Source organism: Streptomyces sp. NPDC058246 (genome assembly GCF_042881985.1).
Classification (GTDB): Bacteria; Actinomycetota; Actinomycetes; order Streptomycetales; family Streptomycetaceae; genus Streptomyces.
This window is the reverse complement of the sequence record NZ_JBHVWZ010000006.1, coordinates 151,239-207,765: the sequence shown is the minus strand read 5'-3', so window position 1 is coordinate 207,765 and position 56,527 is coordinate 151,239. Positions and strand designations below refer to the sequence as shown.

The following is a 56,527-nucleotide window of genomic DNA, read 5'->3' as shown; positions in this document are numbered from 1 at the left end:
CGACGCAGACCCGTACGCCGAAGTCGAGCGCCCTCTGGTACCGGGACGCGGCCCGGACGGGCACGCTGCCGCCGGTGACGGCCGCCGAGTAGGCCACGCACAGACCATGTGACCGGGGAATGCGGGGGACGGGGCGCGGCACCTGAGGGGGGTGCCGCGCCCCGATTGTTCCCCGGCCTCTTGGACCTTGACCTTGTGTTCCTCGGCCTCATGGACCTTGGCCTTGTGTTCCTCGGCCTCATGGACCTTGGCCTTGTGTTCCACGGCCTCATGGACCTTGGCCTTGTGTTCCTCGGCCTCTTGGACCTCTCCGCGCAGGAAGTGGTGCCCGAACGCGCCCCGGCCGGGTGGGGGGCGATCCGGCCGGGGCGCGCTGTCCCCCGTATGAGAAGGCCTACTTGTAGGAGCCGACTGGTGAGGTCCTACTTGTAGGCACCGAAGGCCTTCGAGAAGGCGCCCGTGTCCTGGACGATGGAGCTGCACGTGGCGTCGGCGGAGTTCTTCGCGCCGCCCGCGCACTGCTTGTCGCGGGTGGCCGACCACATCGACAGCCAGCCGAGGCCCTTGGACTTGGCGAAGGTCACCAGCTGCGAGGCGTCGTCGACCTTGAAGATCTCCGACGAGACGTCATTGACACCGATCATCGGGGTGACGGCGACGGCCTTCCACGCCGCACTGTCCGACAGCCCGAGGACGCTCTTCACCTGCGCCTGCGTGGCCGTGGCGGCCTGCTCGGCGTAGGTGCCCATGTCACCGCTGTACGCGGGGCCGTAGTCCATCGCCATGATGTTCACGGTGTTGATCTTCACGCCGTTCGACTTGGCGTTGGACAGGAGGTTCACGCCGTCCTGGGTCAGGCCCTCCGGCATCACCGGGAGGGTGAAGGACACGTCCAGGTTCGGGTGCTGCTGCTGGAGCTTCGCGATGGCCTTCGCGCGGTTGGTGTTCGCGGTCGTGTTCGGCAGCGCGCCGCCCTCGACGTCGAAGTCGACCTTCGTGAGGTTGAACGCGTCCACGGCCTTCCCGTACGCCGTCGCCAGCGCGTCCGCCGAGGAGCAGGTCGTCGCCAGCTCCGACCCCGAGGCCCCGCCGAAGGAGACCCGGACGTCGCCGCCCTTGGCACGCAGCGCGCCGATCTGCGACGCCACGCCGTCACTGGCGAGGTCGGTCACGCCGCCCCACTTGGGTGTGCAGCCGCCGCCGTCCGTGATGAAGGCGAGGTTGTAGTCCTTCACGCCGGTGGCCGTGGCACTGCCGACCAGGTCGAAGGCCGGGTAGAGGGAGGTGTCGACGTAGGGCGCGAAGCCGGCGCTCGTCGTGCTGCCGCTGCCGGGGGTCCCCGAGGCGGAGGGCGTCGCGGTGGGGGTCGCGCTCTGCGTGGCGGTGGCGGTCGGGGTGGGCTTCGCGGTCGAGGTCGGCTTCGGGGTCGGGGTCGCCGACTCGGTGGGGCGGCCGCTGGGCTCGGGGGTCGCGCCGTCGTCCACCGAACACTTGGCACTGTCGATGAGACAGCCCTTCGGGTCCGCGGTGCCGCTCACCACGAAGCCGACGGTGACGGACTCGCCGGGCTTCAGGCCGTCCTTGTCCCAGGACGGCGGCTTCACGGTGACGTGCTGCCCGCTCACGCTCGACTCGCCGTTCCACAGCGAGCTGAGCTTGCTTCCGGACGGCAGGTCGAACTCCAGCGTCCAGTCCGCCTTGACCTGGCCGGTGTCGTTCGTGATGACGTACTGCGCGGTGTAACCGGTCGACCAGTCACTGGTCTTGGTGTACGCGGCGCCGACGTCGGCCGCCTGCGCGGTGCCGGTGAACAGGAAGGCGCCGCCGCCGACCACGGCCGCCGCGACGACGCCGCCTATCGCCTTGTTCCTGCCACTGACCTTGCTGCGCCGGTGCGTGCTGCTCATCGCGTGCCTGCCTTCGCGGTTTCACGGGGGTTCACAGGGGATTCCCGGGGGTGGGTGCTGCAGCACGCTAGCGATCCGGAATCGGGCAAACCGCTTCATCCGGACGGTGGTTGAGGATCTTAGGGTGCGCTTAAGGAAGGCATCGGGGCCGGTTAAAGGTCGAGACCAATTTGGGGCGCGGGGAGATCTCCGGACGTCGCCGCAGAGCGGCGAAGAAGAACGCCCGTGCAGCGGAAGCAGACGTAGACGTCGGCCAACCCGCGCGCAGCGGAAGGCAGACGCCGACCTCGACGTCGGCCAACCCGCGCGCAGCGAAAGGCAGACGCAGACCTCGGTCAGGCACGCGCAGTGGAAGGCGGGCGCCAGGACAAAGCCCGTGCAGCGGAGCTGCAGATACCGGCCGAGGCCCGTGCGGCGGACCGGTGAGGTCAGCGCACGGCCGCCCCGCGGCGACGGCGGCGTACGCTTCCCCGGTGCCCGCGCCGCAGCGGGGTCGCCCGCCCGTCCAGCTGGATCCAGATCCGCACCTCGGTGCCGCCCAGCACGGAGGAACCGATGCGCACATCCCCGCCCGTCGACTCCGCGAGCCGTCGCACGATGTCCAGGCCGAGCCCCGTCGACCCGTCACTCCCTGATCCACGGCCGCGCGCCATGGCCGCCTCGGGATCGACGATCCCCGGGCCCGCGTCCGACACCAGCACGATCACGGCGTCCTCGCCGTTGTGCACGTCGACCGCGAAGGCCGTGCCCTCCGGGGTGTGCCGGAAGACATTGCCGAGGAGCGCGTCGAGCGCGGCCACGAGGTCGGCACGGGCCACGGGTATCCGGACCGGCCGGTCGACCCCGGCCACCCGCACCTTGCGGCCCTCGTCCTCGGCGAGCGCAGACCAGAAGTCCATCCGCTCGCGCACGACTTCGGACGCGTCGCACCCGGCGCCGACGCCTATCGCCGCGGTCTGCGGCTTGGCATCGCGGGCCGTCCGGATGATCGTGTCGACCTCGCGCTCCAACTGCGCGACGGCGGCCCGCGTCTGCTCGGCGGCCGGCCCGTCGCCGAGCGAGGCCGTGTTGAGCCGCAGCACGGTCAGCGGCGTACGCAGGCGATGGGACAGATCCGCCGCCAACTCCCGCTCATTTGCCAGGAGTTGTACGACCTGATCGGCCATGGAGTTGAACGCGACCGCCGCCAGCCGAAGCTCGGTCGGCCCCTCCTCGGGCACCCGCGCGCCCAGCTTCCCCTCGCCCAACTCGTGCGCGCCCTCCACCAACCGCTGGGCGGGCTGCACCATCCGTACGCCCAGCCGGTCGGCGACCGCGACGGAGCCGATGATGAGCGCTACGCCGACCGCGGCGAGCACCGCCCAGGCCGTGCCGACGCCGTTGCTGACCTCGGACTCGGGGACGTACACCTCGACGACCGCGATCTCGCCCGAGCTCAGCGCGACGGGCTGGAGCAAGGTGGAGCCGCCGGAGACCTCCGTGGTGGAGGCCCGGCCCAGCTTCCGCGTGGTCGCGATGTCCTTCCCGAGGGCACGCTGCCGCCCGATGTCGGCCGCCTCGGCGCCGTCGCTCGCCGGTATGTGTACGGCCATCCCGGCGTCCGAGCCGGCGGAGGCGACGACCCGCTCCAACTGGTCCCGGTCGGTGGTGATGGAGAGCGCGGGCGCGACGGCGGCGGCCTCACGCTCGGCGTTCGAGAACGCCCGGTCGCGCGCCATCTCCTTGATCACCAGACCCAGCGGGACCGCGAAGGCCACCACGACCATCGTGGTCACGGCCACGCACACCTTGACCAGCGCCCACCTCATGAAGCCCACCTCATGACGCCCGTACCCCGACCGGCGCCCGCCTGGGGGGCCTCGACCGGCATCCCCCTCATAGCGGCGACTCCGCTCTCGGCGGCTCCAGCTTCACGCCGACACCCCGCAGGGTGTGCAGATAGCGCGGGCGAGCCGCCGTTTCGCCCAATTTCCGTCGCAGCCACGACAGATGGACATCGATGGTCTGATCGTCCCCGTATGCCTGCTGCCACACCTCGGCGAGCAGCTCCTTGCGCGGTACGACGACGCCGGGCCGTCCGGCCAGGAAGGCGAGCAGGTCGAACTCACGGCGGGTGAGATCCAGTCGTACCCCGTCCAGTTCGGCCTGGCGCCGCAGCGGGTCGATGGCGAGCCCGCCGACCCGGATGACCGTCGACGGAGGCGCCTCCCCCGCGCTCGTCCGCGAACGGCGCAGCACCGCCGCCATCCGCGCCGACAGGTGCTCGACCGAGAACGGCTTGGTCAGATAGTCGTCCGCCCCGTCGTTCAGCAGGCGGACGATCTCCGTCTCGTCGTCCCGAGCGGTGGCGATGATCACCGGGACGTCGGTGATTCCGCGCAGCATCTTCAGCGCCTCGGACCCGTCCAGATCGGGCAGACCGAGGTCCAGGATGACGACGTCGAAACGGAAATGGGCGACCTCGCGCAGCGCCTCCAGCGCGGTGCCGACACTGCGCACGGTGTGCGCGGCATCGGTCAGATGCCGGATGAGGGCTGAGCGTACGAACTGGTCGTCCTCGACCACGAGCACACTTGCCATGGGCGGCACCGTACGCCATCCGAGGAGGCCGCTCCCGGGCCTGTGGACAACTCCGCTCGCCCGGATGTGGACAACCCGGACTGTGACGCACCCGCGCGACACCCGTGGGGCTGGTGGTGCAATATGGCCCGCGATGCGCAGAGGACTCGTACACGTACTGGCTTGGTCGCTCGCCACAGGCGCGGCGGTCACGCTGTCGTGGTGGGGTGTCCACACGGTGATGGCGGGGACGGCGTACGACCCGCCGCGCGCCCTGCCCATCACGGCGGGCGACGCGACGACGCAGGACTCCAAGCCGCTCGCCTCCTCGACGCGGCGGGCCGAGCCCTCGAAGAGCGCGTCGAGCAAGCCGTCCGCGAGCCACACACCGAGCCCGACGACGCCGTCGCCTTCGAGGTCGGCGAGTGCCGGCCCCGGCCCGTCCTCCTCCGGCTCCGGTTCCGGGCAGATCAAGAGTTACGCCACCGACGGCGGCCGGGCGGTCTTCGACCTCGGCAGGACGTCAGCGACGCTGGTGTCCGCGACGCCGGGCGCCGGCTGGTCGATGCAGGTGTGGAAGACGGAGTCGTGGATCCGCGTGGAGTTCTCCTCGGGGGCCGACCGGGTGTCGGTGTTCTGCACCTGGCACGACGGACCGCCGCACGTGGAGATCGGGACGTACTGAACCGCCGGTAGTGAACTGCCGGTAGTGAACTGCCTTGCTGAACTGCCTTTCTGAACTGCGTTGGCTGAACCGGCGTACCGGCCTAGCGGAAGACCGACGGAGGCGGTGCCGGTGACGCCACCGCCGCCGCGTCGGTGACCGGGGCGGCGCCTCCCGTGAAGTCGGTGAGCTGCTTGCCGTGTTCGACGCGGCCGGGGTGCGGGTCGGATGCCGCGCGGCGGGTCAGCTCGGCGATCGGCAGGGGATGGTCGGATGCCACCAGGACCGCGTTGCCGAAGCGTTTGCCGCGCAGCACCGTCGGGTCGGCGACCAGGGCGAGTTCGGGGAAGGAGGCCGCCACGGTGGCGATCTGGCCGCGGAGGTGGGCGAGCGGGGGTCCGTCGGCGAGGTTCGCGGCGTAGACGCCACCGGCCTTCACCACCCTGCGTACCTCCGTGACGAACTCGACCGACGTCAGATGCGCCGGTGTGCGCGCACCGCTGAACACATCCGCGATCACCAGGTCCGCCCAGTCGTCGGGGACCTTGGCGAGCCCTTCGCGGGCGTCCACGGAACGCACCCGGATCCGGGCGTTCGGGTCCAACGGCAGCTCGCGGCGGACCAGTTGCACGAGGGCCGCGTCACGCTCGACGACCTGCTGGGTGGAGCGGGGGCGGGTCGCGGCGGTGTAGCGGGCGAGGGTGAGGGCGCCGCCGCCGAGGTGCACGGCGTGCACGGGCTTGCCGGGCGGGGCGACGAGGTCGATGACATGACCGAGGCGGCGCTGGTACTCGAAGCTCAGATACGCGGGGTCGTCGAGGTCGACGTGCGACTGCGGGGCGCCGTCGATCAGCAGGGTCCAGGCGCGCGCCCGGTCCCGGTCGGGAATCAGCTGGGCGAGCCCGCCGTCGACCGGCTCGACGACGGCATCGGCGGACGCCTGCCCGCGCCGCGCGCCACGCCCCGCCGCGCGCCCGTCGTCCGACCGCTTGTTCCTCGCCCTTGCCATCCCGCCATTATCGGGGCGTACGGGCGGGTCGGCTCAGCGGCGGTTTTCCCGTCCCCTCGGACCGCTCACCGGCGTCCCCTCGGGCAGCTCACCGGCGTCCCCTCGGACAGGTCACTCGTCCTCTCGGGCACGTCACTGACAGTTGTCCGCGGCCTCGATCAGCCGGGCCGCCTCCCCCAGCGCGGCGCGCAGGACGGCCGGGTCGGTCGCGAGATCCGCCTCGCCGGGCGGCAGCAGCCAGTCCGAGCCCTCGACCGGGGGTTCCGGGGCCAGGCTGAGGCCGCGGCCGTTGGTCTGCGTACAGGTGCTGCCGGGCACGTCCCAGGCGTCGGCGGTGCCGGGCGGCACCAGGAAGCCGAGGGTGTCGCAGCCGTCGTCGTGCAGCACGGGGCCGACGGCGTCGCAGGAACCGCGGCGCAGGATGTCGACCGCCTCCAGACCCTGCCGCGCGGGGACGGTCACCAGATCGCACTCGGCGACCGGCTCTGGTGCGGCGCTGCACTGCGCGGACGGCCTGTGCTGCGCGGTCGACAGCGACGTACGGATCTCGGTGCTCTGCCTGGTCTCCATCCCGGCCTCCAACGGAACCCCTCCTCATGACGAGTGGGTCGGGAGTTCGGGCGGCTCCCGGTCCACAGGGCTCAACGCGCCAGAACGTCAACGGCTACGGCGGAACACCGCCGCAAAGGATGGCAGTTCATGGCAGATCGTGGATGAGATATCCGGTTTGTAGCCAAACCCAGCGTGGTGGCATCGTCACAGCAGGTACGTTCTTGCTCCGCCGGAAGCAGGGCACCCACAGGGCACAACCCGGGCAACTCGCCTTGACTCCGGCAATGGTTCGACGGTTCGCAAGAGAGGGCCCGGCCATGGCGTCGTCAACGGTGACCTCGTCCCAGTTCCCCCCGCCACCGCGGCCGAACCTCGCCTTCCGGCGGTTGCGCGGACAGCGCTCGCCCGGCGAGTTCGCCGCGGCGGTGCGGCGAGCCGCGCGCGAGATCGGCGAGCGGGTCAGCTGCGACGCGCGCTACATCGGGCGCGTCGAGGCGGGCGAGATCCGCTGTCCCAACTACGCGTACGAGCGGGTGTTCCTGCACATGTTCCCCGGCCGCACGCTCACCGACCTGGGCTTCGCGCCCCGCTCATCGGTACGTGGGCGCGGGGCGCGCGGAACTGACGAGGCGCCCCCTCCGCACTCCACGAGCCTCTCGCACGCCTCCCATGAGACGGACGAGGCGCACGAGACGTATGAAACGCCGGACCCGCACCACATCCAGCTCCCGCACAACCCGCACGACCCGCACCACATCCAGATTCCGTACGACCCGCACCACATCCAGATCCCGTACGACGCACACCATCCGCATGACCCGTACGACCCGCATGACCCGCATGACCCGTACGACCCGTACGACCCGTACGAGGACCACGATCAGAACCACGAGGAGAGCGACGTGCAACGTCGCGCATTCATGACCGGAGGCACCGCCACCGTGGCGGCGGCCTCACTGGGGCCCTTCGCGGTCGCGTTCGGCTCCCCCGCCGCGGCCGCGAACCGGCGCGTCCACCGGGCGGGTACGTCCGAGGCCGGCGCCCTCGAAGAGGCCGTGCGCAAGATCCGGCTGCTCGACGACCGCCACGGGGCCGACGGCCTCTACCGGCGCGCGGCGGCACCGCTGCGGACGGCGTACGCGCTGCTCGACGCGGGCACCACCCGGCAGGCGACCGCCGACCGGCTGTACGCGGGCGCCGGCGAACTGGCCATCTCAGTGGGCTGGTTGGCGCACGACTCCGGGCGCTTCGACGACGCCCGCTCGCACTACGCGGAGGCGCTCGCCACCGCCCGGATGTCGGGCGACCCGGGCCTGGAGGCACACGCCTTCTGCAACACGGCGTTCCTCGCGCGTGACGCGGGGCGCCCGCGCGAGGCCGTGCGCGCGGCGCAGGCGGCGCAGCGCGCCGCGCGCCCCCTCGGCTCCCCGCGCCTGCTCTCCCTGCTCGCGCTGCGCGAGGCGGGCGGCTGGGCGGGGCTCGCCGACCGCGCGGGGTGCGAGCAGGCGCTGGCGCGCGCGCAGGCGCTCTACCAACGAGGGCCCTCGGAGACGGACCCCGAGTGGATGACCTTCTACGGAGAGGCCGAATTGGAGGGGCTCGAGGCGCAGTGCTGGTCGACGCTGGGCGACTGGCCGCGGGCGGCGCGCCACGCGCACCGCGCGGCCGAGCTCCAGGATCCGCACTTCACTCGCAACATCGCGCTGTACACCGCCGAACTCGCCGACGACCTCGCCCGGGGTGGACGTCCCGACGAGGCCGCGCTGGCCGGGCTGCGCGTGCTGGACCTTCTCGGTGAGGTCCAGTCCTCCCGGATCCAGACCATGTTGGCGGCGACGGCTCGCGTGCTGCTGCCGCACCGGCGGGCGTCGGGCGTGTCGACGTTCCTGGACCGCCACGCGAGCCTGCCGCGTACGGCGTGAGCACGGTAACCCCCGGGGCAGGACTCCGCTTTCGCCGTGTCCGGCGTGGGGGCCGAGGCCGGGTGGGCCGCGCGGCCCGGCGGCTACCGGGTGCCGCTCTCCTCGGGACGGGCGCCGCCCTGGCGGCGCGCCTGCCCACAGCCGCCCGCGACTGCCCAGGGCCTCACCCCGCCAGATGCCCGCAGTCGTTCCATGCCTCGATCGCGGGGTCTCCGTAGGCCCACCCGAGTACGGACAGTGAGGTCGGGTTGAGGCGGATGCGGGACGCGAAGTCGAGGGGGAGGCCGAGCCAGCGGGCGCCTATGGAGCGCAGGATGTGGCCGTGCGCGAAGACAAGCACGTCACGGTCGGCGGCACGCGCCCAGTCGACGACCTCGTCCGCGCGCGCGGAGACCTGCTCCAGCGTCTCGCCCGCGGGGACGCCGTCGCGCCAGATGAACCAGCCCGGACGGATCCCCTGGATCTCGGCCGGGGTCATCCCCTCGTACGCGCCGTAGTCCCACTCCATGAGCGCGTCCCAGGTGGTCGCGCGCTCCCCGAAGCCCGCGAGTTCGCACGTCTCACGCGCGCGTGCCAGCGGACTGGTGCGCACCTCGACCCCGGCGAGCCCGTCGAAGGGGGCCCGGTGCAGCCGTTCCCCCAGCAGCTTGGCGCCGCGCCGCCCCTCATCCAGGAGCGGGATGTCCGTCCTGCCGGTGTGCTTGCCGGACAGCGACCATTCCGTCTGTCCGTGCCGGGCCAGCAGGATGCGCGGTGCCATGAAGAGATGCCTTTCCGGAACGGGAGACGCGGCCGCAGGCGCGCGTGCGGAGTGCGTCACTCCATCATCGCGCACCGGCGCGAGGGGCAACCCGGTGGGCGATCTCTGCGTCTTTGACGACCGGGGGCGCCCCTTCAGGGCGTTCACATACACCGTAAAATCGGATGTGGCCACGGATCGTCGTCAGCAGACGGTACAGACTGTCGGGTCACCTCAAGCAGATGGGGGAGGACGATCGGATGCCGCAGACCGATACACCGCGCGCCGAGGCGGCACCACGCGCCCGGTTGCGCCGGTGGACCGACCTGCGCGCCTCCGCGGCCCCGCCCGCCCGGCTCCGCTGGTGGACCGAGCTGCCGCTGATCGTGCTGGTGTACGCGTCCTACTCGGCGGGCCGGCTGCTCGCCCGGGGCGACGCGTCCAGCGCCGTCGGCCACGGCCTGGCGATCCTGCGCGTCGAGAAGTTTTTCCACCTCAACGCCGAGCACCCGCTGAACCGGCTGTTCACCCGCGAGGCCTGGCTGGGCGTGCCCGCCGACTTCTGGTACGCGTCGCTGCACTACCTGGTGACGCCCGCCATCCTGATCTGGCTCTTCCGCTCCCGGACCGTGCGCTATCGCGCGGCCCGCACCTGGCTGATGACGTCCACGTTCATCGGCCTGATCGGCTTCTCGCTGATACCGACCTGCCCGCCCCGGCTGCTCTCCGCCGGCCACGGCTTCGTCGACACGATGGCCCAGTACAGCTCGTACGGCTGGTGGGGCGGCGAGGCGAGCGCGCCACGGGGACTCGGCGGCATGACGAACCAGTACGCGGCGATGCCGAGCCTGCACGTGGGCTGGTCGCTGTGGTGCGGAGTGATGCTGTGGCGGTACGGCCGCACGCCCGCCGCCAAGGTCGCGGGCGTCGCGTATCCGCTGCTCACCACGATCGTGGTGATGGGCACGGCGAACCACTACTTCCTCGACGCCGTCGCCGGTGCCGCGGTGATGGGCGTCGGACTGCTGCTGACCCCGTTCGTGATGCGGGTCGCGGGACGGTTGAGGAGCCTGCTGGGCGCCCGTGTCCCACGGTTCGCGAGTGCCTCGCGGGGCGCGGGTTCCTCCATTGTCAGTGCGGGGTGCCAGACTTCCCCGGGTGAGCGAATTCCCCGACAGCGCGAGTCCCGAACCGGGCCGGGAGCCGAACCGGGTGCCTCCCCCGCGGACGCGGGGGACGGCGCTCCGGCAGCGGCTCGCTGACCTGCGCGGTCCGGCTGTTCAGCCCAAGGCCCTCGATGCGCGCGCCCTCGCGGCGCTCGCCGCGAACCCCGGGTGCGACCGGCGTGCCCTCCTGGACGGCGCGGGGGTCGACAAGGCGAAGCTGGCCGACGCGCTCGGTTCGCCACCGGCCTTCGGGCAGTCGCAGTTCGCCTTCATGCGGGGCAACGCGTTCGAGGCGCGGGTCAAGGCCGACGGCGGCGCGGAGCTGCTGCGGCTCGTGCACGAGAAGCTGGACCCCGACGCCGAGCCGCCCATGTCCGGGGTCGTCCCCGACCTGAGCGCCGTCGGCCCCGAGGGGCGCGCGGCGCGTACGGCGCTCGCGCTGCGCGAGGCCACCGCGGCCGGCGTGTGGACGCTGCTCGACCACCCCATGCTCGCCCTCGACGTCGCGGGCTCCCCCGCCTTCCTGGAGCCGGACGCGGTGGTCGTGCACCCCGACGGCGGCTGGACGGTCGTCGAGATCAAGTCCTTCCCGATGCTGGACGGTTCGGCCGACCCGGCCAAGGTGGGCGCGGCAGCACGGCAGTCCGCGGTGTACGTGCTCGCCCTGGAGGAGGTCGCCGCGCACCTGGACCCCACCCCCGAGGTCCGCCACCGGGTCCTACTGGTCTGCCCCAAGGACTTCTCCAACCTCCCGACCGCTTCCGCCGTCGACATCCGCAAGCAGCGCGCGGTCACCCGCCGCCAGCTCGCCCGGCTCACCCGCGTCGAGGACATCGCCGCCACCCTCCCCGAGGGCACCTGCTTCTCCCCGGACCTGCCCGCCGACGACCTGACGACCGCCGTCGAAGCCGTCCCCGCGACCTACGCCCCCGAGTGCCTCTCCGCCTGCGAGCTGGCCTTCCACTGCCGCGACCGCTCCCGCGCCGAGGGCGCGGTGACGTCCTTGGGTCGCTCGCTGCGCGCGGAGTTGGGCGGCCTGACGACGGTGGGAGACGTACTGGCGGCGGCCCATGGGGAGACGGGGGATCCGGACGACCCGGCCGTCGCGGCGCTGCGGAGAGCGGCGACACTGCGGGCCGAGGCACTGAAGACCCGGGCACAGGCCCTGCGCGGCGGAGCGGGCGAAGCCCCGCGAGCCGAGTCTTCGGGTGCGCCGGCGTCCGGAGTTCAGGAGCGTGCCGCATGTCACTGATCGCCACCCTCGCCCGACTGGAAGCCGTCGAGAGCGGGCGGGCCGAGGCCGCCGCCACGGTGCGGCACCGGCATCTCACCGACCGGCCGCTGGTGTTCGTCCCGCTGACCACCGCCGGTGAGGCCGGCGCCCCGCTCGGGGCGCTCGTCGGGACCGAGCGTGACGCGCCCCGGCTGCTGGTCGTGCCACAGCCCCGCGACCGTGACCTGCGGTTCGCGTTCCTCGCCGAGCTGGCCGACGTCGTACTGCCGTACATCGACGCGTACGCGGACGTGGTCGAGGCGGCCGAACGCAGCGAGACCGATCCGGAGACCGGGAAGCGGATCAAGGTCGAGGTCGAACTGTGCGCGGACGCACCCCAGTTGATCGTTCCGAGCCGGGCGGCCATCGAGCTCGTACGGCTGCTCGGGCGCTCCATGCGCTTCCGCCGCACCGCCGAGCAGGACCCCGAGACACCCCATCCGGCGCCGCCCCGGGTGCCGTTGCTCGGGCGGTGGCTGACGCACTACGGGGAGCGGTCCCGGGTGCCGGGCTCCTCCCTCCTCCTCGCCCTCACCGACATACTGTCCCGGCACTGGGCCACCGGGCAGAGCAGCCTGGAGGACCAGCACCTCGGCGCGCTGCTCGCCTGGATCGACCCGCCGGACGGTGAGTCGGGAGCCGAGGCCGCGCTGCGCGCCGAGCTGCGGCGGGACTCCCGGGGCCAGCTGGTCTGCCCGCCCGCCGGACCCGCCACCGACCCCGCCTTCGACAACACACTGCTGGCCCCCGCCATCGAGCGCTACGACCGTGCGCGTACGGCGCTCGCCGCCGCCGAGGACGGCATCGAGGCGGACGACCGGCTCGGTGCGCTCACCGCCGCCGAGCGGGAGATCCGTGCCCTCGTCGAGAGCGTCACCCGGCCCACCTGGGACGCGGTGTGGCGCGGACTCGACCTGCTGCGCGCGCTCCCCGAGGGCGCGCACGCCGCCGACCGGTGGACCCGCGACCGCTGGTCGTTCACCGGCCACCGCGACCGGATCACCGCGGGCGAACCCCCGCAGCCGCGCCGCGACGACGCGGTCACCGCGGCGAACAAGCTCGCCACCCGCGAGCGCGAGCAGGCCCGCCTGGAAGCGCAGGAGGCCCTCGACGACCCGCTCGTGATGGCCGGTCGGCGGCTCGCGGGGGAGGCGTTCGCGGGCGAGGTCACAGATGTCGTGATGGCGTACAGCGAGGGCAAGCGGCCCAGCCCGCGCCCGCTGGTGACCGTCCGCACGGAGGACCGGCCGCACCTCGGGGAGCGCGCGAAGGTGTACCGGTCGTCCGGAGGCAAGCCGCAGGCGGCCGAGTTCGTCGGGTACGAGGAGTACGCCGAGGGGGGTGGCGCCGTCATCCTGCGGATCGTCGACAAGATGGGCCGCGGCAAGGAGCCCGAGCCCGGCTCCGTGCCGGCGAAGGGGGACCTCGTCTGCTTCACGCTCTTCGAGCACGAGCAGCGGGGCGGGGCGAAACTGCCCGACCCGGAGGAGACGCCGTGGACACACGGCGGACCGCCGGGCGAGCCCGACGCCGTACCCCTTCCGATCCCGGACCCGGTGACGGAGGAGGACATTCTGTGACCGCCGTCTTCGATCCGGGTGCCGCCGCGACCCGCGCCACCGACGCGATCCTGCGCGACACGCTGCACGGCACGCACCGCGGCGTCGTGGTCGACTCCCCGCCCGGCGCCGGGAAGTCCACGCTCGTCGTGCGCGCCGCGCTCGAACTGGCCGCCGCGGGGCGCCCGTTGATGGTCATCGCACAGACCAACGCCCAGGTCGACGACCTGGTGGTGCGGCTCGCCGAGAAGGAACCCGAGCTGCCCGTCGGGCGGTTGCACAGCAGCGACACCGACCCGTACGACAAGGCGCTGGACGGCCTGCCGAACGTACGGAAGTCCACCAAGGCCGGTGACCTGGCAGGGCTCGACGTCGTGATCTCGACTGCCGCCAAGTGGGCCCATGTCAAGGGCGTCGAGCCGTGGCGGCACGCGATCGTCGACGAGGCGTACCAGATGCGTTCGGACGCGCTGCTGGCCGTGGCGGGGCTCTTCGAGCGGGCGCTGTTCGTGGGCGACCCGGGCCAGTTGGACCCGTTCGCGATCGTCGGCTCCGAGCAGTGGGCGGGACTGTCGTACGACCCGTCCGCGTCGGCGGTGACGACGCTGCTCGCCCACAATCCCGAGCTGCCGCAGCACCGGCTGCCGGTGTCGTGGCGGCTGCCCGCGTCCGCGGCGCCGCTGGTCTCGGACGCCTTCTATCCGTATACGCCGTTCCGCAGCGGCACGGGGCACGGTGACCGGCGGCTCGGCTTCGCCGTCGCGTCGGACGGTTCGGGGACCGACCGGGTCATCGACGAGGCTGCGGAGGCCGGTTGGGGGCTCCTGGAGCTGCCGGCCCGGCACACTCCGCGTACGGACCCCGAGGCGGTACGGGCCGTCGCCCAGGTCGTACGCCGGCTGCTGGACCGGGGCGGCGCGGCCACCTCGGAGCGGGCGGACGAACCGGTGCCGCTGACGGCCGACCGGATCGCCGTCGGCACGGCGCACCGGGACCAGGCCGCGGCGGTCCGGGCCGCGCTGGCGGAGTCGGGCGTCGTCGACGTCACCGTCGACACGGCGAACCGGCTTCAGGGGCGGGAGTTCGATGTGACGGTGGTGCTGCATCCGCTGTCCGGGCGGCCGGACGCGACCGCGTTCCACCTGGAGACCGGGCGGCTGTGCGTGCTCGCCTCCCGGCATCGGCACGCGTGCATCGTGGTGTGCCGGGCGGGGGTCGCGGAGCTACTGGACGATCATCCGTCGACGGAGCCGGTGCAGCTGGGGGTCACGGTGAAGTTCCCCGACGGCTGGGAGGCCAATCACGCGGTGTTGTCGCACTTGGGGGAGCATCGGGTGGCTTGGCGACCGTAGATCTTGGGGAGCCCTTATGCGGGGGCTAGGGGATCTCGGGTGGGTGCCGGGGGTCCCTGCCGGTGCGTCCCGGCTGCCGGTGCTGCGGGGCCGGCCGGGGTCCGTCACCGGGCCCACTTGCGTGGGCGGGGGACAATGGACGGTGGCCCTCTTACGAGGCGGGCCCCTGAACCGTACGAGGAGGAGAAGACATGGCGGAGCCCACGCCGCGTCGGAACGAACCGCGGCTACGCCCCGCGCCCCTGCTCTTCGAGCCCGCGGAGGCCGCCGGGGATCCTGAGCACTTCTTCGACCTGGAGTCGATCGACGATCCGCGGGCGTTGCTGGACCGGGCGACCGAACTGACGCAGGCGTTTCGGGCCGCGGCGGACCGGGCGGTCGAGTTCCAGGCGATCGCGGCGGCACAGTTGGCCGATCCGCGGCGGTTCGATCGGCTGACGCCGGCTGCCATCGGGGAGCGGGCCGAGTGGACCGAGGACTACGCGAAGAAGATGATCGAGTTCGGGCGGGACCTGCTGCGGGGGGTGGAGGGGAACGGGCATGGGCATGGGGTGAGTGATCATGCCTGAGGCCTGTGCGTCGTGGGGGTGCGCGTAGGGGTTCTTCGCCCCCTCCGCCGCTGCCCGCCCGTATCTGGGGGCTGCGCGTCCCCCAGACCCCCGTTCAGACCCCCGCAGACCCCCGTTCAGACCACCGTTTCGGCCTAACGGTCTCCTCCTCATACGCCGGACCGGCCGGGGTGCTCGTCCTCGAACGCCAGACCGGCCGGGGTGCCGGTCGCGCACCAGGCGCTCAAGGTCTCTTGGCATATGCCAGCGGGGCAAGATACTCCACCCCACCCCCTCCTGTCCTGATTTCCGGCAACCCTCAGAGACGGGTTCGTCACTGCCGGTAGATATATCGGCATGAGCAGCACACGGAACCCGGCAAGCACCATCCCCCACGCCCCCGGCGCCCCGTTGTCCGACCGCTTCGACATCGCGGGAGTCACCTCCGAGGGCGCCGCATGGCTCGCCTCGGCAGGAACGTACCCGCGCAGCACCCTCGCCCTCTGGGAGGAACGGCCGAGCGCCCCGGTCGTCCTGCCCTGCGGCAGCGCCTTCGACGTCGTCAACGCCCCGGCGATCTTCGGGCGGCGGATGCTCGACCGGTTGTGGGACGACGGGCCTGGCTCGGGCCCGGTCGCGACCTACCGCGGGCGGATGCTGCTGTTCGCCGCGCCCGGTACGGCCCAGCGGCTGCCCTCGCTCCTGGAGTGGGAGGAGTGGGGCTCCCGCGGGGCCGCGGACCGTACCGAGGACCGCGCCCAGAGCCGGGAGGCCGCCGGGCATGCGGGGCGGTGCCAGGGCGTTCCGCCGCTGCTCTGCCACGGCACGGGGGACGCGGTCACCGTGCCCGCGCTGAGCGCCGACGACACGGGGACGAGCGCCGCCGCCCGCCTGGAATCCCGCTGGCTCGTCGCGCCCGACACCCGGCACCCCTGGCTCCCGGGCCCCGAGATCCTGCTCTGGGCGGCCGTCCGGGCGGCCCGCGCGAGCGCCTCCGCGGCGGTGCGGATATCGATTTTTCCTCCCGCCGATCAGGATGCTAAGGTCTACGACGTCAGCAGGCGCCGCTAGCTCAGTTGGTTAGAGCAGCTGACTCTTAATCAGCGGGTCCGGGGTTCGAGTCCCTGGCGGCGCACGCTAGCGATGGCGAGGCGGTACGCGGAAACGCGACCGTCTCGCCATCGCCATTCCCCCCTGGTTTCCCTTTCCCTTTCCTTTCCCTTTCGCTTGGCCGCTCCCTTTCGCTTGGCCGCGCCGCGCCTTGCGAGGGTCAGCCCGTCGTGATCTTCACCGTCCACGCCCCGGAAGCCGTGCGGTCCTCCACCTCGATACGGACGTTCTCGCCCGGCACCGTATAGCTCTCGCCGAGGGCCACCGGCGCGTCCGCGAGCGCCGGGTAGACCGAGTCCTCCCAGCAGGACTCGGAGTGCGGGTGCGCGTCGAGGACCTCGATCGGGCCGCCGCCCGACTCGGCCTCGCTGCGCACACGGTAGACGAGGACGCCCTGGGTGCACGTCGCGCCGTCGTTGCCCGCCGGGCCGCGCGCCTCGAGGGCCAGCGCGCTGTCGGGACCCGTTCGGACCACCGCCAGCTTGGTGCCCCGCCCGGAACCGAAGGCCTGCAGCCCCGAGCCGTACGCCGGCACACCCGAAGCACCCGAAGCACCCGAAGCCCGCGAAGCGGCCGAGCCGTACGCCGGTACGCCTGAGTTCCCCGTGGCACCCGGCACGCCCGAGCCGTGCGCCCGCGTACGCGTGCCGGAGGCCGACGCCGCGGCTCCCGCGGATCCTGCCTCAGCCGCGCCGGCCACCCCGGCCACCCCGGCGACCCCGGCCGCGCCGGCCGCGCCCGCAGTCCCGCCCCCCAGCGTCGGCGGCCCCGCCCCCAGCGCCTCCAGCGTCACCCGCGTACTGCCGGTACCCCGAACGCACGCCACCTGATGGGGTTCCAGCCAGCCCAGTTTCCACTTGTGCCAGCCGAACAGGTCGGGGGCGAGGCCGAACTGGCTGCCCATGAGGTCCCAGTCGCCGACGTAGGTGTCCCAGTCGCCCTTGCCGTCGGTGGGGCGGTGGTAGAGGTCGGGCAGGTCGAAGACGTGACCGGTCTCGTGGGCGAGGACCAGGCGGTCCGGCGGGTGCTTCTCGAAGACCGTGACCACGCGACGGATTTCCTTGCCGTCGGCGTACAGCGGGGTGTCGAGGTTGACGACCTTCGTGGCGTCCGAGTCGACGCCCGGCGCGTCCGGGTCGGCGACGAAGTAGACGATGTCGTAGCGCGAGAAGTCGACCTGGCTGTCGGCGGCGGCGAGCGCGTCGCGCAGGTAGGCGGCGCGGCGATCGGCGTTCCAGTCGCGCTCTATGGCGTACGACGTGGAGGTGTGCGGCATCCGGATCCAGCCGCGCTGGGGGTGCGGGCGCACCGTGAACTTGCCGTACGAGGCGCGTTCGAAGAAGCGGCTGGTGGCCGGGAAGTAGTCGCTGGTGAGTTCGGCGGGGGTGGTGCGCGGCGCGGAGTCCGGGAAGGACAGGAAGACCATCGCCGCGTCGAGGGGGTGGTCGGGGCGCACGTATCCGGAGTTCCAGGTGTCGACGCCCTCCGAGTGGTGCGCCTCGGTCCGTGGGAGGGCGCACGAGGCCGAGCGGGGTTCGGCCAGTGCGGGGCCCGGTACCAGGGAGGTCGCGGCGAGCGCGGTCATCGAGGTGAACAGAGCCGCGGTGCTGCGCCAGCGCGGCGCCCCCTCGCGCACCGGCCCCCGGAAAGGCCCCCCACGCCCCATCCCGCGCAATGCCTGGCGAGCCGTCCCGCGCAACACGTCACGCGCCGACCCGCGCAACACCACAGGCCCCGACCCGCGCAACGCCTCGCACTCAGCCCCGCCCAATGCTTCGGGAGCCGCCCCGCGCAACGCTTCGAGCTCTGCCCCGCCCAATGCTTCGGGAGCCGCGCCGCGCAACTCTTCAGACCCCGACGCACGCAATGCCTCGGGAGCCGCCCCGCACAACCCCTCAGCTCCCGACGCACCCAATGCTTCGAGAGCCGCCCCACACAACCCCTCAGCCCCCGGCCCACGCGCCGACTCGCGCACCGGATCCCGCACAGCCTCGTGCGCCGGATCCCGCAAAACCTCACGCGCCGAACCCGGCAAGCCCTCACGCGCCGAGCCCCGCAAGGCCCCGCGCCCGCGCCCGCGCCGCCACAGAACCTCACGAGCCCGCTCCCGCAGAACCTCACGCGCGTGTCCCCACAGGGCCTCACGCCTACGCCCCGGCAGCTCAGCGCGAACGCGAGCCGACCGGCCATCGCCCGCGCGCTTCCGCAGGGCCTCACGAACGCGGGCTCGCAGCGCCGCACGCGCGCGCCCCCGCAATACCCCATGAGTGCGACCCCGTTGGGCCTCACGGGTGAGACCTCCCAGGGGGAGCGGACGCGGCACGTCGACCTCCGGATGCGGAATTCGGGACACCGCACCCAGCCTGTGTGAGTTCGTACCACTTCGCCCTGTTTGTCTGCACCAGAAGGGTGAGAGGGAACCAGGGGCCGACACCCCGAACACTCACGGAACGTCACAGCCGGTCGGCGGGGGAAGGAACCCGTCCAGATGCAGGCAGAAACGATCTGTCAGAAGAGGAGGTTGTTCGGGGACACTGGACAGTGGCTGCAACTCCCCGAGGCCACCCTCTATGATCGGCACACTTTCCTGCACGGACACGGCTTGTTCGGCCGTCCAGCACCGGCCGACCACCCCGAGAGACCTATACGAAGAACGAGTGCACTGCGGGAGCGAGCGGTGAGCGGAACGTCCGAAGGGCCGGCGCCCGCGGCAGACCTCGTCCGGCCGGCCGTCACAGAGCGTCACATCGACACATCTCCTCGTATGTACGCCGGGGCGCCTCCCGGCGTGTCCCTCTCCCCCGGGTCACCTCCAGACCCGCACGCCACTGCCGGGACGGCCGCGGCGACGTCCGGTGTGCCCGCTGACACGCCTGTACCCGACGGAGCGTCACCCCGTACTCTCCAGGCGGCCTTCGCCACCGCGCCCCTCGCGATGGCCGTGGTCGACCGCGAGGGCCTGGTCGTCACCGCCAACGAGGCGCTGGGCACGCTGCTCGGCGCCGGGGCGGACACGCTCGCCGGGCGGATCGTGGCCGACCTCGTGGACCTGACCTCCGACGCCCGCACCTGGCACGCGTACCGCGAGGTGCTGCGCGGCCGGCAGGCCCGACTGCGCTGCACCCGCCGCCTCAAGCACTCCGACGGGCACTCGCTCTGGGTCCAGGTGACGGTCGCGCCGCTGCCCGCGCAGGAGCGGGCCGTGCTGCTGTCCGTCGCCGACATCAGCGTGCGCCGGGAACTCCAGGCGCGGCTGCGCCACTTGCAGATGCACGACCCGGTGACCCGGCTGCCCAACCGCACCCTGTTCTTCGAACGCCTGTCGGCCGCCTTGGAGGCGGAGGCGTACGAGGAGGGCGGCACCGGCCGGATCGGGCTCTGCTATCTGGACCTCGACGGGTTCAAGGCGGTCAACGACACGCTCGGCCACCGGGTCGGGGACCGGCTGCTCGCGGCCGTCGCCGAACGGCTGACGCGCTGCGCCGACGAGGCGGGTTACGCCCGGGCGGCCACCCCGCTGGTGGCGCGGCTCGGCGGCGACGAGTTCGCGCTCCTCGTCGAGGACTCCACGGGAACGGACCAGCTGGCCGACCTCGCCGAATCCGTACTGAAGGCCCTCCAGGCGCCGTTCGACCTGTCAGGCCAGCGGCTGTCCCTCTCCGCGTCGATCGGGGTCGTCGAGCGGCGCGCCGCGGGCACGAGCGCGACCGGTCTGATGCAGGCCGCGGACACCACGCTGTACTGGGCGAAGGCGGACGGCAAGGGTCGCTGGACCCTCTTCGACCCGGAGCGCAACGCCCACCGGATGACCCGTCAGGCGCTGTCCTCCACCCTCCGCGCGGCCGTCGAGCGCGGTGAGTTCGCGCTGGAGTACCAGCCGTTGGTGGGCATGGAGGACGGCGGCGTGCGCGGGGTCGAGGCGCTGGTCCGCTGGAATCACCCGCAGTTCGGAACGCTGACGCCGAATCGGTTCATCGGATTGGCCGAGGAAGACGGTTCGATCGTGCAGCTCGGCCGCTGGGTGCTGGCCACCGCCTGCCGGCAGGCCCGCCGCTGGCAGCTGGACCACCCGGACGCGCCGCCGATCTTCGTCAGCGTGAACGTGGCGGTGCGCCAGGTCTGGGACTCCGACCTGGTCGCCGACGTGGCGGAGATCCTCGCGGAGACGGGCCTCGCCCCGCACCTCCTCCAGCTGGAGCTGACGGAGTCCGCGGTGATGGGCTCGGCGGGCCGGCCCCTCCAGGCCCTCCAGGCGCTCAGCGACATGGGCGTCCGCATCGCCATCGACGACTTCGGCACCGGCTACTCGAACCTGGCCTACCTCAGCCGTCTGCCGGTCTCCGTGCTGAAGCTGGACGGCTCGTTCGTACGGGGCTTCCAGTACGAGAACCCCGACGGCACCTCGGGCCACCCCAATCCCGCCGACGAGGTCATCGTCGAGGCCCTCATCCAACTCGCCCACCGGCTGGGCCTGACGGTCACCGCGGAGTGCGTGGAGACCGCGTCCCAGGCCTCCCGCCTGCGCGGCATCGGCTGCGACACCGGGCAGGGCTGGCTGTACTCCCGCCCGGTGGCGCCGGATCGTATCTCCGCACTATTGACGGCCTCGGACTGTCCTCGGGCCTGAGGCTCGCCGAGGCCCAGGCACCCGGTCAGGCCTGAGGATCCTGGGGCTTCGGCAATCCGTACGCGTCCGCGATGAGTTCGTACGAGCGCAGGCGTACGTCGCCGCTGTGGGCGTTGCCGGTGATCATCAACTCGTCGGCGCCGGTGCGCTTCTGCAGGTCGTCGAGGCCGGAGCGGACCTCGTCGGCCGTGCCGTGGATGACGTTGGAGTTCCAGCTGGTGATGAACTCCCGCTCCATGGGGCTGAATTCGTACGCCTCCGCCTCCTCCGGGGTCGGGACGAGTCCCGGACGGCCGGTGCGCAGGCGGACCATGTTCAGGGCGGCGGCCATGACCTGGCGGCGGGCCTCCTTCTCGTCGTCCGTGGCGAGGGCGGAGACGCCGATGAGGGCGTAGGGGGCGTCGAGGACCGCGCTCGGCCGGAAGGACTCGCGGTAGAGGTCCAGCGCCGGGATCGTGTTCTGCGCCGAGAAGTGGTGCGCGAAGGCGAAGGGGAGGCCCAGGATGCCGGCGAGGCGGGCGCTGAAGCCGGAGGAGCCGAGCAGCCAGATCGGGGGGCGGTGCGGGGACTGGACGCCGCCCGGGGAGGTCGACTGGATCGGGCCCGGGACCGCGTGGATGCGGGCGTACGGGTGACCGTCGGGAAAGTCGTCGTCCAGGAAGCGGGTGAGCTCCGCGAGCTGCTCGGGGAAGTCGTCGGCGCCTTCGCCCAGGCGGTCCGTGCGGCGCAGGGCGGCGGCGGTTGCTCCGTCCGTGCCGGGCGCTCGGCCCAGGCCCAGGTCGATCCGGCCCGGGGCCATCGCCTCCAGCGTGCCGAACTGCTCCGCGATGACCAGCGGGGCGTGGTTCGGGAGCATGACTCCGCCCGAGCCCAGCCGGATGCGGGTCGTGTGGGCGGCCAGGTGGGCGAGGATCACGGCGGGTGAGGACGAGGCCACGCCCGGCATGGAGTGGTGTTCGGCCACCCAGTAGCGGTGGAAGCCGCGGGACTCCGCGAGGCGGGAGATTTTCACGCTGGTGCGGAGGGCGTCGGTGGCGGTGCGGGTCGCGCCTACCGTGACCAGGTCCAGTACGGAGAGGGGTACGGGTGCGTCGCCCTGCGCGGTGCCGCGGATCTCGTCCGTCTCACTCACCGGGTGCCTCCTGCGTCTTTACGTCGGTTGTCCTCGACGTACGAACAGGAGGGTGTCCCCGTTTATTCCTCGAGGGCCCGGGGCGGGCCGGGGGGTGTCTCGCCCCCTTTGCCCCTGCCCGTCCCGTACCTGGGGGCTGCCGCCCCTGGACCCCCACGTCGGCCTGAACGGCCTCGTCCTCGAACGCCGGACGGGCTGAAGACGCCTAACCCCTCCGGGAACGGCGAAAACAGGCCAGTCGGCTACACCTGGACGATCGGCTCCTTGGTGAACAAGGTTCCCAGCTCGGGGGCGTTCACGCGGCGGTCCGAGAGGCGGAGGGCCTCCCAGACGGTGACCTGGTTGGCGGTGAGGACCGGCTTGGAGAGGGCCTTCTCCAGGGCGAGGAGGTGGGAGGCCGTGTGGAGGGCGGTGTCCGGGAGGAGCACGGCGTCGGCGTCGGGGTGGTCGGCCGCGCGGGCCAGGGCGAGGACCTGGTCGTACTCCCAGGTGGCCACCTCCGCGGCCGTGACGATCCCGGCCCCGCGCACCCCTACCACCTCCGCCCCCGCGTCCTTCAGAAACGCGGCGAAGAGCGCCGCCACGTCCTCCGGATACGTCGCCCCGACGGCGACACGCCGGGCGCCGATCTCCTGTACCGCGTGCGCGAAGCCGAACGACGTGGAGGAGGCCGGCAGCCCTGCCGTCCGGGCGAGGGCGCGGACCTGGTCGTGGGCGCCCTGCCAGCCGTATACGAAGCTGCCGCTGGTGCAGGCCCACACCACCGCTTCGGCCCCCGAGAGGCGCAGCTCCTCGACGCCCGCCGCGAGCCGGGCCGCCGAGCCCATCTCCAGGAGCGCGTCCACGCGGTGGGCGTCCTCTCCGATGTCCGTGTGGACGACGGTCAGGCGGATGTCGCTGCCGAGCAGCTGCTCGATGCGCGGGTAGTCGTCCTCGGCCGAGTGGCCGGGGTAGAGGAATCCGAGTGCGGTCATGCCCAACCTTCCTGTTCTTCCGGCAGTACCGGCCCCCGACGAGCGGACTCGTCCAGCAACGCCTGATAGGGGCCCACCGCCCGGGTACCCAGTTGTCGCAGCGCCGCCCACATCGTCACCTGGTTGGCCGAGATCACCGGGATCCGCAGTTCGGCCTCCAGCTGGGGGATGACGTCGTACGTCGGAAGGTTGGTGCAGCTGATGAAGAGGGCGTCCGCGCTGCCCCGTACGGCCCCGCGGGCCATCTCCACCACATCCCGGTACGGGACCTTCCAGATGTGCCTGGTCAGGCCCATGAAGGCGCGGCGCGTGACCTCGATGCCCGCCTCGGCCAGGTACTCCTCCAGGGACTGGGTCACCGACACCGTGTAGGGGGTCACGAGGGCGATCCGGCGGGCGCCGAGCTCCTCCAGCGCCGCCAGGAGCGCGCCGGAGGTGGTGAGCGCCGGGACCGCGCCCGCCCGCGTCATCGCCTCGCACATCGCCCGCTCCCCGGCGACGCCCCCGACGAAGCTGCCGGAGGTGCAGGCGTACGCGACGACCTCGGGCGCGACCGCGTTCAGGGCGCGCACCGCCTCGCCGAGCGTCTCGTGCTCGGAGACCAGACGGGCCAGGTCCAGGCTGACCTCGACCGGCACGAACGGGGTGCGGGTGAGGTGCAGGGAGACGTCGTCCGGCGCCCAGCGCCACAGTTCGCGGTCCAGGGCGAAGTCGAAGGGGGCGACGACACCGACACCGCGCTGCGGGCGCGGGCCGCCGAGAAAGGAGACGTCCATGGCAGCCACCGGCCTCACGAAGGGAGAGGAGAGGGGAAGGGAACGGGACCAGGAACAGGTGGGGAAAGGGAGGACCAGCAACGAGGGGAACGGGACGGGGGACGAGGGAAGGGGGGACGAGGGGACGACGGGGAGGGGGGACGACGGGGAAGGGGGAACGGGGACGCGTTGGCAACGGACCGTACGCAAAGCCCGTGTTGACGAAGGTAGGTTCGGGTGCGAGCGTGGTCAATCCGCGCATCTCAGACGGCTCCGGCCCACCTCGCCCCTCGGAAGGCCCACCTTCATCTCTCAGAGAAGCGGACCCGCATTGCGAAACGGTTTCCACCGATGACCGCCCGTATGTCCTCGCCCCCGTCGCACCCGCCGTCCGAAACGACCCTCCTTGTCCTCGACGCCGAGCCCCTGCCGCGCCTCGGCAGGCTCACCGGCCGGGTGCGGATCGAGCACGCGGACGAGTCCACGCTGGCCGAGCGGCTGCCCCACGCGGACGTGCTGCTCGTCTGGGACTTCACCTCGCACGCCGTGCGCCGCGCCTGGCCCGGCGAGGGGCCCCGGCCGCGCTGGGTGCACACGGCGAGCGCGGGGGTGGACCATCTGATGTGCCCCGAGCTGGCCGCGTCCGACACGGTGGTGACGAACGCGCGCGGTGTCTTCGACCAGCCGATCGCGGAGTACGTCGCCGCGCTGGTGCTGTCCATGGCGAAGGATCTGCCGCGGACGTGGGAGCTCCAGGGGCGGCGGGAGTGGCGGCACCGCGAGTCGCAGCGGGTGGCGGGCACCCGTGCCTGCGTGGTCGGCTCCGGGCCGATCGGGCGGGCGATCGTCAGGACGCTCAAGGCGCTGGACGTCACCACGGCGCTGGTGGGGCGTAGACCGCGGACCGGTATCCACGGTCCGGAGGAGCTGGACCGGCTGATGGCGCGCGCCGACTGGGTGGTGTCCGCGGCGCCGCTCACCGAGGCGACGTACGGCATGTTCGACGCGCGGCGCTTCGGGATGATGCAGCCGTCGGCGCGCTTCGTCAACGTCGGACGCGGGCAGCTCGTCGTCGAGGGCGCGCTCGCCGAGGCGCTGTCGAAACGGTGGATCGCGGGCGCGGCCCTCGATGTCTTCCAGCACGAACCGCTCGGCCCCGACAGCCCGTTGTGGGAGGTGCCCGGTCTGATCGTGTCGCCGCACATGAGCGGGGACACGATCGGCTGGCGGGACGAACTGGGCTCGCAGTTCGTGGAGTTGTACGAGCGCTGGGAGGCGGGGAAGCCGCTGCGGAACGTCGTCGACAAGAAGCGCGGGTACGTGCCCGGACACTGAACTCCCTCTGGAGGGCCCGATGTCGGAACTCACCGAGCTGACCGCGGTACAACTCGTCGACGGCTACCGCAAGGGCGAATTCAGCCCCGTGGACGCGGCACGCGCGGCCCTGGAGCGGGCCGAGCACGTCCAGCCCGCCGTGAACGCGTTCGTACGACTGGAGGCGGAGGAAGCTCTCGCGCAGGCGGCGGAGTCGGCGGGCCGCTGGCGGCGCGGCGAGCCCGCGGGCCTGCTGGACGGGGTCCCGGTCACCGTCAAGGACATCCTGCTGCTGCGCGGCACACCCACCCTCCGTGGCTCCAGGACCATCAGTGCGCAGGGCCGTTGGGACGAGGACGCGCCCTCCGTGGCCCGGCTGCGCGAGCACGGCGCCGTCTTCCTCGGCAAGACGACGACGCCCGAGTTCGGCTGGAAGGGCGTCACGGACTCGCCGCTGTCGGGGGTGACCCGCAATCCGTACGACGTCTCGCGCACGGCGGGCGGCTCCAGCGGCGGCAGCGCCGCGGCCGTGGCCCTCGGCGCGGGCCCGCTGTCCCTCGGCACGGACGGCGGCGGCAGTGTCCGTATCCCGGCCGCCTTCTGCGGGATCTTCGGCCTGAAGCCGACGTACGGCCGGGTCCCCCTGTACCCGGCCAGCGCCTTCGGGACGCTCGCGCACGTGGGGCCGATGACCCGGGACGCGGCCGACGCGGCGCTGATGATGGATGTGATCAGCGGCCCCGACGCGCGGGACTGGTCCGCGCTCGGACCGGCGGCCGGCGGCTCCTTCGTGGACGCGCTGGAGGGCGGGGTACGGGGGCTGCGGGTCGCGTACTCGCCTTCGCTGGGCGGGCAGGTCGCGGTCCGGCCGCCGGTCGCGGCGGCCGTACGGCGCACGGTGGAGCGGCTCGCGGCGCTCGGCGCGTACGTCACCGAGGCCGACCCCGACCTCACCGACCCGGTGGAGGCCTTCCACACGCTCTGGTTCAGCGGCGCGGCCCGCGTCACCCAGCACTTCGGGCCCCACCAGCGGCAGTTGCTCGACCCCGGACTGCGCGAGATCTGCGCCCTCGGCGCCCGCTTCGGCGCGCTGGACTATCTCGCCGCGGTGGACGTCCGCATGGAGCTCGGGCGCCGGATGGGCCGCTTCCACGAGTCGTACGACGTGCTGGTGACGCCGACCCTGCCGCTGACGGCCTTCGAGGCGGGCGCCGAGGTCCCGGCCGGCTCCGGCCACCGCCGCTGGACGGGCTGGACCCCGTTCACGTACCCCTTCAACATGACTCAGCAGCCGGCGGCCACGGTCCCCGTGGGCCTTGACGGGGACGGCCTGCCCATCGGCCTGCAGATCGTCGCCGCGCGCCACCGCGACGACCTCGTCCTGCGGACCGCTCACGCGCTGTACGAGGCGGGGGCCGCGGGGGTGACTCCCCCTGGGGCCTCTCCGGCATGATCCGCCGGGCAGTCCTCAGTCTCGCCGGAAGCTGAGCGTCTCCCCCAGCGCGCCGGAGCGCCACAGGTCGGTGCAGGCCTCGGCCATCGCGTCGAGGCCGTCGACCACCTGGCCCCAGACGATGCCCGGCACCCAGCCGACGTCTCCGTTGAGGAGCAGGTTGTTGCGCTCGTAGAACAGGGCCAGGTCCACCACCGTCGTTCCGGCGCGGACGTCGCGGTCGTAGCCGTACGCCTGCGTGCCCAATTCCGTGCCCGCGAAGGAGAAATAACAGAGATCTCCAGGAATTGGGGTAACTGTCGGATTTTCCAGCGGAGGTTCTGATTGCGCGAAGGGCGGGAAAAGGGCGTAGATCTCATTGCGCGCGTACTTCGCGTGGTACACGTCGCCGCCCAGGGGAAGTGAATCCCACACCGCGGCGCAGGTGATCGGCGCCCGGTCGTCGAGGAGTTTCGCGGTGCAGTGGATACCGCGCTTGACCAGCGAGACTTCGATGTATCGATCAGCCATGCATTCCATGGTCCCCCGGAGGTCAAGTGCGCGTCGTACCCGTACGGGGCTGAAATCGATCCGAATACATCGCATGGTCTCGGGTAGCCGCGCGGCCATGGCTCCACCTAGAGGGAATGACGCAGAGAAACGAGGCCCCACCCGCCGGTCGCTGCTCGCGGGGGCGGCGGCGCTCGGCGCGCTCGGCGCGGCCGGCTGTACCCGGGTCGCCACGGCGTCCGGCAACGGCGGTGATCTCCTGGACCGGCTGAAGGCGCAGGGTGTCGTCCGGCTCGGCATCGCCGGCGAGATCCCCTTCGGCTACATCGACAAGAACGGCGAACTGACCGGCGAGGCGCCGGAACTCGCGAAGGCCGTCTTCAAGCGGCTGGGGGTCGATCGCGTCCAGCCGGTCCCGACCGAGTTCGGCTCGCTCATTCCGGGGCTCAACTCGCAGCAGTTCGACGTCGTGTCGGCGGGGATGTACATCAACCCCGAGCGCTGCCGGCAGGTCATCTTCGCGGATCCGGACTATCAGATGCTGGACGCGTTCATCGTGCGCAAGGGCAATCCGAAGGGGCTGCACGACTACCAGGACGTCGTCTCGAAGAAGGCCAGGTTCGCGACGGGCACCGGCTATGCGGAGATCCAGTACGCGGTCGAGGCCGGGTACAAGGAGAGCGACATCCTGATCGTGCCGGACCAGGTCGCCGGGCTGAACGCGGTCGAGGCGGGGCGTGTCGACGTCTTCGCCGGGACCGCGCTGACCGCACGTGAAGTGGTCAAGAAGTCCCGCAAGGCGGAGAGCACCAAGCCCTTCGCGCCGCTGGTGAAGGGCAAGCCGCACGTCGACGGCGGCGGCTTCGCGTTCCGCTCGGCCGAGACCGGGCTGCGGGACGCCTTCAACGTGGAGCTGAAGAAGATGAAGGACAGCGGTGAACTGTTCCGCATCCTGCAGCCGTTCGGTTTCACCCAGGCCGAGATGACCGACATGACCGCGAAGGAGCTCTGCCGCGGATGACCTCGGGACTGTGGGAACTCGTACTCGAAGGCATCTGGACAACCGTCCAACTGCTGGTCTTCAGCGCCCTGCTGGCCGGCGCCGTGTCCTTCGCGGTGGGAATCGCGCGCACCTCGCGCCGGTGGATCGTCCGCTTCCTCGCGGGCTTCTACACCGAGGTGTTCCGCGGCACCTCCGCGCTCATCATGATCTTCTGGGTGTACTTCGTCCTGCCGCTCGCCTTCGGCTGGCAGCTCGTCCCGATGTGGGCGGGCACGCTGGCGCTGGGGCTGACGTACGGGGCGTACGGCGCGGAGATCGTGCGCGGCGCCCTGAACGCGGTCGAACCCGCGCAGCGCGAGGGCGGTATCGCGCTCGGCTTCACGCCCTGGCAGCGGATGCGGCTGATCCTGCTGCCGCAGGCGGTGCCCGAGATGATCCCCTCGTTCTGCAACCTGCTGATCGAGCTGCTCAAGGGCACCGCCCTGGTCTCCGTCATGGGTATGGGCGATCTGGCGTTCAGCGGCAATCTGGTGCGGCTCGCGTTGCAGCAGAGCGCGGAGATCTACTCGTACGTCCTGCTGATCTACTTCGTGATCGCCTTCCTGCTCACCCGGATGATGCGCGGTCTGGAGAGGCGGCTGAAGGCCGGAATCGGCAAGGAACCGGAGCGCGGGGTGTCGCGGCGTGAACTGCGCCGCGCCGAGACCACGGGAGTGGGCGCCGCGGGCGCCGGCGCGATCGCGGGCGGGGGTGGCTCATGAACTGGGACTGGAGCGCGGTCGGTGACTTCATGCCGCACTTCTGGGACGGGCTGCTGGTCACCCTTCAGGCGCTGGCCCTCGGTTCGCTGATCTCGTTCGCGCTCGGACTGGTCTGGGCGCTGCTGATGCGGACGCCGACCCGGTGGGTGCGCTGGCCGGTCGGGGTGGTGACGGAGTTCATCCGCAACACCCCTCTCCTGGTGCAGCTGTTCTTCCTCTTCTATGTGCTGCCCGAGTGGAACATCACGTTCTCCGCGCTGACCACCGGTGTCGTCGCGATCGGGCTGCACTACTCGACGTACACGATGCAGGTCTACCGGGCCGGCATCGAGGGCGTGCCGGCCGGCCAGTGGGAAGCGGCCACGGCGCTCAACCTGCCCCTGACGCGCACCTGGACCGCGGTGATCCTGCCGCAGGCGATCCGCCGGGTGGTGCCCGCGCTGGGCAACTACGTCATCTCGATGCTCAAGGACACCCCGATGCTGATGGCGATCACCGTGCTGGACATGCTCGGTGAGGCGCGGCTCTATTCGCAGCAGCACTTCCAGTTCACCGAGCCCCTCACGGTGATCGGCGTGGCCTTCATCCTCATTTCCTATCCGGCTTCCCTCCTCATGCGAGCTCTGGAGCGACGTCTTGCCCGCTGACACGAACGCCCATACGAACCCTGACCCGAACGCCACCACCAGCCCTGTGAAGGACCTCGCCAATCCCCCGGTGGACGGCGGCGAACTGATCCGCTTCGACAAGGTCACCAAGCGCTTCGGGGAGAACACCGTCCTCGACGGACTCGACTTCCGCGTCGACTCCGGCAAGCACGTCACGCTCATCGGGCCGTCCGGCTCGGGCAAGACGACGATCCTGCGGCTGCTGATGACCCTGGCCAAGCCGGACGAGGGAACGATCACGGTGGCCGGGGAGCGGCTCTTCCCGGCCCCCGAGAAGCAGCTCCGCGAGGTCCGCAAGAAGATCGGGATGGTCTTCCAGCAGTTCAACCTCTTCCCGAACATGAGCGTGCTGAGGAACATCACCGAGGCGCCCGTCACGGTCCTCGGCCTGTCCAAGGACGAGGCGGAGGCGCGGGCCCGCGAGCTGCTCGACCTGGTGGGCCTCGCGGACAAGTGCGACGAGCGTCCGAGCCGGCTGTCCGGCGGCCAGCAGCAGCGTGTGGCGATCGCCCGGGCGCTGGCGATGCGTCCGCAGGTGCTGCTCCTGGACGAGGTGACCTCCGCACTCGACCCCGAGCTGGTCGCCGGCGTCCTCGATGTCCTCCGTGACATCGCTCACACCACCGACATCACGATGCTCTGTGTGACCCATGAGATGAATTTCGCCAGAGACATATCGGACCAGGTCCTGATGTTCGATTCCGGCCGGGTCATCGAGTCCGGGCCACCGGAGAAGATTTTCAGCGACCCGGAACACGACAGGACCCGGGAATTCCTCAGCGCGGTGCTGTGACTGCGAGGAGTGAACGTGGGCCCGCGCGGCAAGGCGCGAGGTCCGGCCGGTGGGTCATGCCCTGCGTGCCATGACCTCGGCATATGCCAGGGTGGCGCGCTCCTGCTGAGAAGGCGGGAGCGCGCCATGAATGTCGTCAACAGACCCTCGCAGCAAGCTCTTTGGCGGTTATCGTGGAGGAAGCCCAGCTGTCCGGGCTGTGTCTCAAATACGCCGGGCCGACACAGAGCGCAGGGGGAAACCGTGGCGCTGATGCACGAGCCGACCGCGCCGTACCACTCGGCCCAGGACGCCCTCCGTGTCCTGGAGACGGTGTCACGGCACTCCACCGGAATCACCGACGCCGAACTCGGCCGCCGGACCCGCCTCGGCGCCGAGCGGCTGACCGCCCTGCTGCGGATGCTGCGCCGGGAGGGGTACGTCGAGCAGATCGCCGACGGTGCGTACGTCACCGGCGCCTCCCTCAGCCGCCTCGGTTCCGCCCACGGCCGCGACCAGGCCCTGCGCGACACGCTCCAGCGGACCATCGACCGGCTGCGCGACTCGGTCGGCGCAGCGATCTACATCAGCCGGTACATCGACGGCGAGGTGCACGTCACCCAGTACGCCGCGAGCCCCGCGACGCCCGCGGTCAACGAATGGGTCGACTTCCGCTCCTCGGCGCACGCCAGCGCGGTCGGCAAGAGCCTGCTCGGCCAGCTCGACCACAACGGCCGCCGCGACCACCTGGCCCGCCACAAGATGGCCCGCCTCACCTCGCGCACCATCACCGACGAGCGGCTGCTGCTGTCCCGCCTCGCCGCCCAGCCGCCCACCGTGCCCGTGCTCGACCTCCAGGAGTACGCCGTCGGCACGGTCTGCGCGGCCGTCCCCATCACGGCGGGCTCCTCCGTCGGCTGCCTGGCCCTGTCCCTGCCGGTCGAGCACGCGCACCGGCTCCGCCAGGCCGCGGACACCCTGAACCGCCGGGCCACCCCCGTGCTCCTCTCCCTCGCCATCTAGCCCGGCACCGGGTGGTCAGGAGCACCCCCTCGGACCAGGTAGTATTTCTTTCGTCGCCGACCGCGGGAGCGCGGGAGGCGAGAGTCATGCGCCGCTAGCTCAGTTGGTTAGAGCAGCTGACTCTTAATCAGCGGGTCCGGGGTTCGAGTCCCTGGCGGCGCACAGATGAAGGCCCTCCACAGCAGTGGGGGGCCTTCACGCATGTCCCGGTACGTCGCTGGGCGCGGGTACGCCTATGGGTGTTTTGGGCGCTTTGGGTGCTGTGAGTGCTGCTCCGGGACCCTCGTTGCGGCGGTCCCCGCCCGGGTCGGCGGGGCCACCCCTCACCCGGCTGGGGTACGACGCCGGTCGCGGCGCCGGTCAGCCCGGCGTGACGAAGTGCGTGAGCGCCCGGGCGAGCAACCCGGGATCCCGCGCCCCGCACAGCTCCCGCGCCGAGTGCATCGACAGGCCCGGCACACCCACGTCGACCGTGGCCACGCCGAGGCGGGCCGCGGTGATGGGCCCGATCGACGTACCGCACGGCATGGCGTTGTGGGAGACGAACGGCTGCCACGGCACGTCGGCCCGTTCGCACGCCGCGGCGAAGGCGGCGACGCCGGTGCCGTCGGTGGCGTACCGCTGGTTGACGTTGACCTTGATGACGGGGCCGGCGTTGGGCAGCGGGTGGTGGTCCGGGTCGTGACGCTCGGCATAGTTGGGGTGCACGGCGTGCGACATGTCGGCGGAGACGCAGAAGGCGCCCGCGAGGGCCCGGTTGAAGTCCTCGGCGCTGCCGCCGCGCGCCGCGACACCTCGGCCCAGCACCCGTTCCAGGAGCGGTCCTTGGGCCCCCGACTCGGAGCCGCTGCCGACCTCCTCGTGGTCGAAGGCGGCGAGGACGGGAATGTGCGCGGGCGGCCGTGCGGTGGCGGCGGCGACCAGGGCGGTGACGCCCGCGTGCACCGATATCTGGTTGTCGAGCCGCGGCGAGACGATGAACTCCTCGTCCGCGCCCAGGTATCCAGGCGGCTGGATGTCGTGCAGCATCAGGTCCCAGCCGAGGATCTCGGCGAAGTCGGCGTCGGCCTCCTCGGCGATCCGGCGGAGCAGCGCGCCGGGTTCGGTGCCGCCCAGCCCCCACAGCGGGGCCATGTGCCGCTGCCGGTCCAGGGCGAGCCCCTCGTTGGCGGTCCGGTCGAGGTGGATGGCGAGCTGCGGCACGCGCAGCAGCGGCTTGTCGACGCGGACGAGCCGGGTCGAGCCGTCGCGCAGGGTCAGCCGCCCCGAGATGCCCAGGTCACGGTCGAGCCAGGTGTTCAGCGGTACGCCGCCGTAGATCTCCACGGCGACCTGCCGCCACCCCGCCGAGCTGGTGTCGGGCGCGGGCTTGACCCGCAGGTTCGGCGAGTCGGTGTGCGCGCCGATGATCCGGAACGGGGTGCGGGGCGGGGCGCCCTCGGGGACGTACCAGGCGATCAGCGCGCCCCCTCGGACGACATATCTGCCGCCTCCGGCACCGTTCGTCCAGTCGTCCGTCGCGCGCAGCTCCTCGAAGCCCGCCTTTTCCAGCCGCTGCGCCGCGCTCGCCACCACGTGGTAGGGCGAGGGGCTGGCCGTGACGAAGGTGAGCAGGTCGTCGCCGTGGCTCCGGTCGGTCGCGTCGGGTGTGACGGTCGTGTCGTGCATGTCGTGCGTGTCATGCGTGTCATGCGTGTCATGCGTGGGGGACATGAGTGCCTTTCAGGTGCTGTCGAGGGTTGAGGGGTGAGGGTTGAGGGGTGAGAGGTGAGGGGGCGCTTCGGGAGTGTTGGCGCTACGGGAGCGTTGGGCCGGGTGCACGGTGCGGCCGGTACGGCGATCCAGTCGTGAGGCGGATGAGACAGGTGGGCCCGGTGGGCTGGGTGAGCTGATGGGCAGGGTTAGACGGGTAGGCAGGGTGAGACGGGTGGGCTGGGTGTGAGCCGGGTGAGCCGGCCCGGATGTTCCACCGGTACGCGGCGGCCGTGTCAGTGCCCGGACACCTCAGCGCCGTCCCGACGATCGCTGTACGCACCACTCGCCCCCTCCGTGCCGGCCCCTCGGACGGCGTACAACCGCAGCAGGTAGATCCCCGCGACCACGATGGCGACCCCGTGGGACCAGGCCACGACGGTCAGCGCGGAGAACGATTCGAGGGCCGCCGACACGGCGATCATGCCGAGTCCGAAACCGAGGTTCTCGACGGTGGCGGACAGGCCGAAGGCATGGGCGCGCAGGGCCTCCGGCAGGGTCTGCACGTGCGAGGTGTACGACACCTCGGTCAGCCCGTCAGCCGCGCCCGCGACCAGCGCGATGCCGATCGTCGCCGCCATCGGGAACCCGGCGAAACCGAGGATGAACGCGGCCGACATCAGCACTGTGCCCAGTCCGAAGCCGAGTGCCCCGACGGACCGGCCGGTGTGCTTGGCCCAGCGCTGGACGACCTGCTGCGCCAGCACGTTGCCCAGTGCCCAGAACAGCCAGAAGCGGCTGACGAAGGCGGCAGGGTCGTGCGGGTCCAGTCCGCTCGAATAGACGGGCAGGGCCGCGTTGTGGGACGAGGAGCCGAGCGCGTCGACCCCGCGCAGACACACCATCAGCCCGAGCGTGGGCACCGCGGTCAACGCCGTCACCGCCCCGAACACGCCCTTGCGCTCGCGGGGTTCGGGCCCCGCGGACGGCGTCGGCCGCACTCCCGGAAGCCACGCGACCGCCCCCGCGCACACCAGGAAGCTCGCCGCGTCCACCAGGAACGCGGCGGTGAAGCCCAGCCATGGCACCACCACGCCGGACGAGGCGAACCCGGCGACCATGGCCAGCGAACGCCCGCCCACCATGAGGGAGTTGGCCCAGCCACGCCGGTCGGTGCCGACGAGGTCGGGGATGGAGCTGCGCAGCGAGACCATGAAGACGGTGCCGCACGCGCCCACGACAGCGGACACCGCGAACAGCACGCCGGTCCGCAACCCTCCGTCCGGCGTCACGACCAGCAGGAGCATGACAATCGCCTGCGCCGCATTGGTCCACAGCATCACCGGCTTGACCGCGTACCGGGCCAGGATCCGCCCCGCGATCATCCCGGCCAGGAACCCCGCCCCGAGCCGCACCGCCATGAACAGCCCCATGGCGAGCGCGCTGTCGGTGGTGGCGTAGACGAACAGGTTGAGCGCCACCATGTTGAGGAAGGTGCCGTAGGAGGAGACGGAGTAGCCGGCGACCAGGACGCGATAGCGCCCGTCGGCCGTCACGAGCAACGCACCACGGGCCGCCCGCACCGGGCCGACACCACAAGCCGCGTCCACCGGGCCGACACCACGAGTCGCCCCCACCGGGCCGACACCACAAGCCACCCCCACCGGGCCGACACCGCGAGGCGCCCCCGAGGGATCGGCCTGCCCCGCACCGGCTCACCGTCGACGACTTCGGTGTCCGTGACCCGGATCAGGTGACGCATGTTCCCTCTTCCCTCGGCACAGGTGTCCGGGTCCATCCTCCCCCCGGGGAGCACGAGGGATTCCTCTCCCTTTTCCCGGCCCGGGCCGGCGCCCTGCCGGCCCCGCCTACCTCGTCAGCAACTCCTCTCGCCCCCGCGACCGGTACTCGGCCAGCAGCCCCTCGACGTCCGCCTCCCCCAGCCTCCGGTAGGCGCACTCCCCCGGTGGCCGCCACCACACCGGATCCGGGCACCGGAAGCCCTCGCGGCGCAGCCCCACCCGGTGGATCTTGTTGGTGGCGGTGACGGGCATCCGCTCCATGATCCGTACGAAGCGGGGTGCCATCTTCGTGCCCAAGTCCGGTTGGGAGAGCAGGAATTCACCGAAGGACAGCGGGTCGAAGGAGGTACCCGGTTGCAGAGCGAGTGCCGCCATCACCTGGTCCCCGGCCACCGGGTCCGGCACCGCGTACACCGCCGCGGCGGCCGCGTCCGCGTACCGGGCGAGGATGTTCTCGATCATCGCGGCGGCGAGGTTCTCGCTGTCGACGCGCAGCCGGTCGTCGGTGCGTCCGGCGAAGTAGAGGTAGCCGTCGGCGTCGCGGTAGAAGAGGTCGCCGGTCCAGTACCAGCCGGCACTCCTGCGGGCGGCGTCGGCGGCCGGGTTGCGCCAGTAGCCCTCGAAGGGGGTCGGGCCGCGGTTCACCAGCTCGCCTATCGCGTCCGCCCCGTTGAGGAGTCGTCCGTCCCCGGTGAAGACGGCGGGCGGACACTCCCGGCGGGTGGCCGGGTCGACCACCGCGAGATCGTCGCCGGGGGCCGCCCGGCCGATCGCCCCCGCCGGGGTGCCGGGCGCCCACTGGATGGCCGCGCCGCCCTCCGAGGAGCCGTACCCCTCCACCAGGCGCACCCCGAAGCGCGCCTCGAAGGCGGCCGCGTCGACCGCTCCGGCCTCGGTGCCGAAGCCCAGCCGCAACGGGTTGTCGCGGTCGTCGGGGCGGGCGGGCGTGGCCAGCAGGTACTGCACGGCCCGGCCCACATATGTGAAGTAGGTGGCTCCGCAGGCTCGTACGTCGGCGAGGAACCCCGAGGCGGAGAAGCGCCGCCGCAGCGCGACCGTCGCGCCCGCCGCCAGCGCGGGAGCCCAGTCGGCGATCACCGCGTTGCCGTGGAACATCGGCATGCAGATGTAGTGCGTGTCGTCCGGGCGCACCCCGAAGTGGTCGACGAGCGAGCGCCCGGCGGCGGCGAGCCGGCCCTGGGTGCAGATCGCGGCCTTGGGCGCGCCGGTCGAGCCGGAGGTGAAGTAGAGGAGGAGGCGGTCGTCGGGGGTCGCGCGCGAGGCGTCCGGCTTCGCGCCCTCGTACGACGCGAGGAGGCCGGTGTACGCGTCCGTGTCGGTCACCAGCACGCGGACGCCGGGGAGTTCGAGGCCGTCGAGGAGAGGCAGGTGGGCCCGCTCGGTGACCAGGACACGGCACTCGGTGTGCAGGATGTCGCGGGCCAGTTCGGGTCCGCGCCGGGTCGGGTTGATCCCGGCGACGGCGGCTCCGGCCAGGGCGGCCGCGCTCAACCACATCGGGTATTCGGGGGTGTTGTCGAGCAGCACCCCGAGGTGCGGTGCGACGCCGGGTGGCAGCAGGTCGGCGAGCAGCGCCGCCCGGGCCGCAGCTCCCGCCGTCACCCGGTGGTGGCTCAGCACCCGCCCCTCGAACCACAGCCCGGGCCGGTGGTCGCCCCACCGTTCCTGTACGAGTTCCGCGACGGTACGCCTCATGGACCCCATGGGGGCGCACCATAATTGACGTACCGTCAGATCGGGAGGGGTGCGGCAGGCGCAGCGCCGGCCCCATGGCCTACATCCCGAAGAATCCGTCGCTCGCCGCCGACATCTGGTGGTAGGTGATCATGAAACCGACGCAGAAGGCGACGATCACGCCGAAGAACACCAGCATGCCGATCGTGCCCGCGGCGGCCTTGCCCCGGCTCGGCGCGTGCGCGGTGGCCTTCTCGGGGCGCTCGGCCGCGTAGTGGACGGTGACGATGTCGCCCTCGATGACCGTCGAGGGGCCGTTCGCCTCCTCGAAGCGGACCGTACGGCCCTCGCGCGTCGTGAACTCGTACACGTGGTGCAGCGTCGTGGTCACGGAGGTGTCGCCACCGCCGCCACTGGTCGTCGTGTACGAGCGCAGACAGCGCGCCTCGGCGGTCAGCCCGCTGTTCCAGGCCCGCCTGAGGTCCATCGAGCGGCGGACCACCTTGGCCGCGGCGAGGAGCACCACGGCCATCATCAGTGCGGGTACGGCGTAGAAGAAGACGTCCATGGCATTCCCCCGTGTTCGCGTCCTCGCGTGTCCGCGTGTCCGCTCCAGCTCCCTGCACGCCGTCATGGTCATGTCGGCGTGCAGGGAACATACCCGCGGGCACCGGGGGCGCGCCTCAAGGGATGCTCAGAAAACCGGAGCCGCCGGAACGCGACCGCGTCAGAACGCGACCGCGGAACACGACGGCGCCGGTACGCGAGCGCGTCAGAACGTGACGTCCGCGCACGAGTAGAACGCGTTCGCCGTGTCCGAGATCGTCCACACCCCGAGGATGATGTGGTGTCCGCTCTTGCCGGTCGGCAGCGTGCCGGTGTGCGAGAACGTGGACGGGGGGCGCTGTCCGTTGTAGGGGACCGTCAGGAACGGGGTGGTCTCCAGGTCCGCGCGGGTCAGCGCGTGGTTCTGGTTCCAGCCGGTCTTGGTGATGAAGTACTTGAAGTCGGTCGTGGCGTGCACCGCGGTGAACTGCCAGCGGAAGCTGTAGCTCTGACCGCTCGTGACCTTGGTCGTCGGCCAGGCCGTGCCCGAGGGGGTCTTGGGCTGGTTGAGCTGGCTGAAGTTGGTGTGGTTGGCGGAACAGATCTGACCGTCGGCGGGACCGGCCGCGGGGAAGCCCTTGGGGCCCTCGACGCTCTGGGGCTCCCACTGGATGTCACCGCAGTTGGCGACGGTGCCGCCGTTGGCGGCGCACATCTTCTGCCGGCTGAGGGGCTGGTCGGTGTAGCCGTGGGCGTTGGCACCGCCCGTCGAGAGCACGAAGGTGCCCGCGGTGACGAGGCCGAGCACGGCCGCGTACATCTTGGCTTTGCGCATGCTGCCGCTCCTGGAGGACGTGGGGGAGGTTCTCGTGAGCCGTGCGCGCGGTATTCAGGTCTAGACCAAGTCCCAGATTATTGCTGAGAGTTGAACATGTCCATACCAATCTCGGAGGGGATTCCGGAGAGCGCCCTCACGAGGAGGCTTCCCTCCGCCCGGCGTAGAAGGCCACCGTCAGGTCCTTCACCAGCGCCTTGCGCTCGTAGTCGTCCAGTTCGACCAGCCCGCGCATGGTCAGCCGGGTCACCGTGTCCTCGACCGAGTCGACGACGGAGGTGAGCACGGAGTCCCGGTGCTGGGCGTCCAGGGCCGCGATGCGGCGGCGCTGCATCACGGCGGCGACCTCGGGGGCGTACTCGATCCGGGTCGGCTGCGCCGAGAACACCTCCAGGCCGACCGGCGCCGTGTCGGCGGCCACCAGCCGGGTCAGCGCCTCGCCGACGGCATCCGTGTTGCGCAGGGTCACGTCCTTGACGACGGCGGGCGGCACCTCGACCGGGAGTTGGGAGAGCACGCGTGAGAGCGCCGCCTCCACGCACTCGCGCAGATACGTCTGGTGGTCGTCGACCCCGAGCGTGGCGCGCGCGGTGTCCTTGACGCGCCAGACGACGAGCACGACCACCCGCACCGCGACGCCGTTGGCGTCGACCACGGACATCGGCTCGCTGCGCCAGTGCCGCAGCCGTACGTCGACCCGGTGGCGCAGCACCAGCGGGTTGATCCACATCAGACCGGTGCGCCGGACCGTGCCGCGGTAGCGCCCGAAGAGGCCGAGCACCCAGGCCCGCCCGGTCCGGCCACGGGTGAGCCCGCCGAAGCCGAACAGACCGAGCGCGCCCGCCCCTGCGTACGTCGCCCACTGCGCGGGCCCGAGCCCGGCGCCCACGGTCCAGGGCAGCCCGACGGCCTCCGTCACCGGCGGCGGCAGCACACCCGCCCACCACGAGGTGAGGACACATCCGGCCACACCACAGGCCCCGGCCAGCACTCCGGCCACTCCGGGCAGCACCCGGGCGGGGTGTTCGACCAGTTCGGGATCGACCTCCGGCACCGGGCGCGGGGCCCTGCCGGGTGCGGGCCGGCGGATCCGCGGCTGCTCGCCGGTACCGCGCCGACGGCCCACCACAGCCGGCGCGACGGGCACCGAGACCGGGTCGGGGTCGTCACGGAAGAGCAGATGGACGGGGATCTCGGTGGTCACCTCGTTGTGGATGATCCGCGCGGACCGCGAACCGCCGCTGTCCGGTGCCGGCGCACCCTCCGGCCTGGGCGGCTGCGAGGGTCCGGCTTCGGCGCGCCCGCCTTCGACCCGGCCGCCTTCGGACAGCCCGCCCTCCGGCCGGCCGCCCTCCGCCTGTGCGCCCTCCGGCTGTGCGCCCTCGGACTCCGGGGTGTGTGAAGTCGTCGTACTCATACGTGCCTCCATGCCTCCGCGCCTGGAAGTTTCGTAAGGACTGAGAACTCGGGGTGGACTTCGACAGAGGGCCCGGCCGGCTCAGGAGAAGAGCCGGCGCCAGGTCTCCGGCCCCGGGTAACCGTCCGCCGCGCCGCCCCGCCAGCCCTGGGACCGCTGGAACGCCTCGACGTTGCGCCGGTCCGCCTCGCCCCAGCGCGGCCCCGGTCCCGTCGTGTAGTGCTTGCCGAACCCCTTCTTGACCAGCTGCACTCCCAGCCGGGTGACGTACTCGTTGTGCGCGCCCGGCCTGAACATCGCACGCCCCGGATACCCGGGCACCCCGTGCGAGGAGGCGCCCGACCCCGGGGAACCCGGCGGCCCGGAGGAACCGTTGCCCCCGGAGGAACCCGGGGAGCCGGGACTCCCCGCCGCCGCGCCCGGAATGTCCCTGCCCTCCTTGCCCACCAGGTACGACCACGTCTGGGGCCCGGGCAGCCCGTCCGCGTCCGGCCCGGTCCAGCCCTGTGCCCGCTGGAAGGCCTGGGTGGCCCGCCGGTCCGCGTCCGACCAGCGCGGCCCCGGGCCCGAGGTGTAGAAACGCCCCGCGCCCCGGGTGACCAGCAGACGGCCCAGCTGGGTGACGTAGGCGTTGTCCGCGCCGGGCCCGAAGTACGCGGACCCCGGATAGCGGGTGGCCTTCGCGTGCGGGGCGGACGCGCTCGCGCCGCTCGCGGCCTCCTTCAGCCCCTTGTAGCGGTAGGCCGCGTAGTGGTCCGCGTGGGTCCAGTACGCGTACGGGGTGGCCTGCTTCCGGGTGTGCGGGCGGGCCTGCTCGTAGGCGAGGTAAGAGGTGTGCGTGTAGTCCGTCCAGCCGCCGAAAAGGACGACGTGCGAGCCCTTCTCGGGGTCGGCCGGATTGTGGAAGAGGAGAATGTCGCCGGGCTGCAGCTGCTCACGGGAAATCCGTACGCCGAAGCCGCCGAGGCTGCCCGTCCATTCGTTTCCCGGCAGGTTCCAGGCCATCGAGACAAACCCGGAGCAGTCCTGCCGGTACCCGTCCGGCCAGTAGGCGAGCATGCTGTACGGCACCTGCGCGGCGACCCATTTCTTCGCCCGGTTGATGATGGCGGCCCGGGTGGTCGTGGGCGTACTGGTGCCGGCCCCGGGCTTCCCCGGTTTCGCCGGCTTTCCCCCGGGCCCGTGCAGCGGGGCCTGGCCGCCCTGGGGGGTGTCGGGCTCGTCACCTGCGCGGATGCCCGGCCGGGCGGGTCCGTGCGTGGCCGATACCGCCGGCACCGACTGGCCCGCGCCGAGGACCGTGCCCGCCGCCGCGGCGAGGACGAGTGCCATGGGGGTCCCCCCTGTTCGAGCGAAGCCGAGAGCCTGGGTGAGGGCCGCCGGATGGCCCACGGGACCGGAAGAGGAGGAATAGGGGATGACGCGCCGCCAGTGCACGCATCCGGGGCAGTCGCAGTCGCTCGCGGGATCGAATTCCTCGAAGACCGGAGTCTCCATGCGATTCCCCTCACACTCCAGGCCGAATTCTCCGCACTTCTGCACAGTCGTCAGTTTCGCAACTGTCGTCCGGTGTCGCATGTTGACGGTCCGAATGATGTACGCGGGCCCTCCGACCTGGTCCGGGCCCCTCCCCTGCGGTCGGGAGCACCCCTGACGGTCGGGTAGAGTTCTCGGGTCAGCAGGCGCCGCTAGCTCAGTTGGTTAGAGCAGCTGACTCTTAATCAGCGGGTCCGGGGTTCGAGTCCCTGGCGGCGCACCGGCCGATGGGGCTCTCGCAGCAGCGAGGGCCCCATCGTCGTACCGGCACCTGTGCCACGTACCGGCATCTCCGGCGCGTACCGGCATCTCCACGGCGTACCCGGCCCCTCCGCCGGGGGCGCGCCGGCCCCGCACGCAACAGCCCCACACTCGTACACGCGTCCCAATTAGCGCGTATGACCGGTTAACACCGCGTTTCGCATCTTGCGATCATGATGAACGGCGTAGAACCCTGGGCTTCAAGGGACTGTCGATACATGACAGTTGGGGGTATGGCCGGTTGCGACCATGGGGGGTTGGGGGCCTCGTTCATGAACAGATGCCGAGGGGGGCATCATGCAACCGGAAGGCCGTCGTTCCATGTCCATAGGGTGTGGAAGATGTGGTGACGCTGGCCTGCCAGTGATGCGTCCGGAACGGTCGAGGGGGACCCGAACGGGCGACAGGAACCAACGAACACGCACCTGACCGTGCGTGCGGGGGGATGACTCATGACGTCGACGCCGACGGGCGCCCGACAGGACTTCGACCCGTCAGAGACGACCCAGCTCAGGGTGCCATCGCACCGGACCGGCGGCTTCCGCAGGATCAAGAAGAGCCTGCCGAGATATGACTACGAGCACTACAGCAGGCTCGCGGGGCCCCTCACACAGCCGGACCCGAACAAGCCGTACAAGGTGCAGTACCGCTCGCTGCTCTCGCAGGAGCCGCACCGGATAAGGGCCGCGCTCATGCTGGGCGCCGCGCCGCTGCTCTCGCTGATCCTGCTCGGCTGGCTGCTCCAGCCCGAGCACTGGACCGAACGCGACTATCCCGCCTACGACTTCCTGCCGGCGCTCGACATCGTGATGCTGGTCTCGATCGGCCTGATCGAGTTCTTCCGCTGCATGAACGTGCTGTCGAACGCGCACGCCACCCTGGTCGCCCGCGACCCGGTCCCGGTGGTGCCCGAGACCGGCACCAGAGTCGCCTTCCTCACCTCCTTCGTGCCCGGCAAGGAGCCCCTCGCCATGGTGACGAAGACCCTGGAGGCGGCCGTCAAGCTGCGCCACCGGGGCCTTCTGCACGTCTGGCTCCTCGACGAGGGCGACGACCCGGAGGTGAAGGAGGTCTGCAAGCGCCTCGGCGTGCACCACTTCTCCCGCAAGGGCGTCGCGCAGTGGAACCAGGCCAAGGGCCCGCACCGCGCCAAGACCAAGCACGGCAACTACAACGCCTGGCTGGACGCCCACGGCGACGACTACGACTACTTCGCCTCGGTCGACACCGACCACGTGCCGCTGCCCAACTATCTGGAGCGGATGCTCGGCTTCTTCCGCGACCCGGACGTCGGCTTCGTCATCGGCCCGCAGGTCTACGGCAACTACGACGCGTTCGTCACCAAGGCCGCCGAGTCCCAGCAGTTCCTCTTCCACGCCCTCATCCAGCGGGCGGGCAACTTCTACGGCTCCCCGATGTTCGTGGGCACCTCCAACGCCGTACGCATCAAGACGCTGAAGCAGATCGGCGGTCTGTACGACTCGATCACCGAGGACATGGCGACCGGCTTCGAGATCCACCGCGCCAAGAACCCGGCCACCGGCAAGAAGTGGAAGTCGGTGTACACGCCGGACGTGCTCGCGGTCGGCGAGGGGCCGGCCGCCTGGACGGACTTCTTCACCCAGCAGCTGCGCTGGTCGCGAGGGACGTACGAGACGATCCTCAAGCAGTACTGGAAGGGCTTCTTCTCGATGCCTCCGGGCAAGCTCTTCAACTACACGATGATGATCATCTTCTACCCGATGTCCGCCCTCAACTGGATCCTCGCGGCACTGAGCTGCGCGCTCTTCCTGGGCCTGGGCGCCTCGGGTGTGAACATCGACCCGACGGTCTGGCTGATGCTGTACGGCAACGCCTCGGCGCTCCAGATCGGCCTGTACATCTGGAACCGCCGGCACAACGTCTCGCCGCACGAGCCGGAGGGTTCGGGCGGGGTCGCGGGCATGGTGATGTCGGCGCTCTCCGCGCCCATCTACGCCCGGTCCCTGATGGACGCCGTACTGCGCCGCAAGAGCAAGTTCGTGGTGACCCCCAAGGGTGATTCGGCCAGCCCCGACACGCTGTTCGGCACCTTCCGGATCCACCTGTTCTTCATCCTGGTCTTCGCCGGCTCGATCGCCGCCGGTGTCCTGCTCGGGCACTCCCACCCCGCGATGCTCACCTGGGCCTCCTTCGCCCTGCTGATCACCGCCTCGCCGATCTTCGTCTGGCGCTGGGCCCTGCGCCAGGAGAAGAAGAAGCCGCCGGTGCCGCCCGAGGACAGCGTGCCGCTGCCCGCCCAGGCCTCCGTGCCCCAGCAGGAGCAGCACGCCCCGCATGCGCCGCAGCACAAGCCCACCTGGGCCGCGACCGCCGGGAACGACCAGACGATGCAGATCACCCTTGGGGGAAGTAAGAAATGAAAGACGGTGCCCGTCGCCGCCGTGCCCGCCGCCTCGGGATAACCGGGGTGGTGGTGCTCGCTCTGGCCGGGATGAACGGGCCCTGGCTGTACCGCTTCGGAACGGACAAATACCACCAGTACACGATCAATAAGCCGGAGTACAAAGCCGCGAACGGCCATTGGGACATCATCAATTTCCCCGAGGAATACCGGCTGAACACGATCCACGCGGCCCTGCTGCACACCGGCAAGGTCCTGCTGATCGCGGGTTCGGGCAACAACCAGGACAACTTCGACGCGAAGAAGTTCGACACGCGGATCTGGGATCCGGTCAAGGGCACCGTCAAGGCGATCCCGACGCCGGCCGACCTGTTCTGCACGGGCCACACGCAGCTGGCCAACGGCAATCTGTTGATCGCCGGCGGCACCAAGCGGTACGAGACGCTCAAGGGTGACGTGACCAAGGCCGGCGGCCTGATGGTGGTCCACAACGAGAACCCGGACAAGCCGATCACGCTGCCCGCGGGCACCAAGTTCACCGGCAAGACGAACGGCAAGACGTTCGTCTCCAAGGACCCGGTGCTCGTCCCGCGCGCCAAGAAGGTCTTCGACAAGGCGACCGGCAAGTTCCTGCGCAACGACCCGGGCCTCGGCCGCATCTACGTCGAGGCGCAGCGGAGCGGCCAGAAGTACGAGACGGGCACCCAGGACAACTACCGCGTCCAGGGCCTGACCGGCGCGGACGCCCGCAACACGTACGGCATCGCGCAGAAGCTCGCCCTGGACAAGAAGGACTTCCAGGGGATCCGGGACGCCTACGAGTTCGATCCGGTCGCCGAGAAGTACATCAAGGTCGACCCGATGAACGAGGCCCGCTGGTACCCGACGCTGACCACCCTGTCGGACGGCAAGGTGCTCAGCCTCTCCGGTCTCGACGAGATCGGCCAGCTGGTCCCGGGCAAGAACGAGGTGTTCGACCCGAAGACCAGGAAGTGGACGTACACCAAGGGCATCCGGCAGTTCCCGACGTACCCGGCGATCTCCCTGATGCAGAACGGCAAGCTCTTCTACTCGGGCTCGAACGCCGGTTACGGCCCGGACGACGTGGGCCGCGACCCCGGCATCTGGGACCTGGACACCAACAAGTTCACCAAGCTCAAGGGCCTGAGCGACCCGAACATGATGGAGACGTCCGGCACGGTGCTGCTGCCGCCCGCGCAGGACGAGAAGTACATGGTGATCGGCGGCGGTGGGGTCGGCGAGTCCGCGCTGTCCAGCAAGAAGACCCGTCTGATCGACCTCAAGGACAAGAACCCGAAGTTCGTGGACGGGCCCGAACTGGAGAAGGGCACCCGCTATCCGCAGTCCTCGATCCTGCCCGACGACACCGTCCTGGTGTCCGGCGGCTCCGAGGACTACCGCGGGCGCGGCGCCTCCAACATCCTCCAGGCGCGGATCTACGACCCCAAGTCGAACAGCTTCGACAAGGTCGCCGACCCGCTGGTGGGCCGCAACTACCACTCGGGGTCGATCCTGCTGCCCGACGGCCGCGTGATGTTCTTCGGCTCCAACTCGCTCTACGCGGACAAGGCCAACACCAAGCCGGCCACCTTCGAGCAGCGCATCGAGATCTACACGCCGCCGTACCTCTACCGGGACTCGCGGCCCTCGCTCTCCGGCGGCCCGAAGACGATCGCCCGCGGCGGCTCGGCGACGTTCGCCTCACAGCACGCGTCGTCCATCAAGACGGCCCGGCTGATCCGGCCGAGCGCGTCCACTCACGTCACCGACGTCGACCAGCGGTCCATCGCGCTGGACTTCACGAAGACGAAGGACGGGATCACGGTGACGGTCCCGAAGAACCGCAACCTCGTCGAATCCGGCTGGTACATGCTGTTCGTGACGGATGACCAGGGGACGCCGAGCAAGGCGCAGTGGGTCAAGGTGCCCTGATCCTCGAGCGTTCCGCAACAGGGGGCGCCCTCCGCCGAGTTCAGGTCCGGCGGATGGCGCCCCCTTCACGTGCGGGCCGCTACTTGGAGGCCTTCGCCAGTCTCAGCGCGTACTCCGGCCACCACTGACCGGCCTTCGGGCCGCCCTTGCACGTGCCGTCGGACTCGCCCGGCCGCTTGACCCACAGATACGCGTCGACGAGCGGGTCGGTGGTCTTGCTCGTCGGGGTCTCACCGAGCGCGCGGCCCGGCGGGTTGCACCAGTTCTCGTCCGCCTTGCCGCCCGTGTACGGGCCGTTGCCGTTGCGGCTGGTGTCGATGACGAAGTGCTTGCCGCCCACCTTCGCGGACAGCTGCTTGCCGTACGCGAGGGAGTCCTGGGTCGAGTAGAAGTTGGAGACGTTGACGGCGAAGCCGTCCGCCTGGGCGATACCCGCCAACTGGAGCGGCTGGAAGATCTGGTCGGGGTGGCCCCAGCCCGCGTTGCCCGCGTCCAGGTACACCTGCGTGTTCTTCAGGGACTTGAGCTTGGTGATGGCGCTCTTGAGGAGGAAGTAGCGCTCCTCCTGGAATTCCGCCGGGGTGCACTGGTTGACCAGGTGCAGGATCGCGTCCGGTTCGAGGATCACCGTGGCGGGGCGGTCCTCGATGCCCTTGGCGACCCCGTCGATCCAGGTCCGGTAGGCGTCGCCGTCGGCCGCGCCGCCTTGCGAGAACTGGCCGCAGTCGCGGTGCGGGATGTTGTAGAGGACCAGGATCGCGGCGCGGTCGGCCTTCTGGGCGGCCTCGGTGAAGCCGCGCGCCTCCGCCTCGGGGTTCTCCGGGCCGATCCACTCACCGGTCGGCTGCTCGGCGATCTTGCGGATCTGCTCGGCGTCGTCGGTCTTGCCTGCCTTCACATACGCGGCGACCTGCGCGGCCGCGTTTCCGTCCGGATTGACCCAGAACGGGTCCGAGTTCTTGGGCTGTTGTGTGACCTTGGAGCCTGCGCCGTCGCCCTTGCCGCTGTCGCCCCCGGAGGAGAAACACCCCGCGAGCAGCAGTGCCGCCCCCACCACCGCAACGGACGCCCGTGCCCCGGCCCCCCTCGTGCCGTACATCCAACTCCCCCTTGGGTGCACCGTCCTAAGTGTCAATCCTGACATACCTGTCGCGTCGCCCACGAGGTCGCCCGACCCTTGTCGGAGAGCTGTTACAGCCCAGGACCCCCGGGTAGGCGCGGCTGAGCGTGGCGGACGGGGGACGAGAAAGAGGATCGGGGTACGGGACATGCACCACGGCAGCCGGGAAACGCTGCTGGCGTCGGCCCTGCTGGAGGCCTCGGACACGCTGTCCGATGCCTTCGACACCGAGCGTCATCTCCAGCGTCTGTCCGACCACTGCGTGGAGATCCTCGGCGCACGAGCCGCCGGGATCATGCTGATGAACGGCGGCGAGGCGGCCTCGCTCGCGGTGAGCAGCCGCCAACAGGCCGTCGCGCTGGACCTGTTATCCGCCCAGCAGCAGGGCGGCCCGTGCCTGGACAGCTACGGCACCGGGCGGCCCGTACCCCTCGTCGCGATCAGCGTCGCCCATGCCGACTCCCGCTGGGCCGACTTCACCGCGCGGGCGCTGCGGCACGGCATCGCGGCGACCTTCGCGGTTCCGCTGCGCCGCCGCGAGACGCTGCTGGGCGCGCTCAACGTCTTCGTGCCCACGCTCCCCGACCCCGGGGTGCCGCCCGAGGACGACGAGAATGTCCGCCTCGCCCAGCTCCTCGCCGACGCGGCGGCCGTCGGACTGCAGAACCACCGGCTGTACGCGCAGTACCGCACCCTGGCCGAGCAGTTGCAGGTGGCGCTCTCCAGCCGCGTCCGCGTCGAGCAGGCGAAGGGCATGCTCGCGGAGCGCTGGGGCACGGGGGTCGACGAGGCCTTCTCCGCGCTGCGCCGCTACGCGCGCCGGCACCGGCTGCCGCTGGACGAGGTCGCGACACGGGTGATCGACGGCTCGGTGGCCCGGGACGAGGTGGCCGACGGGACGCCCGGATCCTCCTGAAGATTCCCGCGCACGCACCCTTCCACCTGGGCGGATGACACAAAGCCACCGCTTGTCGACTCGACGTCGAACAACCTCTGGGCCACGACGCTCATCCGTTCTACAGTTGCCTCAAACGGCCCCAGCCCCCGGCCGGTTGCGCTGTCCGCCCCCACCCCTCGCGGACGGCCCGCAGAACCTCCCGCGCCGGTCGCCGGGTTACTCCCGCAGCCCGTGCGCGCGCGGTCGAGGACCAGCCCGGTCGGCGGTTTCGGGGGAGCGGGCCGTCGACCGGGCCAGGTACGGCTCCCCCTCCCCCTGCGGCTCAGCCCGTGTACGGCTCACACCACCGGCCGTCGGCTCACAGCCCGACTACGGCTCACAGCACGGCCGTCGGCTCACAGCCCGCTTCCAGTGAGGTACGCCGACACGATCACGTTCGCGGTGTAGCTGCGGCTCGCCCGGTCGAAGGTGCCGCCGCAGGTGACGAGTCGCAGTTCCGCGCGCCCCGGCTTCCGTACGCCGTAGGCCTGTTGGGCGTCGAAGTGCTCGCGCGGGAGGACCTGCACGTCGTCCACCGTGAACTCGGCGACCGTCCCGTCGTCGCGGATCACGCGGACGGTCTCGCCCGGCCGTACCGCGCTGAGCTTGTAGAAGACGGCGGGCCGGGTCTCGGTGTCGACGTGGCCCACGAGCAGTGCGGCCCCGGCCGCCCCCGGCGTCACCCCGGCGGCGTACCAGCCGACCACGCCCGGCTGGTCGAACGGCGGCGGATCGATCGCGCCCTGCGCGTCGAGCCCACGGGCCACGACGGGCGCCTGCACCCCCATGACGGGGATGTCGAGGCGCTGCGGCCTGGCCTCCCCCATCGGAGGGTGCGCGGGCGGCAGCGGCATCTCCGGTGGTCGTCCGACGGCCGCGATGTCCCCGGTGGTCGGCGCCGATATCCCCTGCCGTACGTCCGTCACCTCGCGGCCCCACAGCCACAGCCCGAGCAGCAGCACCGCCCAGGCGACACCGGTGAGCAGCCGACCGGTACCGGAGGAACGCTCGCTCTCCGACATGGCGGCCCTGTCAGTCGCGGCTGTCGCGGCCCCGGCGGGCGCTGCGCACGGCCACCGCCACGGCGGCGACGCCCGCCAGGACGAGCCCGATCACCGCCTGCTTGGTGCCGGGGCCGGTCGCCGCCCGGGTGTTCACGGTGGCGAAGTGCGCCGCGGTGCCGCCGCCGCCCGCGTGCACGGGCGCGACCGGTGAGGCCGCCGCGGAGGCGTTCGAGCCGCCTTGCGCCACGACGACCGTGCCCCTGACCTGGCGGTCGACGCCGCCGTTGCCGGTGCAGCTGACCCTGATGTCGTAGGTGCCGGGCGTCAGCGAGGTGGGCACGCGCGTCTCGCCGACGAGCGCGCCGCCGCCCTGCCCGGTGAGCTGCGCGTCCGCCACGAACGCGGTCGACTGCGCGGTGCCCGCCTGGCCCGCGCAGCCCGTCGCCCGCACTTGGATGTCGCTGCCGGCGGCGGGCGACGCGGGCGTCACGGAGACGCCGGCACCCGTGTCGGCCGCGTAGGCGAGGGGTGTGCACGCGGCCGCGACCACCGCCCCGGCACAGAGAGTGAGTCGCATAGAGCGCATCGTGAACCTCCAGATATCTGGAGACTCCCCCTCCGGGCGCCGGGGCGCATCTTCAGAGGGGCGCGACTGCTCCGTACGGGTTGTGAATGGTTTAGAGCCGGTCGGCCGGCTCCGCGGTCTGGATGCGGTCGACGAGGTCCGCGATCGAGTTCACGATGTTCGACGGCCGGTACGGGTACTGCTCGATCTCCTGGGGCGTGGTCAGCCCCGTGAGCACCAGGAAGGTCTCCATCCCGGCCTCCAGACCGGCCAGCACGTCCGTGTCCATGCGGTCGCCGATCATCGCGCTGGTCTCGGAGTGCGCCCCGATGGCGTTCAGACCGGTCCGCATCATCAGCGGGTTCGGCTTGCCCGCGAAGTACGGCTGCTTGCCGGTCGCCTTGGTGATCAGCGCCGCGACCGCGCCGGTGGCGGGCAGCGGGCCCTCCGTGGACGGGCCGGTCTCGTCCGGGTTGGTGGCGATGAAACGGGCGCCGTTCTTGATCAGCCGGACCGCCTTGGTCATGGCCTCGAAGGAGTACGTACGGGTCTCGCCGAGGACCACGTAGTCGGGCTCGTGGTCGGTGAGGACGTACCCGATGTCGTGCAGCGCGGTCGTCAGGCCCGCCTCACCGATGACGTACGCCGTGCCGCCGGGCCGCTGGTCGTCCAGGAACTTGGCGGTGGCCAGGGCGGAGGTCCAGATGTTCTCGACCGGCACGTCAAGGCCCATGCGCTGGAGCCTGGCGTGCAGGTCCCGGGCGGTGTAGATCGAGTTGTTGGTGAGCACCAGGAACGGCCTCCCGGACTCCCGCAGCTTCTTGATGAAGGCGTCGGCGCCGGGGATCGGCACACCCTCGTGGATGAGCACACCGTCCATGTCGGTGAGCCACGATTCGATGGGCTTGCGCTCTGCCATGTGCTGGGTCTCCTGCCGTCCTGGCGTACGTACGCACGATCCGGGGGCGCCGGAACGACGCTGTGCCGACGCCCCCAGCCTAGTCAGGCCCGTTCGGCAGCGGCCTGGTCAGGCCTGCTTGATCGTGACGCCGCCGATCCCCGTACCCGTTGACGCCGGCCTGTCGCCGCCCTACGACGGATACGGACGCGGGCCGTCAGCTGCCGGTGGCCGACTTCCAGTCCTCGACGTACGACGGGAGGTTCTTGTCGATGTCGGCCCAGTCCGGCTCGAAGACCTGGACGCCGTCCATGAGCTTGGTCAGGGCGATGGCGTTCGCGTCGGTGGCCTTGACGTCCTGGCGGGCGGAGAACCCGCCGCCGATCTCGCTGACCTGCCGTTGCGCCGTGGCGGAGAGCATGAAGTCGAGGAGCTTCCTGCCGTTCTCCGCGTGCGGGGCCTTGGTGACGAGCCCGGCGGCGTACGGGAGGGCGAAGGTGGTGGGCTTTCCGGCGCCGTCGGCGGCCTTGTCGGTGGCCCGCGGGAACCAGATGCCCAGATTCGGCATGTCCTTGGACTGCGCGTAGTTCATCTGGACGTCGCCGTTCGCGACGAGGAGTTCGCCCTTGTCGACCTTGGGGGCGAGCTTGCCGGTGGAGGCGGCCGGTCCGACGTTGTTGGCCTGGAGCTTCTTCAGGTAGGCCAGCGCGGGCTTCTTGCCGCCGAAGTCGTGAATCGCCTTGATGAGCACGGCGGTTCCGTCACCGGCGACACCCGGGGTGGAGTACTGGAGCTTGTTCCGGTACTTCGCGTCGAGCAGCTCGTCCCAGGTGGTGGGCGGCTGCTTGAGCTCCTTCTTGTCGTAGACGAAACCGAAGTAGTTGTCGACGACGGAGGTCCAGGTGGCGTCGGCCGCCTTGTCCGCGCCGTCGACCTGGTCGGATCCCTCCGGGGCGTACTTCTGGAGCAGCCCCTTGCCGTCGGCCTGCTGGATGAACGGCGGCAGGGTGACGAGGACGTCGGCCTGCGGATTGGTCTTCTCGCGGACGGCCCGCTGGACCATCTCGCCCGAACCCCCCTCCACGTACTTGACCTTGATCCCGGTCTCCTTCTCGAAGTCCTTGAAGACCTGGTCGTACCAGCCGTCGCCGTTCTCGCCCTTGAGGCCGTCCGCGCTGTAGACGGTGACGACCTCGGCGTCGGAGGCGGCGGAGTCGCCGCCGCAGGCGGTGAGGGAGCCGGCGAGCGCGAGGCTGCCGACGACGGCGGCGATCGGGGTGAGCTGCTTGAGGCGCGTGTTTCTGGGCATGGCGAGGTGAACTCCTTGCACTCTCAGCGCTTTTGAGGGTGGGTGGATCAGCGGTAGGTGGCCTTGGTGCGGATCCGGGAGACGGCGAACAGGACGAGCACCGTCGCCGTCATGAGGACCACGGCGAGCGCGGAGCCGGTGAAGAGCGCGCCGCGGTCCGTGGCCGCGTAGATCTGGACCGGAAGCGGGGTCCAGTCCGGCGGGTAGAGCATCATGGTGGCGCTCAACTCGCCCATGGACAGGGCGAAGCAGAGCCCGGCGGCGGCGGTCAGTGACGGCAGCAGCAGGGGCAGCCGCACCCGCCACAGCACGTACCAGGGCCGCGCGCCGAGCGAGGCGGCGGCCTGTTCGTACGCCGGGTCGAGGCGGACGAGTGCGGCCGACACCGACTGGTGGGCGAACGCCGTGACAAGAACGGCGTGCGCGAGGATGACGATCCACCGGGTGCCGTTGAGCAGCATCGGCGGCTTGGAGAAGGCGACCAGGACCGCCAGGCCGACGACGACCGAGGGCACGGCGACCGGCAGCATGAACAGGGCGTCCAGGACACGCCTGCCCCGTTTCCCGAGCGCGTGCGCGGCGAGCGCCGCCCAGCTGCCGACGAGCAGCGCGAGCAGGCTCGCGGTGACCGCCGTGACCAGGCTGGTGGTCAGCGCCTGGAGCGATTCGCCGCGGGTGGCGGCCGTGTAGTGCCCGGTGGTGAAGCCGGACGGGAAGGCGCTCGACCAGTTCGTGGCGAACGAGGCGGCGAGCACGACCAGCAGCGGCAGCGCGAACAGGGGCAGGAAGATGACGAAGAAGACGGTCCAGATGGCCCACTTCCCCTTGCGGCTATGCACCAACACGGCGGCTCACCACCCGATAGAGGCCGTAAAGCCCCACGGAAATGAGGACGTTGACGACGGCGACCACACACGCGCCCGGATAGTCGGACTCCAGGATCGCCTTGCTGTAGACGAGCATCGGCAGGGTCGTGACTCCCTTGGCTCCGGTGAACAGCACGATCCCGAACTCATTGAGGCAGAGGACCAGGACGAGACTGCCGCCGGCCGCGAGCGCGGGCAGCGCCTCGGGCAGGATCACCTGCCGTACGACCCGCGCGGGCCGTGCCCCTAGGGAGGACGCCACCTCCAGTTGGGCCGTGTCGATCTGGGAGAAGGCGGCGAGCAGCGGCCGCATCACGAACGGCGTGAAGTACGTGACCTCGGCGAGCAGCACCCCCCACGGCGTGGTGAGGAACCGGAACGGCCCCTCGGTGGCCCCGGTCGCGGCCGTCCACAGCCCGTTCGCCATCCCGACGGTCCCGTAGAGGAAGAGGAGGGCGAGCGTGATGAGGAAGGACGGGAAGGACAGGAAGACGTCGATGAACCTGGCGACGGCCTTCCCTCCGGGGAACGGCACGAAGGCGATGACCGACGCCAGCACGAACCCGAGCACGAGACACCCGGCGGTCGCCCCCACCGCGATCCAGACCGTCGTCCAGAGCGCTTCGCGAAACGCCGGCGAGCCGAGGACATCGGCGTACGGCCGAAGGGACGTGCCCCCGGTGTCCGGCTGGAGGGACTGCTGGACGAGGAGAGCGAGGGGGTAGAGGAAGACGAGCCCGAGAACGGCGACGGGAGGAAGGGCCCACAGCAGGCTGGTCGTCGGCCGCCGTGGGCGGCCGTTCCGCGGCGCGATGGGGGCGCCCGCCCCTGGTCGAGCGGAGTCGAGAGTCCGGGGGAGGGTGGGCAGAGCGACCGACGCCGGCTCATTTGTCATCGGGGGCTCACTGGACCTACGCATCGGTCACCCCGGCGGCCAGCAACACGGCGTCCTCCGGCGCGAAGTGCAGGGTCACGGCCTCCCCGTGGACCGGCGGCTCGCGCAGCTCACGCAGGTCCGCCATCACCCGGTGGCCGTCCACATCGACGTACAGCCGGTGCGTGGCCCCCCGGCCACTGCACTTCGCTCACGGTCCCGACGACCTGGTTGGGGCCGGGCCCCAGCCCGACCAGATGGGGCCGTACGCACAGGGTGGCCGAGGCGCCCCGCGCCGCATCCCCCGTGTCGACCTCGAGCTCGACTCCGCCGAGAACAACGCCCCCGGAGCCCACCGTCACGGGAAGCAGGTTCGCGTTGCCCACGAACGACGCCGTGAACTCGGTGCGCGGCGCCCGGTACAACTCCTGCGGCGTCCCGACATCCTGCAACCGTGCCTTGTCCATGACCGCGATCCGGTCGGCCAGGGTGAGCGCCTCGACCTGGTCATGGGTGACGTACAGGATGGACGCATCGGGCAACTCCCGGTGCAGACGGGTGAGTTCGGCCAGCATCCCGGACCGCAGCTGCGCGTCGAGCGCGGACAGCGGCTCGTCGAGGAGGAGGACGCTGGGCCGGATGGCGAGCGCCCGCGCGATGGCGACCCGCTGCTGCTGCCCACCGGACAGCTCCCGCGGACGGCGCCGGGCGTAGTCCGCCATCCCGGTCATCTCCAGCGCCTCGGCGACCCGCCCGCGGATCTCGCTCCTGGCCGCCTTCCGCGCCTTGAGCCCGAAGGCGACGTTGTCCTCGACGCGCAGGTGCGGGAAGAGCGCGTACTGCTGCACGACCATCCCGACCCCTCGCCGGTACGGCGGCTCGTCGGTGACATCCCGTCCGCCGAGGAACACGCGCCCGGAGACGGGCCGCACGAACCCCGCGACGGCCCGCAGCGCGGTGGTCTTCCCGGACCCGGACGGCCCGAGCAGCGCCATGACCTCACCGGGCTCGACGGTGAGATCGAGCGAGTCGAGAACCGTGGTGCCGCCGTACGCGACGGACACCCGGTCGAACCGGATACCGCTGCTCATCGCCCGCCTCCGTCGAGCCGGCCGGGCTCGTCGAACAGCGCGGGTGCATCGAGCGGTGCAGGTCCCTCGATCGGTGCGGGTCCCTCGAGCGGTGCGGGTCCCTGGAGGAGCGTGGGCAGCTCGGCCACCGAGTCGAGCACCTGTCCGGCCCCGGCGGCGCGCAGCGCCTGGTCGTCATGCGCCCCGGTCAGCACGCCGGCGACGAGCCCGGCCCCGGCCCGTACACCGCTGAGCATGTCGTAGGAGGTGTCGCCCACGACGGCGACCTGCTGGACGCTCTCCGCCGCCTTGGTGCGCAGGAAGGCCTCCAGCACCATGTCGGGGTACGGCCGTCCGCGGCCTCCGGCGTCCGCCGGGCACAGCGTGAGCGGGACCAGGTCCCGCCAGCCCAGGGCGTCGAGGATGGCGTCCTGGGTGACGCGGGCGAACCCGGTGGTGAGGACGACCGTCCGCCCGGCCCCGGTGAGCGCCTCGATCGCCTCGCGGGCCCCGGCGATCGGCGCGATACGGCCGCCGTCGACGAGTTCGCCGTACGCCTTCTCGAAGGCGGCGTTGGCCCGCTGGGCGAGCGTCTCCTCGCCGCACAGATGACGGAAGACGGAGATCTTGGACTCGCCCATGGTGGCCCGGACGTAGTCGAGCTTCTCGGCGTGGTCGGCGGAGCCGGGCTCGACGCCCAGCTCCCCGGCGGCCATGGCGAACGCCCGCTCCACCAGGCCGCCGTCGGCGACGGTGGTGCCGGCCATGTCGAGGACGACAAGACGTATGGGGTTCAACTCGGTCACCATCCCAGCTCGTCGGCGGTCTTCTCGGCAATCGCGGGCGAGCAGGTCATACCGCGCCCACCGGGCCCGGTGACCAGCCACACCCCGTCCCGCACCCGCTGCCGGTGCACGACCCGGCTGGGGTCGGTGCACTGCGCGTACACCCCGGCCCAGCGGCGCCGGATCTTCGGCAGTGGCCGCCCGAGGAAGGACTCGACGACCTCGGCGAGGTGGTCGTAGGGGTCTTCGAGGGTGTCGAAGGCGAAGGGGTGCTCGTACTCGTGGGTGTCGCCGATGGTCAGCCCGCCGTCCGCGCGCTGCACCATGAGCAGCTGCATCCGGTGCGCGGCGGCGGTCGCGGCCTGCGGCTGGTGCGCGTCGAGCTCGTCGAGGGCGGGGCCGCGGTACGCCGGGTAGTAGCGGAAGCTGTCGGCGTCGGCGACGGAGGTGGTGAGCGGCTCGCCGAGCGGATCGGTCTGCATCATCTGCAGCCGCACCCGCCGCACGGGCAGCTCGGGCCCCGCCAACTCCCGTACCAGACCGCCCAGCCAGGCCCCCGTGCACAGCACGACGACGTCACCGCTGTGCACGTCTCCGTGATCGTCGCGCACGGCGTGCTCACCGACGACATCGACGATGTCACGGACCTCCCGCCCCGGCAGGAAGGTGTAGAGCGGGGACTTCGACAGCTCCTCCCGCAGGGCGAGTTGAGCGGTGCGCGGTTCGACGGCCGCGTCGCGCTCGCAGTGGAGCGCGGCTTCGAAGAAGCCCCGCAGCACGGGGTTCACGGCACGCGCCTCGTCCGCCGTCAGCAGCTTGTAACCGCGTGCGGCGGCGTCCGGCCGGCCCACGGCGGCCTCGGCGACGGCGAGTTCGCGAGCACCCCGTACGGGTGTCAGCGATCCGTTGGCCCGAAAGCCCAGGCCGGGCACGCGCGCCCCGATCGCCTCCCACAACTCCCTTGCCCGCAAGGCGGTTTCGAGCTCCTCACCGCCGGCGCGACCACTCACCCAGATCTGCCCGAAGTTGCGCAGCGAGGCCCCGCGGGCCTCCGCCTCACGCTCGATCTGTACGACCTCGTGGCCGCGCTCCACTGCATGCCAGGCGTGCAGGGTGCCCACCACGCCGGCTCCGACGACTATCACTCTCACAACGGCCACGCTCCTCGGGAAGGGGGAATCGGAAGGGTCCGTACAGCAACCAGATGGTGAACCGCCCATCACATTTGGGCTAGACCCGTTATCTTTACGTGATAAAAAGAGGCGGGCTGGAGCCCGCCCCGAGTGACGCGAATCAACCGCCCAGATGCGCGGTGAACGAGAACCGGTCCCCCCGGTACAGGGTCCGCACCCGCTCCAGCGGCCGCCCCTCCGTGTCCCGCGAGACCCGGTGGATCAGCAGCATCGGAAGCGCCGGCGGCGTCCCGATGAGCAGCGCCTCGCGCGGAGTGGCCAGCACTGTCTCGATCCGCTCGTCCGCGTCGCCGAAGCCGATACCGAGCCGGTCGTGGAGGTAGGCGTAGAAGGAGGAGTCCGGGTCGAAGTCACGGTCGAGGTCCGGTACGCGGGCCACGGCGACGTACGTGCTCTCCAGCCCGACCCGCTCGTCGTCCGCGAGCAGCACCCGCTCCATGTGCCACACGGGCTCG

Annotated in this window: 48 protein-coding genes, 3 tRNA genes and 1 pseudogene (2 of these 52 only partly in view); 23 read left to right on the top strand and 29 right to left on the bottom strand. The window is 71.3% G+C overall.

The annotated features are described in order from the left end of the window. Window positions 1–92, top strand: partial view of a GH1 family beta-glucosidase gene (locus tag ACFVXA_RS11740; protein WP_383735011.1) — the 3' end only. It extends 1,384 nt beyond the left edge of the window; the window shows 92 of its 1,476 coding nt (coding positions 1,385–1,476); the start codon falls outside the window, past its left edge; the stop codon is at window positions 90–92. Window positions 93–422: 330 nt separating this feature from the next. Here ACFVXA_RS11740 and ACFVXA_RS11735 read toward each other — a convergent pair whose 3' ends face one another. From ACFVXA_RS11735 to ACFVXA_RS11725, 3 genes are all read right to left on the bottom strand, one after another. Continuing rightward, entirely contained in the window at window positions 423–1,907 is a 1,485-nt protein-coding gene (locus ACFVXA_RS11735; protein ID WP_389464580.1) for a cellulose binding domain-containing protein, read from the bottom strand. Window positions 1,908–2,335: 428 nt separating this feature from the next. Further along, window positions 2,336–3,715, bottom strand: a complete 1,380-nt coding sequence (locus tag ACFVXA_RS11730) for a sensor histidine kinase (RefSeq protein ID WP_390024771.1) — start codon at window positions 3,713–3,715, stop codon at window positions 2,336–2,338. A 67-nt stretch (window positions 3,716–3,782) separates the two neighbouring features. Further along, a complete protein-coding gene (locus ACFVXA_RS11725) occupies window positions 3,783–4,487 on the bottom strand; it encodes a response regulator transcription factor (protein ID WP_362017828.1) in 705 nt (234 codons plus the stop codon). Between the two features lie 133 nt (window positions 4,488–4,620). Between ACFVXA_RS11725 and ACFVXA_RS11720 the strand changes: the two genes are divergently transcribed. After that, window positions 4,621–5,151, top strand: a complete 531-nt coding sequence (locus ACFVXA_RS11720) for a hypothetical protein (protein WP_362017827.1) — start codon at window positions 4,621–4,623, stop codon at window positions 5,149–5,151. Between the two features lie 82 nt (window positions 5,152–5,233). Here ACFVXA_RS11720 and ACFVXA_RS11715 read toward each other — a convergent pair whose 3' ends face one another. Further along, window positions 5,234–6,139, bottom strand: coding sequence for a fused MFS/spermidine synthase (locus ACFVXA_RS11715; RefSeq protein ID WP_362017826.1), 906 nt, complete (start codon window positions 6,137–6,139; stop codon window positions 5,234–5,236). Between the two features lie 132 nt (window positions 6,140–6,271). Next, window positions 6,272–6,709: a hypothetical protein gene (locus ACFVXA_RS11710; protein ID WP_384396166.1), complete on the bottom strand. Its 438-nt coding sequence runs from the start codon at window positions 6,707–6,709 to the stop codon at window positions 6,272–6,274. Window positions 6,710–7,008: 299 nt separating this feature from the next. Between ACFVXA_RS11710 and ACFVXA_RS11705 the strand changes: the two genes are divergently transcribed. Continuing rightward, on the top strand, window positions 7,009–8,613 hold the full coding sequence (locus ACFVXA_RS11705; RefSeq protein WP_390024769.1) for a hypothetical protein: 1,605 nt from the start codon (window positions 7,009–7,011) through the stop codon (window positions 8,611–8,613). Window positions 8,614–8,776: 163 nt separating this feature from the next. Here the strand turns inward: ACFVXA_RS11705 and ACFVXA_RS11700 are convergent, their stop codons facing one another. Further along, window positions 8,777–9,373, bottom strand: a complete 597-nt coding sequence (locus ACFVXA_RS11700) for a histidine phosphatase family protein (RefSeq protein WP_389512066.1) — start codon at window positions 9,371–9,373, stop codon at window positions 8,777–8,779. Window positions 9,374–9,612: 239 nt separating this feature from the next. Here ACFVXA_RS11700 and ACFVXA_RS11695 point away from each other — a divergent pair, with 239 nt between their 5' ends. The 7 genes from ACFVXA_RS11695 to ACFVXA_RS11665 all read left to right on the top strand — a co-directional run bounded on the left by ACFVXA_RS11695 (window position 9,613) and on the right by ACFVXA_RS11665 (window position 16,385). Next, window positions 9,613–10,614, top strand: coding sequence for a phosphatase PAP2 family protein (locus ACFVXA_RS11695; protein WP_383902461.1), 1,002 nt, complete (start codon window positions 9,613–9,615; stop codon window positions 10,612–10,614). Then, on the top strand, window positions 10,565–11,770 hold the full coding sequence (locus ACFVXA_RS11690; RefSeq protein WP_362017919.1) for a hypothetical protein: 1,206 nt from the start codon (window positions 10,565–10,567) through the stop codon (window positions 11,768–11,770). Before ACFVXA_RS11695 ends, ACFVXA_RS11690 begins: the two co-directional genes overlap by 50 nt. After that, complete coding sequence (locus tag ACFVXA_RS11685) at window positions 11,761–13,371, top strand: hypothetical protein (RefSeq protein ID WP_390024767.1); 1,611 nt, start codon at window positions 11,761–11,763, stop codon at window positions 13,369–13,371. Before ACFVXA_RS11690 ends, ACFVXA_RS11685 begins: the two co-directional genes overlap by 10 nt. Beyond that, window positions 13,368–14,702: an AAA domain-containing protein gene (locus ACFVXA_RS11680; protein WP_389512070.1), complete on the top strand. Its 1,335-nt coding sequence runs from the start codon at window positions 13,368–13,370 to the stop codon at window positions 14,700–14,702. The genes ACFVXA_RS11685 and ACFVXA_RS11680 overlap by 4 nt, the downstream gene beginning before the upstream one ends. 191 nt (window positions 14,703–14,893) lie before the next feature. After that, window positions 14,894–15,271, top strand: a complete 378-nt coding sequence (locus tag ACFVXA_RS11675; RefSeq protein ID WP_362017819.1) for a hypothetical protein — start codon at window positions 14,894–14,896, stop codon at window positions 15,269–15,271. 336 nt (window positions 15,272–15,607) lie between these two features. Beyond that, window positions 15,608–16,321 (top strand): bifunctional DNA primase/polymerase, encoded by a 714-nt coding sequence (locus tag ACFVXA_RS11670; protein WP_362017818.1) that lies wholly within the window; start codon window positions 15,608–15,610, stop codon window positions 16,319–16,321. Beyond that, window positions 16,312–16,385, top strand: a tRNA-Lys gene (locus ACFVXA_RS11665). The genes ACFVXA_RS11670 and ACFVXA_RS11665 overlap by 10 nt, the downstream gene beginning before the upstream one ends. Window positions 16,386–16,520: 135 nt before the next feature. On the opposite strand, the gene ACFVXA_RS11660 is transcribed toward ACFVXA_RS11665, so the two are convergent. Then, window positions 16,521–18,026, bottom strand: a complete 1,506-nt coding sequence (locus tag ACFVXA_RS11660; RefSeq protein ID WP_390024766.1) for a M6 family metalloprotease domain-containing protein — start codon at window positions 18,024–18,026, stop codon at window positions 16,521–16,523. Window positions 18,027–19,037: 1,011 nt separating this feature from the next. Between ACFVXA_RS11660 and ACFVXA_RS11655 the strand changes: the two genes are divergently transcribed. After that, window positions 19,038–20,987, top strand: a complete 1,950-nt coding sequence (locus ACFVXA_RS11655; RefSeq protein ID WP_362017816.1) for an EAL domain-containing protein — start codon at window positions 19,038–19,040, stop codon at window positions 20,985–20,987. Between the two features lie 25 nt (window positions 20,988–21,012). Here the strand turns inward: ACFVXA_RS11655 and ACFVXA_RS11650 are convergent, their stop codons facing one another. From ACFVXA_RS11650 to ACFVXA_RS11640, 3 genes are all read right to left on the bottom strand, one after another. Beyond that, window positions 21,013–22,119 carry an LLM class flavin-dependent oxidoreductase gene (locus tag ACFVXA_RS11650; RefSeq protein WP_362017815.1) on the bottom strand — a complete coding sequence of 369 codons (1,107 nt, stop codon included), beginning with the start codon at window positions 22,117–22,119 and terminating at the stop codon, window positions 21,013–21,015. 242 nt (window positions 22,120–22,361) lie between these two features. Next, entirely contained in the window at window positions 22,362–23,093 is a 732-nt protein-coding gene (locus ACFVXA_RS11645) for a decarboxylase (protein WP_362017814.1), read from the bottom strand. Then, a complete protein-coding gene (locus ACFVXA_RS11640; protein WP_362017813.1) occupies window positions 23,090–23,869 on the bottom strand; it encodes an aspartate/glutamate racemase family protein in 780 nt (259 codons plus the stop codon). Before ACFVXA_RS11640 ends, ACFVXA_RS11645 begins: the two co-directional genes overlap by 4 nt. Window positions 23,870–24,199: 330 nt before the next feature. Here ACFVXA_RS11640 and ACFVXA_RS11635 point away from each other — a divergent pair, with 330 nt between their 5' ends. Beyond that, the gene (locus tag ACFVXA_RS11635; RefSeq protein WP_383902474.1) at window positions 24,200–25,183 is read left to right on the top strand and encodes a D-2-hydroxyacid dehydrogenase; all 984 of its coding nucleotides are present in this window, start codon (window positions 24,200–24,202) and stop codon (window positions 25,181–25,183) included. 19 nt (window positions 25,184–25,202) lie between these two features. Continuing rightward, complete coding sequence (locus ACFVXA_RS11630) at window positions 25,203–26,615, top strand: amidase (RefSeq protein ID WP_389746692.1); 1,413 nt, start codon at window positions 25,203–25,205, stop codon at window positions 26,613–26,615. A gap of 15 nt (window positions 26,616–26,630) precedes the next feature. On the opposite strand, the gene ACFVXA_RS11625 is transcribed toward ACFVXA_RS11630, so the two are convergent. Beyond that, window positions 26,631–27,125, bottom strand: coding sequence for a DUF3830 family protein (locus ACFVXA_RS11625; protein ID WP_390024763.1), 495 nt, complete (start codon window positions 27,123–27,125; stop codon window positions 26,631–26,633). 97 nt (window positions 27,126–27,222) lie between these two features. Here ACFVXA_RS11625 and ehuB point away from each other — a divergent pair, with 97 nt between their 5' ends. From ehuB to ACFVXA_RS11595, 6 genes are all read left to right on the top strand, one after another. Next, window positions 27,223–28,125 (top strand): ectoine/hydroxyectoine ABC transporter substrate-binding protein EhuB, encoded by a 903-nt coding sequence (gene ehuB / locus ACFVXA_RS11620; RefSeq protein WP_362017809.1) that lies wholly within the window; start codon window positions 27,223–27,225, stop codon window positions 28,123–28,125. Beyond that, window positions 28,122–28,868 (top strand): ectoine/hydroxyectoine ABC transporter permease subunit EhuC, encoded by a 747-nt coding sequence (ehuC, locus tag ACFVXA_RS11615; protein ID WP_362017808.1) that lies wholly within the window; start codon window positions 28,122–28,124, stop codon window positions 28,866–28,868. The genes ehuB and ehuC overlap by 4 nt, the downstream gene beginning before the upstream one ends. After that, entirely contained in the window at window positions 28,865–29,515 is a 651-nt protein-coding gene (gene ehuD, locus ACFVXA_RS11610; protein ID WP_362017807.1) for an ectoine/hydroxyectoine ABC transporter permease subunit EhuD, read from the top strand. Before ehuC ends, ehuD begins: the two co-directional genes overlap by 4 nt. A gap of 46 nt (window positions 29,516–29,561) precedes the next feature. After that, a complete protein-coding gene (gene ehuA / locus ACFVXA_RS11605; protein ID WP_362017918.1) occupies window positions 29,562–30,329 on the top strand; it encodes an ectoine/hydroxyectoine ABC transporter ATP-binding protein EhuA in 768 nt (255 codons plus the stop codon). 243 nt (window positions 30,330–30,572) lie between these two features. After that, window positions 30,573–31,331 (top strand): IclR family transcriptional regulator, encoded by a 759-nt coding sequence (locus ACFVXA_RS11600; protein ID WP_383735037.1) that lies wholly within the window; start codon window positions 30,573–30,575, stop codon window positions 31,329–31,331. 88 nt (window positions 31,332–31,419) lie between these two features. Then, window positions 31,420–31,493: transfer RNA gene (locus ACFVXA_RS11595), tRNA-Lys, on the top strand. 198 nt (window positions 31,494–31,691) lie between these two features. On the opposite strand, the gene ACFVXA_RS11590 is transcribed toward ACFVXA_RS11595, so the two are convergent. The 7 genes from ACFVXA_RS11590 to ACFVXA_RS11560 all read right to left on the bottom strand — a co-directional run bounded on the left by ACFVXA_RS11590 (window position 31,692) and on the right by ACFVXA_RS11560 (window position 40,815). Further along, a complete protein-coding gene (locus ACFVXA_RS11590; RefSeq protein ID WP_390024761.1) occupies window positions 31,692–32,999 on the bottom strand; it encodes a M18 family aminopeptidase in 1,308 nt (435 codons plus the stop codon). A 320-nt stretch (window positions 33,000–33,319) separates the two neighbouring features. After that, entirely contained in the window at window positions 33,320–34,507 is a 1,188-nt protein-coding gene (locus ACFVXA_RS11585; RefSeq protein WP_390024910.1) for an MFS transporter, read from the bottom strand. A gap of 384 nt (window positions 34,508–34,891) precedes the next feature. Further along, a complete protein-coding gene (locus ACFVXA_RS11580) occupies window positions 34,892–36,550 on the bottom strand; it encodes a long-chain-fatty-acid--CoA ligase (RefSeq protein ID WP_390024759.1) in 1,659 nt (552 codons plus the stop codon). A 70-nt stretch (window positions 36,551–36,620) separates the two neighbouring features. Continuing rightward, a complete protein-coding gene (locus ACFVXA_RS11575; RefSeq protein WP_390024757.1) occupies window positions 36,621–37,088 on the bottom strand; it encodes a DUF3592 domain-containing protein in 468 nt (155 codons plus the stop codon). Window positions 37,089–37,292: 204 nt separating this feature from the next. Beyond that, window positions 37,293–37,901: a lytic polysaccharide monooxygenase gene (locus ACFVXA_RS11570; RefSeq protein WP_390024755.1), complete on the bottom strand. Its 609-nt coding sequence runs from the start codon at window positions 37,899–37,901 to the stop codon at window positions 37,293–37,295. Between the two features lie 136 nt (window positions 37,902–38,037). Beyond that, on the bottom strand, window positions 38,038–39,318 hold the full coding sequence (locus tag ACFVXA_RS11565) for an SPFH domain-containing protein (protein WP_383735043.1): 1,281 nt from the start codon (window positions 39,316–39,318) through the stop codon (window positions 38,038–38,040). Between the two features lie 81 nt (window positions 39,319–39,399). Continuing rightward, entirely contained in the window at window positions 39,400–40,815 is a 1,416-nt protein-coding gene (locus ACFVXA_RS11560) for a peptidoglycan-binding protein (protein WP_390024753.1), read from the bottom strand. A 185-nt stretch (window positions 40,816–41,000) separates the two neighbouring features. On the opposite strand from ACFVXA_RS11560, the gene ACFVXA_RS11555 reads away from it, so the two are divergent. The 3 genes from ACFVXA_RS11555 to ACFVXA_RS11545 all read left to right on the top strand — a co-directional run bounded on the left by ACFVXA_RS11555 (window position 41,001) and on the right by ACFVXA_RS11545 (window position 45,451). Continuing rightward, window positions 41,001–41,074, top strand: a tRNA-Lys gene (locus ACFVXA_RS11555). 493 nt (window positions 41,075–41,567) lie between these two features. Then, the gene (locus ACFVXA_RS11550) at window positions 41,568–43,517 is read left to right on the top strand and encodes a glycosyltransferase family 2 protein (protein WP_390024751.1); all 1,950 of its coding nucleotides are present in this window, start codon (window positions 41,568–41,570) and stop codon (window positions 43,515–43,517) included. Continuing rightward, complete coding sequence (locus ACFVXA_RS11545) at window positions 43,514–45,451, top strand: kelch motif-containing protein (RefSeq protein ID WP_362017797.1); 1,938 nt, start codon at window positions 43,514–43,516, stop codon at window positions 45,449–45,451. The genes ACFVXA_RS11550 and ACFVXA_RS11545 overlap by 4 nt, the downstream gene beginning before the upstream one ends. Window positions 45,452–45,530: 79 nt before the next feature. Here ACFVXA_RS11545 and ACFVXA_RS11540 read toward each other — a convergent pair whose 3' ends face one another. Continuing rightward, window positions 45,531–46,550, bottom strand: coding sequence for a glycoside hydrolase family 6 protein (locus ACFVXA_RS11540; protein WP_383902489.1), 1,020 nt, complete (start codon window positions 46,548–46,550; stop codon window positions 45,531–45,533). 169 nt (window positions 46,551–46,719) lie between these two features. Between ACFVXA_RS11540 and ACFVXA_RS11535 the strand changes: the two genes are divergently transcribed. Then, window positions 46,720–47,487 (top strand): ANTAR domain-containing protein, encoded by a 768-nt coding sequence (locus ACFVXA_RS11535; RefSeq protein WP_383902491.1) that lies wholly within the window; start codon window positions 46,720–46,722, stop codon window positions 47,485–47,487. Window positions 47,488–47,864: 377 nt separating this feature from the next. On the opposite strand, the gene ACFVXA_RS11530 is transcribed toward ACFVXA_RS11535, so the two are convergent. From ACFVXA_RS11530 to ACFVXA_RS11485, 10 genes and pseudogenes are all read right to left on the bottom strand, one after another. Then, window positions 47,865–48,530 carry a class F sortase gene (locus ACFVXA_RS11530; RefSeq protein WP_390024748.1) on the bottom strand — a complete coding sequence of 222 codons (666 nt, stop codon included), beginning with the start codon at window positions 48,528–48,530 and terminating at the stop codon, window positions 47,865–47,867. 10 nt (window positions 48,531–48,540) lie between these two features. Further along, window positions 48,541–49,098 (bottom strand): hypothetical protein, encoded by a 558-nt coding sequence (locus ACFVXA_RS11525; RefSeq protein ID WP_390024746.1) that lies wholly within the window; start codon window positions 49,096–49,098, stop codon window positions 48,541–48,543. A 91-nt stretch (window positions 49,099–49,189) separates the two neighbouring features. Then, window positions 49,190–49,996 (bottom strand): HAD-IIA family hydrolase, encoded by an 807-nt coding sequence (locus ACFVXA_RS11520; protein ID WP_362017792.1) that lies wholly within the window; start codon window positions 49,994–49,996, stop codon window positions 49,190–49,192. 196 nt (window positions 49,997–50,192) lie between these two features. Continuing rightward, window positions 50,193–51,284: a 2-aminoethylphosphonate ABC transporter substrate-binding protein gene (locus ACFVXA_RS11515; RefSeq protein ID WP_383735054.1), complete on the bottom strand. Its 1,092-nt coding sequence runs from the start codon at window positions 51,282–51,284 to the stop codon at window positions 50,193–50,195. Between the two features lie 47 nt (window positions 51,285–51,331). Next, window positions 51,332–52,129, bottom strand: a complete 798-nt coding sequence (locus ACFVXA_RS11510) for an ABC transporter permease subunit (protein ID WP_362017790.1) — start codon at window positions 52,127–52,129, stop codon at window positions 51,332–51,334. Beyond that, complete coding sequence (locus ACFVXA_RS11505) at window positions 52,116–53,045, bottom strand: 2-aminoethylphosphonate ABC transporter permease subunit (protein WP_390024744.1); 930 nt, start codon at window positions 53,043–53,045, stop codon at window positions 52,116–52,118. The genes ACFVXA_RS11510 and ACFVXA_RS11505 overlap by 14 nt, the downstream gene beginning before the upstream one ends. Window positions 53,046–53,061: 16 nt before the next feature. Then, window positions 53,062–54,115, bottom strand: a pseudogene (locus ACFVXA_RS11500) (ABC transporter ATP-binding protein). Next, entirely contained in the window at window positions 54,112–54,903 is a 792-nt protein-coding gene (locus ACFVXA_RS11495; protein WP_384017254.1) for an HAD family hydrolase, read from the bottom strand. The pseudogene ACFVXA_RS11500 and the gene ACFVXA_RS11495 overlap by 4 nt, the downstream one beginning before the upstream one ends. Further along, window positions 54,897–56,030, bottom strand: a complete 1,134-nt coding sequence (locus tag ACFVXA_RS11490) for a TIGR03364 family FAD-dependent oxidoreductase (RefSeq protein ID WP_384017256.1) — start codon at window positions 56,028–56,030, stop codon at window positions 54,897–54,899. The genes ACFVXA_RS11495 and ACFVXA_RS11490 overlap by 7 nt, the downstream gene beginning before the upstream one ends. A gap of 142 nt (window positions 56,031–56,172) precedes the next feature. After that, window positions 56,173–56,527 carry the final stretch of a GntR family transcriptional regulator gene (locus tag ACFVXA_RS11485; RefSeq protein ID WP_362017785.1) on the bottom strand. 404 nt of this gene lie beyond the right edge of the window, so 355 of the gene's 759 nt are visible here — the last part of the coding sequence; the start codon falls outside the window, past its right edge — the gene reads right to left on this strand; the stop codon is at window positions 56,173–56,175.

Excerpts from the sequence above, each read along its gene's own strand:
- ACFVXA_RS11735 (WP_389464580.1), bottom strand. The coding sequence starts at position 1,907 with ATGAGCAGCACGCACCGGCGCAGCAAGGTCAGTGGCAGGAACAAGGCG.
- ACFVXA_RS11730 (WP_390024771.1), bottom strand. The coding sequence starts at position 3,715 with ATGAGGTGGGCGCTGGTCAAGGTGTGCGTGGCCGTGACCACGATGGTC.
- ACFVXA_RS11725 (WP_362017828.1), bottom strand. The coding sequence starts at position 4,487 with ATGGCAAGTGTGCTCGTGGTCGAGGACGACCAGTTCGTACGCTCAGCC.
- ACFVXA_RS11720 (WP_362017827.1), top strand. The coding sequence starts at position 4,621 with ATGCGCAGAGGACTCGTACACGTACTGGCTTGGTCGCTCGCCACAGGC.
- ACFVXA_RS11715 (WP_362017826.1), bottom strand. The coding sequence starts at position 6,139 with ATGGCAAGGGCGAGGAACAAGCGGTCGGACGACGGGCGCGCGGCGGGG.
- ACFVXA_RS11710 (WP_384396166.1), bottom strand. The coding sequence starts at position 6,709 with ATGGAGACCAGGCAGAGCACCGAGATCCGTACGTCGCTGTCGACCGCG.
- ACFVXA_RS11705 (WP_390024769.1), top strand. The coding sequence starts at position 7,009 with ATGGCGTCGTCAACGGTGACCTCGTCCCAGTTCCCCCCGCCACCGCGG.
- ACFVXA_RS11700 (WP_389512066.1), bottom strand. The coding sequence starts at position 9,373 with ATGGCACCGCGCATCCTGCTGGCCCGGCACGGACAGACGGAATGGTCG.
- ACFVXA_RS11695 (WP_383902461.1), top strand. The coding sequence starts at position 9,613 with ATGCCGCAGACCGATACACCGCGCGCCGAGGCGGCACCACGCGCCCGG.
- ACFVXA_RS11685 (WP_390024767.1), top strand. The coding sequence starts at position 11,761 with ATGTCACTGATCGCCACCCTCGCCCGACTGGAAGCCGTCGAGAGCGGG.
- ACFVXA_RS11675 (WP_362017819.1), top strand. The coding sequence starts at position 14,894 with ATGGCGGAGCCCACGCCGCGTCGGAACGAACCGCGGCTACGCCCCGCG.
- ACFVXA_RS11670 (WP_362017818.1), top strand. The coding sequence starts at position 15,608 with ATGAGCAGCACACGGAACCCGGCAAGCACCATCCCCCACGCCCCCGGC.
- ACFVXA_RS11660 (WP_390024766.1), bottom strand. The coding sequence starts at position 18,026 with ATGGGGCGTGGGGGGCCTTTCCGGGGGCCGGTGCGCGAGGGGGCGCCG.
- ACFVXA_RS11645 (WP_362017814.1), bottom strand. The coding sequence starts at position 23,093 with ATGACCGCACTCGGATTCCTCTACCCCGGCCACTCGGCCGAGGACGAC.
- ACFVXA_RS11640 (WP_362017813.1), bottom strand. The coding sequence starts at position 23,869 with ATGGACGTCTCCTTTCTCGGCGGCCCGCGCCCGCAGCGCGGTGTCGGT.
- ACFVXA_RS11635 (WP_383902474.1), top strand. The coding sequence starts at position 24,200 with ATGACCGCCCGTATGTCCTCGCCCCCGTCGCACCCGCCGTCCGAAACG.
- ACFVXA_RS11630 (WP_389746692.1), top strand. The coding sequence starts at position 25,203 with ATGTCGGAACTCACCGAGCTGACCGCGGTACAACTCGTCGACGGCTAC.
- ACFVXA_RS11625 (WP_390024763.1), bottom strand. The coding sequence starts at position 27,125 with ATGGCTGATCGATACATCGAAGTCTCGCTGGTCAAGCGCGGTATCCAC.
- ehuB (WP_362017809.1), top strand. The coding sequence starts at position 27,223 with ATGGCTCCACCTAGAGGGAATGACGCAGAGAAACGAGGCCCCACCCGC.
- ehuC (WP_362017808.1), top strand. The coding sequence starts at position 28,122 with ATGACCTCGGGACTGTGGGAACTCGTACTCGAAGGCATCTGGACAACC.
- ehuD (WP_362017807.1), top strand. The coding sequence starts at position 28,865 with ATGAACTGGGACTGGAGCGCGGTCGGTGACTTCATGCCGCACTTCTGG.
- ACFVXA_RS11590 (WP_390024761.1), bottom strand. The coding sequence starts at position 32,999 with ATGCACGACACGACCGTCACACCCGACGCGACCGACCGGAGCCACGGC.
- ACFVXA_RS11585 (WP_390024910.1), bottom strand. The coding sequence starts at position 34,507 with ATGGTGGCGCTCAACCTGTTCGTCTACGCCACCACCGACAGCGCGCTC.
- ACFVXA_RS11580 (WP_390024759.1), bottom strand. The coding sequence starts at position 36,550 with ATGGGGTCCATGAGGCGTACCGTCGCGGAACTCGTACAGGAACGGTGG.
- ACFVXA_RS11575 (WP_390024757.1), bottom strand. The coding sequence starts at position 37,088 with ATGGACGTCTTCTTCTACGCCGTACCCGCACTGATGATGGCCGTGGTG.
- ACFVXA_RS11570 (WP_390024755.1), bottom strand. The coding sequence starts at position 37,901 with ATGCGCAAAGCCAAGATGTACGCGGCCGTGCTCGGCCTCGTCACCGCG.
- ACFVXA_RS11565 (WP_383735043.1), bottom strand. The coding sequence starts at position 39,318 with ATGAGTACGACGACTTCACACACCCCGGAGTCCGAGGGCGCACAGCCG.
- ACFVXA_RS11560 (WP_390024753.1), bottom strand. The coding sequence starts at position 40,815 with ATGGAGACTCCGGTCTTCGAGGAATTCGATCCCGCGAGCGACTGCGAC.
- ACFVXA_RS11550 (WP_390024751.1), top strand. The coding sequence starts at position 41,568 with ATGACGTCGACGCCGACGGGCGCCCGACAGGACTTCGACCCGTCAGAG.
- ACFVXA_RS11545 (WP_362017797.1), top strand. The coding sequence starts at position 43,514 with ATGAAAGACGGTGCCCGTCGCCGCCGTGCCCGCCGCCTCGGGATAACC.
- ACFVXA_RS11540 (WP_383902489.1), bottom strand. The coding sequence starts at position 46,550 with ATGTACGGCACGAGGGGGGCCGGGGCACGGGCGTCCGTTGCGGTGGTG.
- ACFVXA_RS11535 (WP_383902491.1), top strand. The coding sequence starts at position 46,720 with ATGCACCACGGCAGCCGGGAAACGCTGCTGGCGTCGGCCCTGCTGGAG.
- ACFVXA_RS11530 (WP_390024748.1), bottom strand. The coding sequence starts at position 48,530 with ATGTCGGAGAGCGAGCGTTCCTCCGGTACCGGTCGGCTGCTCACCGGT.
- ACFVXA_RS11525 (WP_390024746.1), bottom strand. The coding sequence starts at position 49,098 with ATGCGCTCTATGCGACTCACTCTCTGTGCCGGGGCGGTGGTCGCGGCC.
- ACFVXA_RS11520 (WP_362017792.1), bottom strand. The coding sequence starts at position 49,996 with ATGGCAGAGCGCAAGCCCATCGAATCGTGGCTCACCGACATGGACGGT.
- ACFVXA_RS11515 (WP_383735054.1), bottom strand. The coding sequence starts at position 51,284 with ATGCCCAGAAACACGCGCCTCAAGCAGCTCACCCCGATCGCCGCCGTC.
- ACFVXA_RS11505 (WP_390024744.1), bottom strand. The coding sequence starts at position 53,045 with ATGACAAATGAGCCGGCGTCGGTCGCTCTGCCCACCCTCCCCCGGACT.
- ACFVXA_RS11495 (WP_384017254.1), bottom strand. The coding sequence starts at position 54,903 with ATGGTGACCGAGTTGAACCCCATACGTCTTGTCGTCCTCGACATGGCC.